Source organism: Collinsella bouchesdurhonensis, assembly GCF_900155365.1.
In the GTDB taxonomy this organism is placed as follows: domain Bacteria; phylum Actinomycetota; class Coriobacteriia; order Coriobacteriales; family Coriobacteriaceae; genus Collinsella; species Collinsella bouchesdurhonensis.
The window spans coordinates 322,420-380,090 of record NZ_LT699743.1 but is presented as its reverse complement, the minus strand read 5'-3'; the positions used below and the strand labels follow the sequence as shown (position 1 = coordinate 380,090).

Here is a 57,671-nt window from a genome sequence, read left to right as displayed (position 1 = left end):
GTCTGCCAGGGCGCGGACCTTCTCGGGCGTGGTCGAGAGCATGGCGTTTCGGCGGGTCTCGCGCCAGTCGACCGGGCGCTTGGCAAAGAACTCGCCGTCTTGGCGGCGCGCCAGGCCATAGGGCTTCGCGGGCGCGTCGTGGCCCGAGACGCATGAGACGATGAAGCCCTCGAACACTTCGGGCGCGGGATCAAACGAGCGCAACCACGCGCCAGCGTGATCGATGCGCTCGAGCGAGGGGTCGATGGCGGGATCGCGATAGGTATAAAACGCCAGCTGGCGGTCGGCGGCACAGCGGAAGCCGCAACCGTAGGCACCGCCCTTCACACGGATCTCGTTCCACAGATAGTCGAACGAGAGGGCGCCAGCGGCGACGCCCCAGGTGCCGTCAACGGCAAGGTCCAAACGACGCGGGTCGGCGGCTTTGCCCGCAAAGCATACGTCGCTTGGAATGATGAAGGCTTCGTTTTTAACGACGGGAGCAGGAATCTGCAGGTTGATGTTGCCGTCGATACGCTCGCCCAGCCCCAGGGTGCCGGCCGCGTCCCAATAGGTTCGATAATCGTTATCGGAGCCCGTAAAGCTCACGATGGCGCCGTCGGCCACAAAGATGCGCTTTTGCAGGTCGCGCAGCTTGTTGCACAGGTCTTCGGCTCGCTCGTCAAAGTGCTCGACAAGCTCGCGCAAGAAGCGGTAGAAGTCCACACCCGAAAGCTGTTCGGAAAGCACGCCGGCAGGCGAGGTGTAGGAGTAAGAGCGTGCGACGGCGGCGCTATGTCCGTTCATCAAGAAGCGCTGCTCCTGGGCGATTCGCATCTGAGTGATTACATCGCGCATGCGGTCGGTGTCCTCAAACAGCGTCTCGCTCCAGACCTCGCGCGGAATCTGGGCGAGTGCCTCGATTTTCTCGGAGAGGGCGCCGGCGGAAATAGTGAGTACAGGGCGCACCTTGTCCCAGGAGCTTTCGCTCACCACCTCGGCGGAAAGGCTCAAAAAGCCCAGGTTGGCGCCAATGTGGCTATCGAGCTCATCGGCCGTATGCTGCGCGGTTGGGAGTCTGCGCATCAGGTTTGCCATAATCGTCACATAGGGCAGCTCGTCAAAGGTCAGATGGCTCAGGTCAAAGTATGCGAGCGCATAGGAGAGGCCGCGTGTGGGAATGGCGTGCTTGAGACATGGGAGCGGCGTGGTTTCGTCGACGGTGAGCGCAGGCTCGGGGCGGGCGGGGCCGATATCCGAGACGTGCAGGCGCGGCAGGGTGGCGCGGGCCTCGGGCGAGTCTTCGGCCTCCTGGGCCGCGCGCAGGGCCTCGACATCGGCGTCGATAGCGGCGAGCTGCTCGTCGCTTGCCTTTTCGAGAGTGGCTGCAAGCTCGGCAGCCTCGGGGTCGTCGCCGTCGGACGTCTCCTGGGGCTTGAGCTCTACGAGTGCGCTGTGGTTCGTGTCAAGAACGAGCTCGCGCAGGAGGTCCTCAAAGTAGTTGCCCGAAAGCTCCTGACGAAGCTCCTCATAGACGGGGCCATACTTGAGTGCAAGGGTTGCGGCGGCGTCGTCGTAGAGCCAGGTGGAAAGGGCGTCGCAGGCAATTACCACGCCATCAGCCGTGCCGTAGTCGCGCTGACGCAGGTCGAACTCGTTGCCGCAGATTACGGCTTCCAGACGGTCGCGGGGGATGCCGGCATCCACCAGCTCGCGGGCGCTTTGCTCAATCACCTCGCGTAGGCGGCGGGCAACTTCGGGCTGGGCATTTTGCAAGATGATGAGCTCATAGGGCTGCAGGCACGCAGCCGAGGTGTAGCTCGTCACATCACCGCCCAGGTTCGCCGCGAGGATAGCTTTTTTCATGGGCGCTTCGTTGGTGCCGAGCAACGCTTCGAACAGGATGTCGGCTGCGATTACGCGTTTGCGGTTGAGGGCGTCGCCTAGCACGTACCCCAATCCCACGAGGGCGTTATCCGGGGTGGTGACCATATCGATGCTCGTGTAGTCGCAGACGATGGGCTCTTGGCGAGCAAGCTCGTTGGGGGCGCCGGGGGTTTCGATGCCCCGCGCGCCACGTGCGGCGGCGTCATGTGCGCGCGCCTCGTCGCAAAGGTAGCGTTCGTTGAGGAAGGCCAGGGCGCGCTCGGGGTCGAGGTCTCCGTAGAGCGTGATGTAGCTGTTTGCCAGGTTGTAGTGGCGCGCGTGGGTATCCAAGAACTGCTCATAGGTGAGCGAAGGGATGGCGCGCGGATTGCCGCCCGACTCGCAAGCGTAAGTGGTGCTGGGGAACAGCGCGCGGTTCACGGCGTTGTCCAGCACGTCCATGGGGTCGGAGAGGGCGCCTTTCATCTCGTTGAACACCACGCCGTTGTAGCGAAGGCGCTGGGGCGTGCCGTCTTCGGCTCGGTCGAGCTCGTAGTGCCAGCCCTCCTGCTCAAAGATGGCCTTTTTGGTATAGATGGCGGGATTTAGCACTGCGTCCATGTAGACGTCCATGAGGTTGTACAGGTCTTGCTCATTGGTGGACGCAACCGGGTAGATGGTCTTGTCGGGGTAGGTCATGGCGTTAAGAAACGTTTGCATGGAGCTCTTGATGAGGTCAACAAACGGTTCTTTGACGGGGAACTTGGCCGATCCGCACAGTACGGAGTGCTCGAGGATGTGGAAGACGCCCGTGTCGTCTGCCGGTGGGGTTTTGAAGCCGATGGCAAACGCCTTGTTCTCATCCTCGCAGGCAAGGAAAAGCAGGCGTGCTCCGGATGCGACGTGATCGATGACGTAGGCCTCGGCATCCAGCTCGTCGATGGTCTCGGCGCTTTTGACGGTAAAGCCGCTCATTGTGGCGCCGGGGACGAGGACCTTGGCAGCGCGCTCGCGAGCGCTCATTGATTCGGTTGAGGGCATGGTGCCTCCATGAGTCGTGGTGAAGATGTGCTGTGCCCTTTTATACCCCCAAGTGGGGACACGCGTCACGGGCATTCCGGCGGCATTTGGGGAGCGCATGCTCCATTTGGGTGCAGTAGCTGCGAAAACGTTGAAATTTGGCGCGTGACGAACGCCCGGTCGCGACGTTTGGTGGGGTAAGGTTATACACGTGCGGCAGGTCGATTGGGCCTCTTGCTGCACGAAGAACAAGCGATGAAGATGCAAAGGGGTATGCACGTGGGCGTGCCGGCAGGGCAAACACAGCAAGAGACGATATCGAATGGAACCGATGCGGCATCGCGTAAACAGCGTCGCGCTTGGCGCGATCGCCTGAATGGCCGCGAGTCGCGCAAGACCCTTGTGGGCGTGCTTGCTACGCTTGCGGGTGCAGGCCTTTGGGGTTTTTCGGGTACCTCGGCAAGCATGCTGTTCGACGTCTATCACGTGGACACGCTCTGGCTGCTCTCTGTTCGTCAGATTTTCGCCGGCTTGCTCTTCATGGTGCTTATCGCCTTTACTGCACGCGACCGTTTCGTGCGCTTGTGGACCAACCCCGCCCATATTCGTACGCAGTTGCTCTTTACGCTGTTCGGCCTTTTTGCCAACCAGCTCTTCTACTTGATTGCCATTCGCCTTACCAATGCCGGTACGGCGACGGTGTTGCAGTGCCTCGAGCTCATCATCATCATGGTGATCACCTGCGTGCGTCAAACGCGCGGTCCGCGTAAGCGCGAGCTTGCAGGCCTGATACTGGCTTTGCTGGGCACCTTCCTCATCGCCACGGGCGGCGATATCTCGGCGCTTGCCATCTCGCCTGCAGGTCTTATCGCCGGTTTGCTGACTGCGGTCTTTGCGGCGGCGACGGTCATGATCCCCGCGAGTCTGTTGCCCGAATATGGCTCCCCGGTGGTTACGGGTTCTGCCATGATGCTTTCGGGTATCATCACCTGCGCCTTCATCCAGCCGTGGAACAATGTGCCCGCGCTTGACATTGCAGGCATTGAGGCCCTGGTGGTCTTTATCGTTGCCGGTTCGTTCCTTTCCTACATGCTTTATATGCAGGGCGTCAAGGATTTGGGCGGCATGCGTGCGAGCATGATCGCCACGGTGGAGCCTGTCTCTGCGGCGGTGACGAGCGCCATTCTTTTGGGCGTGGCTTTCTCCGGTGCTGACATCGCGGGTTTTGCCGCGATCATCATCATGGTGTTCTTGACGGTCTAGGACTCACGGCGCGTTTTTAGCCATCGTTGTGCGGGCGAGAGCTTGCGATGCTTTGCAAGTCCCCACGCTTGTCGGGGGCATCGAGGATCCTGCGCTCGTATGTATAAAAATACCCGCGCAGGACGTGGGTCCATACGCGGGTGCAAAAGGGGTATGTGATGGCGCGATGATAGGCGCTACTGCTGCGGGTCCACCGGCGGAACGCTTCCCTGGCGCGTGGCCTCGCCGGCGCATAGCATTTGCTCGAACATGCTTGATGCCTGCTTGTAGTCGCTCGGCAGCACGACGGTTGCGCTTTTGCCGCTCTTGGCGAACTCATTCATCATCTCGGTCCACTGCGTGAACATGAACAGCTGGTTTGCCTCGTCGTTGCCCACACCCGTTTCCTGGATGGTCTCGAGCGAGTCCTTGATGCCGAGCGCGATGGCCTTGCGCTGGTTGGCGATACCCTCGCCGGCCTTCTCCATGGCCTCGGCTTCTGCCTTGGCTTCGGTCACGCGGCGGATGCGGTCGGCCTCAGCCAGGTCCTGAGCTGCAGCCTTGGTGCGCTGCGCGGCGTTGATCTGGTTCATGGAGTCTTCGACCTCATGCGGAAGGGCGATCTTGGTGATAAGCGTTGAGACAAGGGTGAAGCCGTAGGCGTCCATCTGCTCGGATACGGTGGCGTTGACGTCTTTCGCGATGTCGTCCTTCTTGGCAAAGACCTCGTCGAGAGTGTAGACGGGGATGGAAGAGCGTAGAGCGTCGGTGATGAAGTCGCGCATCTGGGCCACCGGTTGCTGCAGCATGTAGTAGCTCTTATAGACGCCGGACTGCTCAGGCGTGGAGCCGAGCTCGTAACTCACGTGGTACTGAGCGGAGACCTCAAGGCCGATGGTTACGTTGTCCTCGGTCTTTACGTCGATGTCAAAGCCGTTTTTCATGGTGCGCAGGCTTACCGTGGCTGCCTTACGGTCTACGAAGGGAATCTTGGCGTGGAAGCCCGCGCCCACAATCTTGTTGAACTTGCCCAGGCGCTCGATGATCACGGCATGTTGCTGCTTGACCACGAAGAAGACGTTGCCGGTGAGGGCAAAGACAACAAAGAGAAGGATGAGAATCCAAAGGATGCTGCCGATGGCTGCAAAAATCATGTCTGTTCCTTAGAACGGGCCGATATTGTTCTCGATTCTACCCGATATGGCAGGTGACGAGTCCCCGTTTCGGGTTAGCGTTGTGCGAAGGGGCGCCCATCGCGGCGGCTGCCCGATGTCGGGCTTGCCGTGCGATGGGCGCGTATGGACAGGTAGGTAAGGGCGAGGGGCGTCTTTGTCTGAGCAGCCTACAAGTTGTACAGCGAGCGGAACTTCTCGTTCAGATAATCACAGTAGAAGTGGGCATCGAAGGGGGCACCGCATGCGTTTTGGATAAGCTCCGGTGCGTCCTTGGCGCGGCCCCATTGCCAGATCTTGTTGCCCAGCCAGGTGCAGACGGGCGAGAGGTCGCCTGCAGCACAGGCGGCGTCGATGTCCACGCCGTCGGCTTTCATGGCGGGCACGTACTGCGCGTCGTAGGCGCTGCCCAGGGCGTAGGTGGGGAAGTAGCCAAACGAGCCGCCCGACCAGTGGACGTCTTGCAGGCAGCCGTGAGCGTCATCGGGAACATCGACGCCCAGGTACTCGTCCATAAAACGGCTCCACAAGGCGGGGATATCGCGGGCCGTGGCCTCGCCGGCAAAGAGCAGGCGCTCGATCTCATAGCGCACCATGACGTGCAGGGGGTAGGTGAGCTCGTCGGCCTCGGTGCGAATAAGCGAGGGACGCGCGATGTTGACGGCGCGATAGAGCTCGTCTTCGCTTACCTGGCCGTAGACCTCCGGGACGTGCTTGCGTAGGACCTGCAGCAGCGGGCCCATGAAGGCACGGCTGCGCGCCACGGTGTTCTCAAAGAAACGACTCTGGCTCTCGTGGATGCCCATCGAGGTGCCACCCTCGAGGCTCGTGAAGGCGTAGGCAGGGTTGACTCCCAACTCGTAGATGGTGTGCCCGGCCTCATGGACGATGGAGAATACGTTGGAGAGGGCATCGTTCTCATAGAAGTGCGTGGCGATGCGCGCGTCGCCGGTGGCAAAGCCTTCGGAGAAGGGATGCTCGGTCACGGCGAGCGTGGTGTCGGCAAGGTCAAGGCCCACGAGCTTCATCAGGTCGAGGGAGAGGGCCTTTTGTACCTCGACGGGCACGTGCGCATGTGCAAAGGGAGCATCCGGCTGCTGGCCGCGCTCGCCAATCTCGTGCACGAGCGGAACCACGGTATCTTTGACCTGGGCACAGAAAGCGTCGAAGGACGCGGTGGAAAGGCCTCGCTCGTGCTGATCGAGCCAGACGTCATAAGGGTCGGCATTGGGGTTCATGAGCGCCGCCTGGTGCTTGAGGGAATCGACGATATGGTCGATGTAGGGCTCGAAGCTTGCCCAGTCGTTGGCGACCTTTGCTTTGTGCCAGACGGCCTGTGCCTCGCAGGTTAGACGCGTCCAGGCCTCGGCTTCTTTGGCGGGAATGGCCAACGCCTCGCGTTGGTCTCGTGCGAGGACGCGTGCTTCGGCGCAAAGTTGCTCGTCTTCGACGTTACCGGATTCTATGGTGTCGAGCAGGTCCCTTACCTTTTTGACGGAGGAGTCTTTGGTGAGCAGCTTGTGGTATTCGCTCGCGAGCGTGCCCATCGCCTCGGTGCGCGCGCCGGCGCCGTTTTCGGGCGCGACGGTGGCGCCATCGAACTCGGCGATCTTCATCAAGTAGCTACGGCACCAAAGTTTTCGTTCAAGCTTGCGCACGGAGGCGGCAGCCTTCTTTGCTTGATTTTTCTTTTTTCCCATGATTGCTCCCATCGCGTGGTGTCTAAACACACCAAGTGTACCCATGCGCGGGTGCGGAGGGGGGCTGGGCGACGTTCGATCTTTGAACGGGTGGCGGCACCGCTTGAGGTGGCAAAAAAGTCTGAATTTGCGCGATTGGGGGCCTCAATTTTGGCGTGCATAAAGGAATACGGGACAAAATCGGCGACGGCGGGCACCATGAACGACGTTCATGGTGCCCGCGCGAGCGTTTCGGCTTCTCGAGAAGCCTGCCGCGGAGCCGGCTATCGCGCAAATTCCGACTTTTTTGCCATTTTGGTCGGTCTCCGCCGCAGGAAAAACCGCCGCGCCGCTTGATGACGATTTTTTATGCAAGAGGGAATCGCTTTTATTCATTTGCAGGACCTTTGGGCGCACTGCGCTCAGGCTGCGGACTGCGGCGGGGTAGCTCCGGGCATATTGTGCGGAGGCCGCGAAAAAGGGGTGCGTAGCCTTTGGATACCACGCGTTCGTTGTCTGCCTTGTGCTATCATTCTGGCCAATGCGTTGACGGAGAGGGTTTGGTCCGCTGCGCCGGGTTTAAGAGAGAAGAGGTCATGGGCTGCAAGCCTCTTCACCTTGGCAAGGGCTAGGCGTTCACTCCCGAGCAGCGACTTGAACGGACATTGTCTGAGTAGGGGAGCCGTGAGCCTCGCGACAAGAGGTCAAAAGAGGGCATGCCGGGCCAGACATCCGGCTGCCAAACAAGGTGGTACCGCGGAATTCAGCCGTCCTTGGGTAAGCGAGAAGCGCCCAAGGACGGTTTTTTATTGCCGAGTGCGGGCGGCGGGGCATGACGCCCCGTGCAGACAGGAAGGAAGATAGATGAGTCTGATCGATGATCTGGCCAAGCTCGAAGCGGAGGCAAAGGAGCTTATCGCCAACGCCGACGACGCCGAGAAGCTCGAGGCCGCCCGCGTGGCCCTGCTCGGCCGCAAAGGTCGCGTGACCGGCCTCATGCGCATGATGGGCAAGCTCTCCCCCGAGGAGCGTCCCGTGATGGGCAAGCGCGCCAACGAGATGCGCCAGCTGGTCGAGGGCTTGTTCGAGGAGCGCAAGGCCGAGATGAAAGCTGCCGCCCTCAAGCACGCGCTCGAGCACGACGCCGTGGATATCACCCTGCCGGGCATCCGTCCGCAGATTGGCCACCAGCACCTCATCAAGCAGATTATCGAGGAGGCAGAGGACATCTTCTGCGGCATCGGCTACACCGTTGAGTCCGGCCCGCAGGTCGATACCTCCTACTACAACTTCACCGCGCTCAACGCCCCCATGGACCATCCCAGCCGCTCGGCGCGCGACACCTTCTACGTGGTCGATAACAACCCCGGTAGCGTGGCGCACCCCGAGGCCCACGCCCATGGCGAGTCCGACATCCTGCTGCGTACGCAGACCTCGGGCGTGCAGATCCACACCATGGAGAGCCAGAAGCCGCCTATCTACATGATTTGCCCGGGTACCGTGTACCGCCCCGACACGGCGGACGCCTGCCACCTTCCGCAGTTCAACCAGATCGAGGGCCTTGTGGTGGACGAGGGTATTACCTTCGGCGACCTCAAGGGCACGCTCGATTACTTTGTTAAGTGCATGTTCGGCGAGGATCGCAAGACGCGCTATCGCCCGCACTTCTTCCCCTTCACCGAGCCCTCCTGCGAGGTTGACGTGAGCTGCCACGTGTGCGGCGGCAAGGGCTGCAACTTCTGCAAGCATTCCGGTTGGATTGAGATCTTGGGCTGCGGCATGGTCGACCCCAACGTGCTTATCAACTGCGGCATCGACCCCGAGAAATATACCGGCTTCGCCTTTGGCATTGGCGCCGAGCGCGTGGCGGCACTTCGTTACGACCTGCCCGACCTGCGCACGCTGATGACGGGTGATATGCGCTGCCTCAACCAGTTTTAGGTTGACTCGTCCCGGCGGCTTCCCGAAGCACCGCACCTCGGCGCTCAATCGTCGGTCGCGTACCTAAGTACGCTTCCCTCCTCTTTCAGGGCCGATCTGCCGCACTTGGGAAAGCCGTATACCTGGTTGATTGTTCTAGTTGATTTTGTCTTCGCTGCTGTAATTCACTCCCATGCGTATGGGTTAGATAAAAAGGAGAGCTAAATGCGCGTTTCGTACGACTGGCTCAAGACTATGATCGATGTGCCCGAGAGCCCCAAGGAGCTTTCGGACGAGTATATTCGCACCGGTACCGAGGTCGAGGCTATCGACGTTGTAGGCGAGAGCTTTGACCATGTGGTCACGGCTCAGGTGCTCGAGAAAACGCCACATCCCGATAGCGACCACATGTATGTGTGTAAGGTCTCTGTGGGCGATAAAAACGTCGACGCCGAGGGCAACCCCGAGCCGCTGCAGATTGTTTGCGGCGCCCAGAACTTCGAGGCCGGAGACCATATCGTGACCGCCATGATTGGCGCCGAGCTGCCCGGCGGCATCAAGATCAAGAAATCCAAGCTCCGCGGCGTCGCGAGCTTTGGCATGAACTGCTCGGCGCGCGAGCTGGGCATCGGCGGCGACCACGCAGGCATCATGATCCTGCCCGAGGATGCTCCCGTTGGTATGCCCTTTGGCGAGTACTACGGCTCGTCCGATACCGTGCTTGATTGCGAGATCACGCCCAACCGCCCCGATTGCCTGTCCATGATTGGCATGGCGCGCGAGACGGGTGCCATCTTCGATCGCGATTACCACGTGGAGCTGCCCGCTATTAAATCCGAGACCGGCCGTGCCACGGCAGACGAAATTTCCGTCGAGATTGCCGACGAGGGACTGTGCGATCGCTATGTCGCTCGTATCGTACGAAACGTGAAGGTTGGGCCCTCGCCCGATTGGATGGTCAAGCGCCTGAGTGGCCTGGGCATTCGTCCGCATAACAACATCGTCGACATCACCAACTACGTGATGATGCTCACCGGTCAGCCGCTTCATGCCTTTGACCTCTCTACTTTTGCCGAGCACGATGGCCGTCGCTCCGTGGTGGTGCGCGCTGCCAAACAGGACGAGACGTTCCAGACCCTCGACGGCGAGAAGCGCGTGCTCGACGCCGGTATGGGTCTCATCACCGATGGCGAGCGCCCGGTGGCTCTCGCGGGCGTCATGGGCGGTATGGACTCCGAGATTACCGACGCGTCGGTGGACGTGTTGGTAGAGAGCGCCTGCTTCAACGCCGGCCGCACCAGCCATACAAGCCGCGACCTCTCGCTTATCTCCGATGCCTCTATTCGCTTTGAGCGTCAGGTGGACGAGACGGGCTGCGTCGACGTTGCCAACGTGGCGTGCGCCCTCATTGAGGAGCTCGCCGGCGGCGAGGTTGCCCCCGGCTATGTGGACGTGTATCCCGCGCCCAAGACTATCGATTCCATCACTTTGCGCTATCAGCGTGTTCTCGATATCTGCGGCGCTCCTATCGAGCGTGACTTCGTGGTGCGTTCGTTGACGCGTTTGGGCTGCACGGTCGAGGAGGCGGGCGAGGATTACCTGGTCACGCCTCCGAGCTTCCGACCCGATCTTCCGCGCGAGATTGACCTTATCGAAGAGGTTTTGCGCCTGTGGGGCATGGGTCGCGTGGAGGCCACGATCCCCGCTGCCAAGAATCACATTGGCGGCCTGACGCACGAGCAGCAGCTTACGCGCAAGGTTGGCCAGATTCTGCGTGCCTGCGGTCTTAACGAGACCACGACCTTTGGCTTTGCTGCCCCGGGTGACCTCGAGAAGATCCATATGTCCGCCGATGGTCGCGGTGTGCCTGTCGTGCTCATGAATCCGCTGGTTGCCGAGCAGACCGAAATGCGCCGTTCGCTTCTTCCCGGCCTGTTGCAGTCTGTTGCCTACAACGAGGCCCATGGCACGACCAACGTGCACCTGTATGAGATCGGCACTCTTTTCCATGGCCGCGAGAACGCGAGCCTGCCGCGCGAGACGCAGTCCGTGGCAGGTGTGCTTACGGGTTTCTGGACCGATCAGACCTGGAATAACACTGTTGATAAGCTGCGCTTCTTTGCCGGTAAGGGCATTGTCGAAGAACTTCTTGAGCAGCTGCGCGTCCCTAAGGTGCGCTTCCGCGTGGCCGAGGGCGAGGGCTATGACTTCTTGCAGCCGGGCCGTGCCGCCGAGGTCCTTTCTGGCGGTACCGTGCTGGGTTGGGTGGGCGAGATTCACCCCGAGGCGCGCGAGGCCATGGATATCGATCAGATTGTGGTTGCCTTCGAGCTTGATCTTGACAAGCTTATCAAGGGAGCGCATAACCAGGAGAACTATCATGAGTTCTCGCCATTCCCGGCCGTTCAACACGACCTCGCTATCGTTGTTCCCGACGAGGTGACCTGCGAAGACCTGCTGCAGCGCATCACGAGTGCCGGCGGCAAGCTGCTCGAGAGCGTGCGTCTGTTCGACGTTTACCGCGATCCCATTCGCGTGGGCGTGGGCAAGAAGTCCATGGCGTTCTCGCTGACGTATCGCTCCGACGACCATACGCTCACGAGCGACGAGGTCGAGCGCGCGCACGGCAAGATCGTCACCAAACTGTGCAAGGCAACGGGCGGCGAGGTTCGCAGCTAGTCCGGCATATGTTGCGATAGATGTATTTGGAGCACCCTGAATTTAGGGTGCTCCCTTGTTTTCCTGCGGACATGCTGATTGAGAGGTAGCTTTCTTGCCAAGTTGGAACATACATATCGCCGAGGCCGAAAAGCTCCTTGCACGCGACGGCTCCGTGGCGGCACTCGTGCGCGATCGCAATGCCTTCTTGTTTGGCAGCGTGGTTCCCGATGTCCCCGTGGGCTATATGGTGCCGGATATTGCCGACCCCATCCCGTATCGCATCACGCATTTTGCCGAATCTGAGCCTATCCCTAAGCCGCGTGCGCATGAGTTTTGGGATGGCTACGTGGTGCCGCTGCTGCATCGCGCTGGCTGCGGCTCATGTGTGGAGACGACCACCATCGCTCAGGAGCGCGAACGCGTGAATCGCGTGCACTATCCGCATCGCTATGATGGCGTGCCGGACCTGCCCGCTGTTTCACCTGCAGAATTCTCGACACAACCCGACGACGTAGAGCAGTCCCTGTTTGACCTTACGCTTGGCACGTGGGTGCACTTGCTTGCTGATAACATCTGGAACACCCGCGTAAACGAATACCTTGCGGCGCGAGGCGGCAAACCCAGTGAGGAATTTCGCATTAAGAAACAGGGCGATTTCGATTGGTTTGGCAAAACGCTACATCTCGAAAGTATCGTGCGCGCTACGCCGCGCCTTACGGCTGCGGCGACTGCCTTTGCACAATATTCCATTTCGAGCGACGATGTGCTCAAGACCGTCGGCGTTATTCACGAGGTAGTGCGCGAGAATTCCGGCCGAGCGGAGCATCCGCCGTATCGTCTGCTTACCGAGGCGTTTTTTAGCGAGACGTTTTCCGAGGTATTGGATACAACGGAGCGGCTTGTTTCCGAGGCACGGCAGAAGATGAGCTGCTAGCTAGAATAGCGGGCGCGGTAAGGCAAAGATCTAAATGAAAAGGGGTCCGGAAGGAATTTCCTTCCGGACCCCTTGCTGCGGGTGCAAGGTATTGCAGGCTCGATTATCGAACCTGGGCCACGTAGGCGACGTTCGTGGAAGAAAACTTGCCCTCCGCCTGGACGCACATGCGCGGATCGCCGGCGGTTGCCACGGTGAGCTCGCCCGGATTGACGTAACCGAGCTCCTTGGCGGTCTCGATTGCCTTCATGATGGTGCCGTTAACGGTACCCTGCGTGATAGCGGCAAGGTGCGGCTGCACACCCCAGTACATGATCATCTGCTGGACGGCCCACTCATGGCGGGAGAATGCGCAGATGGGCATGTTGGGACGGAAGTGCGAAATCAGGCGTGCCGTACGGCCGGTGGTGGTAGGAACGGTGATGCACTTGGCGCCAATGGTGGTAGCCATGTTGACGGCAGAAAGACCCACGACGTTGTTGACGGCGCGCGTGGTCGAAGCGCCCTCGGGCACGACGAGCGGAGCGTGATCAGCCAGGTACTTCTCGGTCTCGAGCGCAATGCTGGCCTGCATCTTCACCGCCTCGACCGGGTACATGCCGGCAGCGGACTCGCCGGAGAGCATGACGGCGTCGGTGCCATCGTAGATGGCGTTTGCGACGTCGGCAACCTCGGCACGGGTCGGACGCGGGTTATGCTGCATGGAATCGAGCATCTGCGTAGCGGTGATGACGGGCTTGTAAGCGTCGTTGCACTTGCGGATGATCTCTTTTTGGATATGCGGCACCAACTGCGGGGCGATCTCGATGCCCAGGTCGCCGCGGGCAACCATGATGCCGTCGGAAGCCTCGAGGATCTCGTCGAAGTTCTCGACGCCCAAAGCACACTCGATCTTGGGGAAGATCGTCACGTGCTCGCCGCCGTTCAGGACACAGAGCTCGCGAATTTCCTCGACTGCCTTACCGTCGCGGATAAAGGAGGCGGCGATGTAGTCGATGCCCTCCTTGAGACCAAAAAGGATGTCTGCGCGGTCGCGCTCGGTGATGGCGGGCAGGCTGATGTTCACGTTGGGCATGTTGACGCCCTTGCGCTCACCGATCTCGCCGCTGTTCTTGACGACGCAGTGGATGTCGTTGCCCTCGACGAACTCGACTTCAAGGCCGACCAGGCCGTCGTCGATCAAAATCGTGGATCCCTTGGTGACTTCTTTGGGGAGGTTGAGGTAATCGAGCGAGATGTGCTCGGCGGTGCCGAGGTTGTCCTCGGTGGTCGGGGCGGCGGTTACGATGATGGGGTCGCCCTCAGTGACAGTGACCTTCTTGTGGTCTTTGAGCAGACCGGTGCGAACCTCGGGGCCCTTGGTGTCGAGCAGGATGCCGACGGGCTGGCCGAGCTCTGCGGCAAGACGGCGCACGCGCTCGATGCGCTCGTGATGCTCCTCGTAGGAACCGTGAGAGAAGTTAAAGCGGGCGACGTTCATGCCGGCCTTGATCATTTCGCGCAACGTATCCTCGTTGTCGCAAGCCGGGCCCATGGTGCAGACGATTTTTGTACGTTTGAACATGCATACCTCCATAGAAGTCTGTGCCGATGCTTCCACTTTAAAAACAGTATACGACAGGATGTTGCTTTCGATTACGAAAGAATCCGAAACTTACAAACTCTCCTACCTGCAGAAATAATAAATGAAACGAAAGAAATTAGCTTCGTTATGACGAACGTTCGCTGAGAAGAAAGGAGCGCGTACGCAGGGGAAACGGGTCTGGGGGTATCGAGGCGACCTGGATGCGCTCGAGCCGCCAAGGAATGCAGGCTTTCGGAATAATACGGTACAAATAGCGCAACAAAACGATGTTTGCCCTGCGTTAGGCTTCGATAAAGAAATGTCGATGAAATTGCGGAGCCTGGACGATGTCTGCCGCTCGGCACAGCGCGTCTTCGACCTTTTGGGTACTATAAGGGGACTGCAAATCGCTGCTAAGCATGGCAGCCTTGATGAGCCCTTGCCCTTCTCCTGGGAATTATGATCGGGCATCAATCTGCTTGGCAGCTCAATCATCCCAGGAGGGGAATCTATGCAACGTGAATACTTGGCCGACGCCAAGGACGTGCTCGATGCGCAGGCAACGAGTGCTGAGGACGGCCTGACCTCTGCTGTCGCTGCCGACAGGCTGCGCCAGACAGGCCCCAACAAACTTGACGAAGCGGCTCCTGTTCCGCTGTGGAAGCGCTTCTTTGAGCAGATGGCAGACCCTATGGTCATCATGCTTATCGTGGCGGCTGTCATCTCGGCCCTTACCGGCATGGTGAAGGGCGAGGCCGATTTTGCCGACGTGATTATCATCATGTTCGTCGTCGTAGTGAACTCCGTGCTCGGCGTTGTGCAGGAGGCGAAGAGCGAAGAGGCTTTGGCTGCCCTTCAGGAGATGAGTGCGGCCCAGTCCAAGGTCATGCGTGACGGCAAGTTGTGCCATCTGCCGAGCGCCGAGCTCGTTCCTGGCGATATCGTGCTGCTCGAGGCCGGCGACTCGGTGCCTGCCGACTGCCGTGTGCTCGAGAGTGTCACGATGAAGATCGAGGAGGCGGCGCTTACCGGAGAGTCCGTGCCTGTCGAGAAGCACGCTCGCACGATTGAGCTTGCCGCTGGTGCCGACGATGTGCCGCTCGGCGACCGCAAGAACATGTGCTATATGGGTTCTACGGTGGTCTATGGCCGCGGTCGCGCCGTTGTGGTGGGAACCGGCATGGATACCGAGATGGGCAAGATCGCCGGCGCCCTCGCCGATGCCAAGGAGGAGCTGACGCCCCTTCAGGTCAAACTGGCCGAGCTTAGCCGTATCCTTACCGTTATGGTTATCGTTATCTGCGTCGTTATCTTTGGCGTGGACATCCTCCGCCATGGCGTGGGCAACGTCATGGCCGATCCCTCGGCGCTGCTCGACACCTTTATGGTTGCCGTCTCGTTGGCCGTTGCCGCAATCCCCGAGGGCCTTGTTGCCGTTGTGACCATCGTGCTTTCGCTCGGCGTGACCAAGATGGCCAAGCGCCAGGCGATTATCCGCAAGCTCTCTGCCGTCGAGACCCTCGGTTGCACGCAAACTATTTGCTCCGATAAGACGGGTACCCTTACCCAAAACAAGATGACCGTGGTCAAGCACGAGCTCGCTGCTCCCGAGGAGAAGTTCCTCGCCGGCATGGCCCTGTGCTCCGATGCTACGTGGGACGAGGAGCTGGGCGAGGCCGTGGGCGAGCCCACCGAGTGCGCGCTGGTAAACGACGCCGGCAAGGCGGGCCTTACGGGCCTTACCACCGAGCATCCGCGTGTGGGCGAGGCGCCGTTCGACTCGGGCCGGAAGATGATGTCCGTTGTGGTGGAGACCCTCGATGGTGCTTACGAGCAGTATACCAAGGGCGCGCCCGACGTTGTTTTGGGCCTGTGCACTCATATATATGAGGGCGATGCCATCGTCGCGCTGACCGACGAGCGCCGCGCGCAGATCGCCGCTGCCAACAAGTCCATGGCCGATGAGGCCTTGCGCGTTCTTGCCCTGGCAAGCCGTTCGTACGACGAGATTCCCGCCGATTGCTCCGCCTCGGCCCTTGAGCACGATATGGTGTTTTGTGGCCTTTCGGGCATGATCGACCCGGTCCGTCCGGAGGCCGCCGCTGCCATCAAGGAGGCTCATGCCGCGGGTATCCGCACCGTTATGATTACGGGTGACCATATCGATACCGCTGTGGCTATCGCCAAGCAGCTGGGTATCGTTACGGATCGCAGCCAGGCCATCACCGGCGCCGAGCTCGATCGCATGAGCGAAGAGGAACTCGACGCCCACATCGAGGACTTTGGCGTATACGCACGCGTTCAGCCCGAGCACAAGACGCGCATCGTCGAGGCGTGGAAGAGCCGCGACCAGATCGTGGCCATGACCGGCGACGGCGTGAACGACGCGCCCTCCATCAAGCGCGCCGATATTGGCATTGGCATGGGTATCACCGGCACCGACGTGACCAAGAACGTTGCCGACATGGTGCTTGCCGACGACAACTTCGCCACCATCATCGGTGCCTGCGAAGAGGGCCGTCGCATCTATGACAACATCCGCAAGGTTATCCAGTTCCTGCTCTCGGCAAACCTCGCCGAGGTCTTTAGCGTCTTTATCGCCACGCTCATTGGCTTTACCATCTTCCAGCCGGTACAGTTGCTGTGGGTGAACCTTGTGACCGACTGCTTCCCGGCGCTGGCGCTTGGCATGGAAGAGGCCGAGGGCGACGTTATGAAGCGCAAACCCCGTAATGCCAAGGACGGTGTCTTTGCCGGTCACATGGGCGTGGACTGCGTTGTTCAGGGCCTGATCATCACCGTACTGGTGCTCGCGAGCTTCTTTGTGGGTGTCTACTTTGATATGGGCTACATTCACATCTCCGATATGATTGCGGGCAATGCGGACGAAGAGGGCGTCATGATGGCGTTCATCACGCTCAACATGGTCGAGATCTTCCATTGCTTCAACATGCGCAGCCGTCGCGCTTCCCTGTTTACTATGAAGAAGCAGAACAAGTGGCTGTGGGCTTCTGCCGCGTTGGCGCTGGTGTTGACGGTAATCGTGACCGTGCAGCCGACGCTCGCCAATATGTTCTTTGGCCCTGTGACGCTTGAGCTTAAGGGCGTTATCGCCGCGCTGGCCCTGGCGTTCCTGATCATCCCCATCGTGGAGATCCAAAAGGCCATCATGCGCGCCATCGAGAAGGAGTAGGAGACACACATGGGCAAGGCAAAGAAGCGCACAGGGTTGTCTCGTCGCTCGCGCGGGATGTCGCGGGAGCAGGCCTGCACTGTCGCCGATTTGCCTGCCCTCGAGTCTTTGCATGACGTTCCCGCGTTTGAGGATATGGGGGCGGATGCTGTTCAGGCTGCCGCGTTCGAAGCGTGGGTTGCCGATGCTGCCCGTCGTGACGAACAGGCTGCCTCCGAGATGCACCTGGGCGTTGTCGTGCGCCTGGATCGCGGGTTTCCGCTGGTAGCCTGCGCAGACCAGACTTTGCGTGCCGAGCATGCCGTGGGTTTTGCCAAGACACGCAGCGACGAGCAGGTGCTTTTGCCCACCGTGGGCGATCGTGTTGTCGTTCGCATTTCTGCCGGCCACGATATGGGCGTTATCGAGCACGTGCTGCCGCGTCACAGCTCCTTTGAACGCTGGCGCGGCAAGAAGCGCGGCGAGCGCCAGGTGCTTGCGGCAAACATCGACGCTATCTTGGTCGTGCAGGCGTTGGGCTCTGTGCGCGATACGCTTGAGCTGGTATGCGACCGCATTGCACGCTCCATGGTGTTGGCGCTCGATTGTGGCGTTGAGCCTGTAATCGTGCTTACCAAGGCTGACCGCTGTGACGATGTCGAGCTCGAGCGCGTGGTGCGGACGGTTCGACAGCTGGTGGGGCCGCAGGTGCGCGTGCTTGTTACGTCTTCGGTAGCAGGACAGGGCGTCGATGAGGTGCGCGCCTGCGTTCCGGCGGGTTCTTGCGCCATGATTTTGGGCGAATCGGGGGCTGGCAAATCGACGCTTCTTAACGCCCTGCTTGGCCATGAGGCGTTGGAGACCGGAGACGTGCGTGAGCGTGATGACGCGGGTCGTCACACCACAGTCGCCCGCGTTATGGTCTCGCTGGGTCACGATGCGGGTGTCATCGCCGATGCTCCGGGCTTGCGCAGTTTGCCGCTTGTCGGTCATGAGCGGGGGCTGGCAAAGATGTTTCCCGAGATTGTCGAGGCAGCTCGTGCCTGTCGCTTTAACGATTGCACGCATACCCATGAGCCGGGATGCGCGGTGTGCGAAGGCGTCGAAGAGGGCGCTATCGAGCGTATTCGTCTCGATGAGTTCCTTTCGCTTGCGCGCGAGATGCGCGTGAGCGCTCAGTCGCTCGATCCAGATATTCATTTGGGGTAGAGCGCGGCTTCGGTTGGCGCACGTGTACATAGCTGAGAAATTGCAAGGCCGCCGTCTTGGCGGCTTTTTTCTTTGCGCGATTGTTTGAAGGGCATCGATGCTGGTCGATGCCCTTTTTTATGTTTGTGGGGCATGTTTGGTGCCCTGGCGCCGCGAAGGTATCGCACAAGTGTCGCGGCATTCTCCCCTCAAATCTAACAAGGCGTGTGAGAAATGGGGGAGAGATTTGTAAGGCCGTGATTTGACTTCTCATATTGATTACGGCGCATGCCAGGTTCCTGAGCACAATCGAGATAGCAAAGACACGGGTCTTTGCTGCAAGCATTGGGGGGTGGCGATGAGAAAGAAGGCGCGTGTTGTCGTAAGCGTTGCTATGGGCTTGCTTGCTGCTGTATTGACCTGCTGGTATGTGACTTCGGTGCGTGAAGAAGCCCAGGTGAGGCAGCGCGAGACGATCGAATCGTACGGGGGAGACGTGACTCGGGTTTGTGTTGCCACCCGTGATATCGAGCCGGGCGAGCGAATCGATGACGGGAGCGTTGCCGTTGAGGATTGGGTTTCGAGTCTGCTGCCCTCGGATGCGTTTACGTCGATGGAGGAAGTCGCCGGAAAGACGGCGACCTCGCGCATACCCAAGCGTGCTGTGGTAAGTGCTGCGTACTTTATCGAGAAACCGGTGGGCTCATTGGAGGTTCCAGACGGAATGGTTGCGGTGTCGGTTGCAAGCGATGAGGAGCATGCCCTGGGCGGGGCGATCAAGGCAGGGGATCGCGTGGATGTCTATGCCTCGCGCGACTCCGTGGCAGACCTGTTGCTTTCGGCGCAGGTGCTCGATACGAGTTCGGAGCGTGTTGGAGGCGCTGCATTGAGCTGGGTAACGCTTGGGGTGGAACCCGAGCGGGTGCCGGAGCTTTTGGCGGTGACCTCTCAGGGGATGGTGACGATTGCAACAGGCGGCGCTTTCTCTTCGGGGGCCGCTTCAGAAAAAGGAGGCACGTCATGAGTTCGGTGTGGCTGCTGTGCGCCGCGAGATCCAATGTGCGCGAACTGACGGAGGAGGTCGAGCGCCGGTGTCCTCGCGCGCAGTTGATGCGCATGGGGTGCGAACAGGGCATATCCGACGTTGCTCGGGTGCTATTGCAGGTGGCGGTGGGGGCGGCTGTCTCGTTTGACGAGCCGGCGACGGCGCAACGCGTTGTGCGCGAGCTTGTTGGCGCGGGCTGGAGCGCTCCGATTGTGGTTCTTGTTGCGCGCAAGGATGCGGAAGCGGCGGCGAACCTGTTTGCCGCGGGCGCTACGGAGGTGATTGCAGCAGAGGGCGCGGCATGTGATTCACCTATATCAAGGGCAGAGACGAAGGATTGTCCCAAAGACGCAGGGGTGGCCGCGTCCCCTGCTGGAACTCATGAAGAAGTAGAAGTGCACCCGGCGGAGGCAGATGAGCTTGGGGATGTGCCCGAATGGCAGATCGACCGTTTTGCGGCTGACCTGGAGGAACCGCCATGGGTCGAGCCGCATGGGGTGACGGGACCGTTTCCCGAAAGCGGGGACAGGGTGTCCCGTGCGCGCGAGGTCGACGAGGCTTCGCACAGCGTGGCGGCGCCGATGGCGGTGCCGGCCTTTGCAAAGATGGCTGTAGGAGATGAACTGCCTGAAGAGGAGGCAATGGGGCCTGATTCGTTGGATGGCAAGCAAGCTCGCGAGCGGGAAGTGGTGTCTTCCGCGCATACGGGCACGGTTCTCGAGGAGAAGATCGCAGCCCCCGTCTCCACCTCTTCTGGCGGGGCGCCGCTTGTCGCGGTCATATCCGGAAGGGGCGGGGTGGGCAAGACCACGTTGACGGCTGCAATGGCGTTTGCTGCGGCGTCGATGGGATTGCGCGCCGCGGTGCTCGATTTGGACCTGATGTTTGGAAATATGTACGACATGGTGGGGATCGATGAGCCAAATGACCTGGCATCTCTTGCTGTGGAAGACCCTGATTTTAAGGGGATTGAGGCTGGCGCTGAGGCAACAGCCATGCGCGTGGCTCCAGGGGTGACCTTGTGGGGGCCGGCGCTTTTGCCCGAGCGCGCCGAATTGCTTTCGGGTCCTGTGGAGCGGCTGATTGGGCTTTTGCGACAAGAAGCGGACATTATCTTTGCCGATACTTCGACGTTTTGGGGTGATAGCGTTGCCTGTGCTGTCGCGCAATGCGATCGCTGCATTGTCGTTGGACAGGCAGGGTGCGCGTCTTCGGCGCTTCGTGCGATTGAGCTGGCAAGCCGAATCGGCGTGGCAAAAACAAAGATGACGTCGGTGTTCAATCGGTTTGGACGCGCAGGCAATCAGGAGGAGCAAGCGCTTCGCTTTGAAATGGCGATCTCGTTGCGTTCTCGCATGCGTGTATCCGAAGGCGGCGATGCCCTGGAGCAAATGCAGGCGTTTGGTCGCTTGGGGGAATTTGTAGCACAGGAGTCTGCGTTTTCCCGTGATGTGACAGAGCTTGTACGTTGTGTGGCAAAGGAGCTCGGTTGCGACATTGGAGCATGGGAGCAGGCTTACCAGGCGCGAACCCAGCAGGCAAACGGGCGCGGGCGCCGACGCTTTTTGCGCAAAAAGCAGCGGGGTGAAAAGTCATGAGCGTGTTGGAGCGCGTTCGACGTGCCGGGTCGATTCCGAGCGCATCTTCGTCCATGCCCTTGCGTTATGCGGAGCTAAAACGAAGCGTAAAGCAAGAGATGCTGGAGCGCGTGGGTTATGACGAGGTGTCGCGAATTGCTGCGGCTGTTTCGTCGGAACGCTCGCGCGAGGAGTTACGCCCGGCAATCGAAGCCGTGCTCAACGCGCGGGAGACGGTCTCGTTGACGGCACAGGAGCAAACGCGGATTGTCCGTGAGATTCTCGATGACGTGGTGGGACTCGGCCCTTTGCAAGAGCTACTAGACGACGACAGCGTGAGCGAGATCATGGTCAACGGGTGCGATGCAATCTTTTTCGAACGCGCGGGAAAGCTCTATCCGATGCGCGACGTATTTGCAGACGATGAACAAATTCGCGTGATCATCGACCGGATTATCTCGCCATTGGGCCGCCGTATCGATGAGCGGAGTCCTATCGTGAACGCTCGCCTCCCAAGCGGGTATCGCGTGAATGCAGTGATTCCGCCCATTGCAATTGACGGGCCAGTGCTCACGATTAGGAAATTTTCTGACCGGATTACCTCTTTGGGCGAGCTGGTGGAATTGGGCTCTTTGCCCTCGTGGTATGCGCAGCTGCTTTCTTGCGCGGTTTCGTTGCGGCAAGATTTGGCGGTTGCCGGCGGCACGGGATCGGGTAAGACCACGCTGCTCAATGCCCTTTCCTGCGAGATTGATTTGGCTGAGCGCATCGTGACCATCGAGGATTCTGCGGAGCTTAAATTTGCGCGTCATCCCCATGTAGTGCGCCTGGAGGCTCGCACGGAGTCGATAGAAGGCAAAGGAGAGGTGAGCATCAGGCAGCTGGTGGCAAATGCGCTGCGTATGCGCCCCGATCGTATCGTGGTGGGTGAGGTGCGCGGCGAAGAGTGCATTGACATGCTGCAGGCCATGAATACGGGCCACGATGGCTCGCTCACCACATTGCATGCGGGTACGGCGCGCGAGGTGATTGTGCGCCTAACGCTGCTTTCTCGTTACGGCATCGATCTTCCGGGTGATCTGATTGAGGAGCAGATCGCCATGGCGCTTGATGGGATCGTTATGTCGCAGCGCATGCCGGATGGACGGCGCTTCGTGTCGTCGTTTACGGGCGTGACACGCGCCCCGGAAGGCGGCGTGCAGCTAGAGGAGTATGTCTCGTTTGATCCGGCGACAACAACCTGGTTGCTCTTGCGAGAGCCGCCGTTTATTGCAGAGGGAGTGCGCTCTGGCGCGATTGCTCGGGAGGAGGTCGAGCGATGGAGATCCTTGTGTCCGCGGGGAGCGGAGCCCTCGTATGCCTAAGCGTTTGGATAGCGCTTGGGACAACTGCCGGTGAGCCTGCTCTTGCACGGGGATCGAAGCCGTCTTTGTTGCGTGCGTGGTGCCGGTCCTTGGGGTCGTTTGGTCTTGCGCGACGGCTGAGATTGCTCCCGGGGGTGGAAGGGGCGGTGAGTGAGATTGGGGAGCTCTCATGCCGCGGCAAGCGTCCCTTTGCACTGTATTCGTTTACCGAGCGCCTGGGCGCTTTTGTGCTGGTTATCTTTGCAGCTGGGGTGCTCGGTCTTCTCTTGGCGTGGTCGCCATGGGGCGTGCTGTTTGCGATTGTACCCCCGGTTGTTTTGTGCTTGGTGCGCTCTCGTCGTTTGCGCGATCGCGCAAGAAGACTTGAAGTTGCCATGCCAGAGGCTTTTGGCTCCCTTGCTATCTCGCTTGCTTCGGGCTATTCGCTTCCACAGGCGATGCGATTTGTCGGGGCACGTTCGGCGGAACCTATTCGGACGGAGTTCATGCGCGTCTCGTTTGCAGTGAACTGCGGTGTGCCTGCAACAGAGGCGCTCGATGCCATGCTCGAACGTCTCGATGCCCCTGGCCTTGAGCTTGTTGTTTTGGCTCTCAAGGTATCCAAGCGCACGGGAGCCCCTTTGGGGGAGTTGCTGCGCGAAGCGGCCCAGCTGTGTCATGAGCGACTGGAGCTCAAACGCATGCTGGATGTAAAGACGTCGCAGGCGCGCATGTCTGCCCGGCTTGTTGCGGGGATGCCGGCGGCGATGGTCGCGTTTTTGACACTGCTGTCGACGGATTTTAGGGCAGGTCTTGCAACGACCGTGGGGGCAATGTCGATCGCTGTGGCGTTGACGCTCAACGCCGGCGCTTGGGTGGCTATTCGAAAGATCATGCATGTGGAGGTGTAGGCAACGTGTCGGTGGATGCTGCGATGTTGCTGCTTGTGGGTAGCGCATGGGGCGCATGCGTTTGGACGGTAGGTGGTCTTATGCCGTCTGATGTTCGGCGGTGGTTGCTGGCCTTGCGTTCGAGGGCCATTGCGTGCGGGAAGCGCGCGGCGTCTATGAAAAGTGGTGCGAAGAGCGAAAAAACCTCGCTCTCGGATGTGTCCGAGATGACAGATATCGTGCGTCTGGGTTTGCTGGCAGGGCTTTCTTTTGATGCTGCGCTCGAGATGTACTGCGCGAACAAGACGGGCCTGCTTTCGCGCTCGCTGGCTCGCGCCCGCATGTGCTGGCAGACGGGTATGGCTTCGCGCGAGGATGCCCTTGCCGAGGTCGCCCGGGTGACGCATGTGCGTCAACTCGAATCGTTTGCTGCGGCGGTTGGACAGGCGCATGTGCTTGGTGCCCCTCTTGCCGATACGCTCGCTCGCCAGGGAATCGAGATGCGAAGCGCCCATAGGGCAGATGTCGAACGCCAGATCGAGCGCGCTCCCGTCAAGCTGCTTGTGCCCACGGGGACGCTGATATTGCCTGCTTTGTTGCTGTCCATATTGGGTCCGCTGCTTGCCGCGAGCGGAATGATCTAAGGAGGAAAGAGATGGGGCATTGGTTTGAGAACACGAAGCAAAGACTGTATTTCTTGGTACAGAAGGCCGCGAGCACGGTTCGCATCGTTGCAAACGAGCGCAGCGCGCAGGGGACGACGGAGTACGCCATTCTTGTTGGCGTATTGGTGGTGATTGCCATTTTGGCCATCGTTACGTTTCGCGGCAAGGTGACCGAACTATGGGATGCAATCGCATCGGGAATTAACAGTCTGTAGATCATGAGGTCATCTTCCCGTCGCATTTTGTGGATCGCGCTTGCGTTAACGCTGGTTTCGGTGTCACTTCTTTTGATTGTGCAAAGACAAGATAAGAAGCCATCGTCTGCTGGTGTCGAGCTTTCCGAAGAAGAGCAGCAGGCGGTGCGAGAAATTCAAAACGTCCAGACAAAAGAAAGCTCACGCGCGACGTTTCTCGATGATTTGCAGGCACAGGAATCGGTTGGGGCAGAAGGGCAATCGCGTGCGGTGATCTGGCGGGAAGAGTCTGACGTGCCGCAAAGTGCGGCAGCTGCGCTCGAAGCGTATCGGGCACAGGGCGCAGGCAAGCTTATGTGCGGTGGCTACATGGACATCAAGGGAAATGTATGGGGCGGCATCGTTATGTCTCGTACATGGGTCGACATCATCTATGTCACAAGCACCGAGGACGGTGCCGCCAGTACGCTGCGTATCGTGCGCCTGTCTGCCGAGAACGTGGGGTGAGGTGCATATGGATGAAATGGCGCGGTCATCATGCGAAACGAAGCGCTGTAAGAAGGTGCTTTGCGAGACATCGGCGCAAGCGGCGCTGGAATATGCGCTTACGGTGTTCGCACTTTTGGCGATCGTCTTGGCACTGGGGCTACTGTGGCGTGCGGGGCAGGATGGAACCTTGGCAACGTTGGTGGAGGCGGCGGCATCGCACGGCTTTGACGCGGGAGGGCTTATCGACATCTCCTTGTATTGAGTCGGTACGCGAGTGCTCCGCTCAGGCGACGGTGGAGGCCGCATTGCTGCTGCCCTCGTTTCTCATTCTTTTGCTGCTGATGATCCAACCGGTATGCCTGCTATATACGCGAGCGGTTATGGAATCGGCAGCTTCGAGTGCAGCACGAATCATAACTACGTCGGGGGAAGACGCCGACGAGGCGTGCCGCGCGTTTGTGCTCCGCAGGCTTCAGGCCGTGCCCAATGTGTCCATCTTTCACGAGGGAGGGCCCCTTTCGTGGGATATCGAGTTTGGGCATGCGAATGGCGAAGGGGTCTCGCGCGTGAAGATTCGCGGCGTTGCCAAACCCCTGCCGATTCTTGGTGCATTTGTAAGTGCGTTTGCAGCCGGTGAGCCCCAAGGAAACGTGGCGATTGAAGTGGAGGTGCTATATGCATCGCGCCCAGAATGGCTGGAGGGTGATTACGAAACGTGGATTTCCTCATGGGGAGCGTGAGGAGCGGGCAGATGCCGATTCGCAAAGCGGTTTGTGCGCAATCGACCTGTTCGTCACGGAGGAGGGCGCCTATACGACAGTGGCATCTGCGGTGGCGATGCTCGTCGTGCTCGCTCTGCTTTTCTCGGCCGTCTCGGCGGTATGGAGTCTATCACGCAGCGCGGATGTGCAAGCAGTTGCCGATAGTGCGGCGCTTGCGGGGTCAAACGTCGTGTCGTCCTATCACACGGCGGCAACGGTTGTCGATGCGAGTATTGCAAGTTTGGGTTTTGCGGGCCTTGCGATAACGGGAACAGGACTTGTCGCGCTGCTCATACCGGGTGCTCGCTCTCAGGGAGTGAAGGCGATTGATGCCGGGCTGCGCATTTTGGACATGAGAAACGACTTCGCGCGTTCTGCTTCGAAAGGGTTAAAGACGCTCGAGGCATCGCTGCCGTATCTTGTTGCGGCAAATGCAACGCGCCTGTGCGCGGAGAGCAAAACGGATGCAATGGTGTATACCGGTACAGCGCTTGCGGTGCCCTTTGCCTCGGCATCCGAGTTTCCCGCGCTTGAAGGTGAGGGTGTCAATCTTGAGGCGTTGAGCGAGGCGGCGTCGGATCTGGATAAAACCGCGAGCGAGCTCGAGGATGCATCGCGCGAGACGGCGCAGGCAAGGAAACGAGCCTGGATTGCCGACTGCGGCCGCGAGGGCCATAACATGCAGGAGCGCGCGTCAAGCTTGACGGGTCTTTCGCCCCAGCAGAACCCAGATTATGCTTCGAGTGTGGCCTGGAGCCCAGAGGTTGGCATCGCGCGCACGAAGGCTTATTACCAGTGGCGCTTGGATCACGAGAAGCCCGACGGCACGAGCGTCGAGGCGGCGGTCGATTCCGCAGCGAGAAGTGCGTTTTACCGATATGCGCTCGATGCGTTTGAGCCTGCTCAGGTTGTTGAGTATGACGGGAGTGTGGTCTCCACGGTTCCATTGCTGCCCCGCAACAAGCAGGAGATTAAGCAGACGGCCCTTTATACCCAGGCTTTGTGGCTCACAACGTATGAGCCCGAGGGGCAAACAATCCATTATGGTGTCGACTGCCCTGGTGCGACAGGGGCAGCGGGCCCCGTTATTTCGCTATCGGCGGCGGATGGTGGCCAGGCGCGCACGTGCGCAGTATGCCATTTTGGCACGAGCGATATGGGGAAGACCCCTGCGGCTTCGACCTCTATCGACAACGGATATGAATACCATTTGCGTGAGTACACCCTTGCGCTTAACGAATATGTTGACTGCCGAAGTCGAGAGCTCGAATTGGAACAAAAGGTGCAAGCCCAGGCAGGGGAGGCGGGAGATTCGTTTGAGGAGGCGCTTTCGGCGCTTTCCTCTAAGCGTCCGCGCATTGCGCCGCCCGGTCGATTTGGCTGTGTGGCGGCGGTCATCTGTGGTGAGATTGAGGCACCCGATGCGCTTGATACATCGTTTGCGGCGAGCCCCTCGCTGGGATCGCGCGCAGCCGTCTCCGCTTCTGCGTTGGCAAAGGACCCGGCAACACGGGAGAACAACGTGCTCTCTCAGTTCTTCTCTACGGTGGAGGAGCGAAGCTCTGATCAGGGGCCGGTGGGCCTCGTGGGGAGCGTCATGGACTTGTGGGGAAGCCTGCTTGTTTCATATGGCGATATGGCTTCTGGGCTGAATTCGGCGTTTGATGGACTGACCTCGAAGCTCGATGGGATGGGCCTTGGCCCGGTTGGCTCTTGGCTCAAAGGCCGCCTGACCGATGCCGTTCGCGCATTGGGTTTAGAACCGGTGGACTTGAGCCTTCGAAAGCCGGTGCTTGTCGATTCTGCCAAAGTGATTGAAAAGGCCGATATTCCTGCCGTGGCACAGGTTCAAAAGGCGGTACGTTCGATTCCCTTGAGCTCGACGGATCCGCGAGCGCTCATGCAGGCCTTGGGCTATCAGGTGGGGGAGTACATCGCGCAGCAGGAGTTTACGATCGCGGAGATTCCCCTTCCCGGTGGCGGGTCGATTCCGCTCACCATACGTTTGCGTGACATCGCGGGCGCTGCAGGAGGCGACAGATGATGCCTTGCATATTGAGGGAGAAGCGCGCGCAGGCGACGGTCGAGATGGCGGTTGTGGCGCCGGTGATGATTATCTTGGCGCTTATCGTCTACAACCTCATGCAGTTTGCCTGTGCGGTAGCTCGCTTTGATCGCGTGGCACCAGATGTCGTGCTGGCGCAAGGGGTGTCTCCCCAAGGCGATGCCACCTTGGGTAAAACCGCGACGGTGGAAACTGCATTGCAAGAGGCGATGGGCCCTTATACGGTGCGGGTGGCGGTGACAAGCGAGGCGGATGAGGCGTCGGGCACGGAGCTGCTTTCGCTTGTTGCTGCGCCACGGCGGTATCACTGCGAGATGACCTTCGAGCCCTGGCCGCAGAACATCGCGATTGCGGGCGTTGCGTTGGGGTCGCCTCTTCAGCTTAAGCATGAACGAACAGTGGTGATCGACCCATGGAGGCCGGGGGTGGTCTTGTGAGGTTGCTCCGAACGCGAGGGGAGACCGATTGGCTTTTGCAGGAAGTGGACCCGGTGTTGCGCATCCTTGGTTGGGAAAACGTGCGCGTGGTCATGGCGCAGACCTTTTTCGAGCGTCTCTTGGGGCTGCTCGCTCCTGTCTATCGGGCGGGCATGCGCGCCGACGGGGTTGCCATTGTCTTCCCATGTTGTTCTTCGGTACACACATGGTTCATGAAGCGGGACCTCGATATCGTCTTTCTGGATCGCAAGGGTGCCATGCTGCGTGTCTACTGGGGCGTGAAGCCGGGGCGTCTGATTTTTTGTTCTGGTGCGAGTTTGGCGATCGAGCGCGTATCGACTAAAGAGTTCCCAGGTCAAGAGTAGAAGACTTGCGCCTGTCTTGCGATTGCGGAATCCCAAGACAGGCATTTTTCAAAAAAGTTGGGTTTTGCCGCTTGACCCCTATCTTCGATTTGGTATAGTAATCGAGCTGTCGTTCGCGACAGACATAGTGGCCAGATAGCTCAGTTGGTAGAGCAGCGGACTGAAAATCCGCGTGTCGAGGGTTCGACTCCCCCTCTGGCCACCCTTCGAATTGTGAAAAGCGTTCGGCATCGAGCCGGGCGCTTTTTTTTATCGCTCCGTTCGATAGGGGGTCGGTATGGCAGAGAGAATTCACGGCGTCAACCTTTCCGGCTGGTTTATCCCCGAGACGTGGGTCTCGCCTTCGCTCTTTGCGGCGACGGGCGCCGCCAACGCGCTTGAGCTGCAACGCGCGTTGGGCCCGGCGGTGTATAGCGAGCGCCTGCGCCATCATTTCGAGACCTTTATCACCGAAGATGATTTTCGCCGCATCGCCGCAATCGGTTTCAATTCGGTGCGCATTCCCGTACCCTGGCATGTCTTTGGCGCTCGGGAGGATGCGTTCACGAATATCCCCGCAATCGACTATGTGGACCGCGCGATTGAGTGGGCCGAGAAATATGAGCTAAGCGTTTTGCTTTCCCTGGCAACGGTGCCCGGCGGCCAAGGGGATTCCAACGAGAGTCCTACGACCCCCGAGAGCACGGCGGACTGGCATTCCTCTAAAAACGGGCGTCACGTTGCACTTACTACGCTCGAGAAGCTGGCCGCTCGCTATGGGTCTGCCGCGTCCTTGCTGGGAATCGAGTTGCTGGACTCGCCTGTGGTGAGCGTTCGCAAGAACATCTTTACCATGACGGATGGCATTCCCGCTCACTACCTGCGCAATTTCTATCGTGATGCCTACGCGCTCATGCGCGTGCATATGCCCGAGGAGAAGGCCATCGTGTTTTCTGCTTCGGGGCATCCGGACCTATGGAAGGGTTTTATGCGCGGCGGCAAGTACAAAAACGTCGTGATGGACCTCCACTTGTATCACTATCGCGATGAATCGGCTTGCGACATCACGTCCCCCAAGGGCATATCGCAGGCGATTGCGCGTAACAGGAAGCTATTGCGCGAAGCCGCTTCTACCGGTTTCCCCATTCTGGTGGGTGAGTGGTCGGCTGCCGCCGTACTTTCGAGCGCGAGCATGACCCCCGAAGGCCGCGCTGCCTATGAGCGCGTGTTCGTATCGAGCCAGCTGGCGAGCTTCGACGCTGCATGGGGCTGGTACTTCCAGGCATGGAAGACCGAGAAGCGCATTCCCGCGTGGGATGCTCGTGTGGCGCTTGCGCCGCTTGAGCGTGCGATGATCGACTGACGGTAAAGAGAAGAGGTAGCGCATCTTATGAGCGGATGCCTGTATATGGTGGGCACGCCCATCGGCAACCTGAGCGATATGAGCCCGCGCGTGGCAGAGGCCTTTCGTGCCGCGGACGCCATCTGTTGCGAAGATACTCGCGTGACGTCCAAGCTTTTGGCGCATCTTGGTATATCCAAGACGCTTATTCGCTGCGACGAGAACGTTATCGTCCAGCGCGCTCCCGAACTCGTTGATCGCTTGCTGGCAGGCGAGACTTTGGCGTTTGCCTCCGACGCAGGCATGCCGAGCGTTTCCGATCCGGGCCAGGTCCTCGTTGACGCTGCTCGCGATGCGGGCGTCGAGGTGCAGGTGATTCCCGGCCCCTCTGCCTGCGTGACCGCCTTGGTGGCGAGCGGTATCTCCTGCGAGCATTTTTTCTTTGAGGGGTTCTTGCCGCGTAAACACGGAGAACGTGTGCGTCGTCTAAGCGAGCTCGCGTGTGTTCCCGGTGCCTTGCTTTTTTACGAGTCGCCCCATCGTGCAGCCGCCTCGCTCCAGGCGATAGCCCAGGTGTTCCCCAAGCGCCGAGTGGCGCTTTGCCGCGAGCTTACCAAACTGTACGAAGAGGTCTTGCGCGACAAAGCCCCGGCGTTGTTGGAAACGGTTCTTGCGCGCGGCGAGATGCGCGGCGAGATGGTCATTGTCGTGGCACCTCCCGATTCCGACGAGATGACGGGCATTGCGGTGCAGGTGGATGCTCCCGACCAGCAGGAACTTTTGGCAGAAGACATCGCTTGCGCCCTTGAGGCTGAGGAACCCGCCTCTGCTATAGCCAAGCGTCTGTCGCAAAAGTACTCCCTGCGCAAGCGCGAAGTGTATGCGCGCGTTCTTGCCATGCAAGAAGAGCAGAATGCTGTCGCACGCTAAAGCTTTTGTTCAACACCATCTGCACCTGCGCATATGTCGCAGTTTGCGCTACAATGACCTGCGGCTCATTCGCCTGCGGGGCACCATACGCCGCCGCACGTTCGTAAAAGAGGTTCATCTATGGCAGACAAGCCCTCCTTCTTCATCACCACGCCCATCTACTACGTGAACGCCGATCCACACCTGGGAACGGCCTACTCCACGATCCTTGCCGACGTGCAGGCGCGCTATCGCCGCGCTGCCGGCTATAACGTCAAGTTCCTTACCGGCATGGACGAGCATGGCGAGAAGGTGGCCGAGGCTGCCGAGAAGCACGGCATGACTCCTCAGGAGTGGACCGACAGCCAGGCTCCGCACTTTAAGGATCTGTGGAATGAGCTCGAGATTTCAAACGACGACTTTATCCGTACCACCGAGAAGCGTCAGCATGACGCCGTTCAGTACCTGTGGGAGCGCATGAAAGAGTCGGGCTACCTGTATAAGGGCAGCTACGACGGCTGGTACTGCGTGCCCGATGAGACCTACTTCACCGAGACGCAGGTCGAGAAGGGCGACGAGGAGTATGGCAGCCAGGGTCAGCATCTGTGCCCCGATTGCCATCGTCCGCTCGAGCGCGTGCAGGAGGAGTCCTACTTCTTCAAGCTTTCCGCGTTCCAGGACAAGCTGCTCAAGCTCTACGATGAGCATCCCGATTTTGTTCAGCCCGATTTCCGCATGAACGAGGTGCGCTCGTTTGTCGAGGGCGGCCTGAATGATCTTTCCGTCTCGCGCACGAGTTTTGACTGGGGCATTCCCGTCCCCTTTGACGAGGGCCATGTCACCTATGTGTGGTTCGACGCCCTGCTCAACTATATGACCTCGGTGGGTTACGGCGTCGATACGCCGGAGGCCAAGGCCGAGTTTGCCTATCGTTGGCCCGCGCAGTTCCATATCGTGGGCAAAGACATCATCCGCTTCCACTGCGTGATTTGGCCTGCCATGCTCATGGCTATCGGCGAGTCCCTGCCCGAGCACGTTTTTGCTCACGGCTTCCTCATGGTGCGCAACGAGGAGACCGGCAAGGGCGAGAAGATGTCCAAGAGCCGCGGCAACGCTATCGCTCCGCGCGAGGTCATCGACATGCTCGGCGTCGAGGGTTACCGCTACTATTTCATGACCGACGTTGTTCCGGGTACGGATGGCGCCATCAGCTTTGATCGTATGCAGCAGGTCTACAATGCCGACCTTGCTAACAGCTGGGGCAACCTCATTTCCCGTTCGCTCAACATGAGCGCCAAGTACTTCGATGGCTGCGCCCCCGCGCGTCCTGCCGATGCCGCCGCGTTCGCAAACCCGCTGGCGCAAATCGCCGAGGGCCTCTACGATCGCTACGCTGCCTGCATGGACAAGGTCGATTACGTGGGCGCTAAGGATGCTGTCATGGAGCTTATCCATGCTGCTAACCACTACATCGAGGATTGTGAGCCCTGGGGCTTGGCAAAGGACGAGGCCAAGCATGACGAGCTTGCGTTTGTGATCTACAACCTCCTCGAGGCGATTCGTATCGCAGCCCACCTGCTGGCTCCGTTTATGCCGCAGACGAGCGCGGAGGCTCTGCGTCGTATCGCTTGCGCCGATGAGGCCCAGTGCGACGACCTGCGTGCTGCGTGCGCGTGGGGCGGTCTTGCCGGCGGTGCCCCCGTGGAGAAGGGCGACCCGCTGTTCCCGCGTCTTCAGGCCGACAAGTAAACGCCCACGGCCGTTTGCCATCACGCGATGTCGCGCCCCCGAGTGATCGGGGGCGCTTTTTATGCGTACTTGCATGAAGAGAAGTAAAATCATGCGAGATACGTGCCGAAAGTAGGAGATGTATATGATTCCTTCGCCGCAAGAAGCCTACGAGCTGCTCAAGCAGTACAACTCCGACCCGTTCCACCTGGCGCATGGGCGTATTGTGGGCGAGGTCTTGCGCTGGTACGCCGCAGATATGGGCCACGCGGAGGAGGCTGACCTGTGGCAGACCGTGGGTACGCTTCATGACTTGGACTTTGAGATGTGGCCCGACGAGCACTGCGTGCGCACAGAGCAGCTCATGCGCGAGGCAGGCATCGACGAGGCTGTGGTGCGTGCTTGCTGCAGCCATGGATGGGGCCTCACGGGCACGCCTTATGAGCCTGAATCCGATCTTGAAAAGGTCTTGTTTGCGGCCGACGAGCTCACCGGCTTGATTGGCGCTGCGGTGCTGATGCGTCCCTCCAAGAGCGTTGATGATCTGACGGTCAAATCGCTCAAGAAAAAGTTCAAGGATAAGAAGTTTGCCGCCGGCTGCTCGCGTGAGGTTATTGCTCAAGGTGCCGAGCGCCTGGGCTGGGATCTTTCCGAATTGATGGAAAAGACTATCGAGGCCATGAAGGCGAGTCCCTCTGCCCCTCATGGTGAGGAAGCTGCGGACTCCGAATAACACGCGCGCCATACCTGCGCTCCGACGAGAATGAGGATACTTTCATGACGCAATCGCCGCTTGCAAGCGCTTCTGCCACGCGCCAGCTCCTTGAAGAGTTTGGCCTTGCAACAAAGCATCGCCTGGGTCAGAACTTTTTGATCGACAATCATGTAATCGAGCGCATTTGCAACCTTGCAGAGCTCGATGGAAGCGAGTGCGTGCTCGAGGTGGGGCCGGGCATTGGCACCCTCACTTTGGCGCTTACTCAGGAGGCATCGCGCGTGGTCTCTATTGAGGCCGACTCCGAGCTGGAACCGGTGTTGGCATCGCACGAGTACGATACCGATAATTTCCGCTTTATTATGGGCGACGCCCTTAAAGTGACGCCGGAGCAGATTGCGCAGGTAGCAGAAGGCGAGCCTACGGTCTTTGTGGCAAACCTGCCCTATAACGTTGCCGCGACGATTATCTTGCAGTTCTTCCAAACCATGCCTGCGCTCAAGCGCGCGGTGGTGATGGTTCAAAAAGAGGTTGCCGATCGCATCGCCGCAGCTCCTGGCAACAGAACATACGGCGGCTATACGGCAAAGCTCGGACTCTATGGCACAGTGACGGGGCGCTTTGAGGTGCCGCCGCGCTGCTTTATGCCTGCCCCGCATGTCGATTCTGCTGTGGTGCGTATCGACCGCGTGGACATGGCACTGCCCGACGGTCTGGGCGAAGAACAGGTGGCGCGCGTGATCGATGCCGCCTTTGCCCAACGCCGTAAGACCATTCGCAATTCCATGAGCGCAAACGGGTTTGAGAAAGACGTGCTCGATGCCGCCTTCGCCGCCGCCGGCATCGCGCCCACGACGCGTGCGGAGACGCTTGCAACCACCGATTTCATCGCGCTCGCCCAGGAGCTTGAACGTGTTCGATAGCATTAACCCGCCGACATTCATCAAAAAGAAAAAGACCGTCGAGGCGCCTGAGCCGTGGGCCCCTTTGTACGACACCCATGCGCATCTGCTCTCGTTTTGGGACAAAGACCCGCTTGAGTGTTTGAGGCGTGCCCGCCGTGCCGGCGTGGACGCCCTGGTGACGCTCATCGATCCCGTGGGCGACAAGATGGACCCCGCTGCTTTTTCGCAGTGGCTGCGCACATCGATTGTCGAGGCCGTACCGGCAGGGGAGATTCCTACTCTCAAATATCTGGCGGGTGTGCACCCGTATGGTGCGCTCGATTATACGGACGATATCCATGCGCGCATCGAAGCGGCACTCGCCGATCCTCTCTGTGCGGGCATCGGCGAGATTGGTCTTGATTATCACTTCGATGCCGAAGACGATGTGTCGCCGTGCGACCACGACGTGCAGATGGCGTGCATGGCTCGTCAGCTTGAACTTGCCCGTGCGCATAACGTGCCGGTCGAGCTGCATCTGCGCCACGAAGCTTCCGACGAACAGCGTACATCTCATGTGGATGCCGAACGCGTCTTGCGCGAAGTGGGCATACCGCAGGCGGGATGCGTGCTCCATTGCTTTGGCGAGGACCGTGCCACGATGGAGCGCTTTTGCGATCTGGGATGCTATATCGCCTATGGCGGAGCGGCTACGTTCAAGCGCAATACCGAGGTTCGCGAGGCCTTTGCGGCAACGCCTCTCGATCGTCTGCTTTTTGAGACCGACTGCCCCTATATGGCACCCGAGCCCATTCGCGGCCTTGAATGCGAGCCCGCGATGATCGGCCTTACGGCCCGGGCTCTCATCAACAATCGCGTTGACCGTACGGGAGAATCTGCCCAGGTTATTGCGCAAGCAGCGTGGGATAACGCCCAGCGTCTTTTTGCCGATCGCCCGGCCGTCTAGTCTCGATTCTTAGCACGTTATCCCGTTTGCTGGCATAAGGTTGCCGATACGTTTACAAACCGTTGCTTCTATGAAGCGTGGGGGATGGAACGTACGCATGCCAAGCTCACACGGGGGCTGTAGGCTCGGCATCTTTTTATAATGCGCGGGCAATCGAATTGTCTACCCGCGCGGCAACGGTGTAGGATTGCCTCAACCATCACGAGAGGGAGGGTTCTATGTCTAAGAAAAAGCCTTGTGAGCTTAAAGGAACCGCAGGCGCGATTGCGGCTATTCCGTATCGTGAGCCGCAGCAGGCAGATAATCATTGCCTTGAGGGCTCATGGGACCTGCATACCCATTCGACGTTCTCGGACGGCGAATATACGGTGGAGGAGCTTATCGAGCAGGCACGTGCGTGCGGATTGGCACGTATTGCCATCACCGATCACGATAGCGTGTCTCAGCTATCCTTCATTCGCGATCGAGCGCGCGCCCTCAACTTCCCGGTGCTTGCGGGGTGCGAGGTCTCGGCTGTCAATCCCAAGACCGGCAAGAAGGTCCACATTCTGGCGTATGGTCTTGAGGTTACGCCCGACGGCTCGGGTCCGCTTGAGCGCATCGTTGCCCAAACGCAGTACTTGCGCACGGCGAACAGCCTGTGGCAGGCTTGGCGCCTCAAGCAGGCAAACGTTGAGTTTTCGGGCAAACAGCTCTCCATCGATGAGGTCTGTGAGGTTGCCGCCCAAAGTACGAGCGTCTACAAGACGCATATCATGCAGGCGCTGACGGGCCGCCCTAAAAACGACCCGGATTATCAGTTCTGCTGGGATGTGTTCTTCAAAAAGGACGGTATCGCCGCGCGTTCCATCGAGTATCCCAAGGTAAAAAAGGTTGTGCGTGCCATTCGTGAGCAGGGCGGCGTGCCGGTGCTTGCCCACCCGGGTCAAAAAGATTCGTGGTCTGCCATCCCTGATTTGATTGCCTGCGGTCTTATGGGCATCGAGGCATATCATCCTTCGCATACTCCTGAAGATGTTGATCGCGCCTTTGAGGCGGCAGAGCGTTTTGGCCTATTCGTTACCGGCGGCAGCGATTTCCATGGCCGCTACAGCTCGGCTCCTTGCTTGGGTACTGCGTACCTGGCGCCGCAAGAGGCCACCGAGCGCCTGAATGCCCTTTTCGAGATTGAGCAAACGTTGCAATAGGATTGGGCTTTCGGCGCCATCGACCATTCAAAGCGTGATGTAAAACGAGCCTGTGCAAGACCGCGGGTCTGCACGGGCTCGTTTTTGCGTATCGATATGCCGGGACGTATTACTTCGTGCCGTCGATCTCTAGGGGCGAGGGCGCTGTGGCGACGAGGCTGGATTCTGCTTGTTGCGGCTGACCCGTCACCAGGCGAAAGAGGCGGTCAAGCTGGACCAGACACCACTCTAAAGGATTTGGTGCCGCCTGATCTTGGGCGCAGACGAGCTTGACGGTGGCGACGGTATGGCCGTCCTGCACAAGGGTGAGGGTGCCTGCATCGTCACCACGCTTGATATCGCCCGAGAGCGTCTTGAGGTCGAGTTTTTGCTTGACCTCTCCGGCGAGGCTGAATATCTGTGCCGTTTGCGTGGGGTCCTCGGCGGTGACGTCGACGGTTTTATCGGTCCAGTCGGAGTCGGTGGCGCGCGCTACGAGCAGCTGGCCATCCGCTGCAGTCATGTTCGAGGTGACGGCGGGGTAGTCGACGATGTGGTCGTAGTACCAGTTTGCTAGGGTGAGGGTGTCGGCAAAGCGTACTTCGTCGCCATCGCATCCAAGCACAACGGTGTAGATTTCGCCGCCATTTTCGCGCGAGAACGCGCCCACAAAGCACTGCAGGGCCTCGTAGGTGCCGCCCGTTTTTCCGCCGATATTGCCGTTCGTGCCCAAAATCTTGTTGCGCTCGACCATCGTGATCTCGCGCTTGGTGCCATCGGAGCCGGTAACGTGCGCGACATTATCGGTGGAAGAGGTAAGTGCACGGAAGTCGTCATTGCGCATGGCGTAGGAGAACATGGTTGCGACATCGCGCGCAGAGGAGTGCATGTCGCCCTCCCAGCCGTCGAAATCAAGGCCATGGGGGTTGGTGAACTTGCTGTCCATGCCCAGTTCCTGGGCCTTTTTGTTCATGGCATCGATAAAGACACCATAGGGGTCGTCGGAAGAAGGGTCGATAATCGCGCCGACAGAGCGCGCAATCGCCATGCCGGCGTCATTGCCCGAGGGGATGAGAAGTGCCCTCAGTGCCGTCTCGAGTGTCATGGTGTCGCCCTCTTTGAGGTCCGCTGAAGACTGGCCTACGGTTGCCGCGGCGTGGTCGACGGTGATGGTGGTGTCGAGCGGGGCGTTGTCGAGCGCCACGATGGCGGTCATGACCTTGGTGATCGAGGCGATCTTTACCTGCTCGTCGGCCGCACGCTCGTAATAGACGGTGCCGTCTTTGCCCACCACGATGGCGTGAAGTGCCGAGATGTCGGGACGGTCTGCTGCGGCGTCCTGGCGTTCGGATTCGGCAGTGCCACAGACGATATCGGTGTCGGGTTGGTCGGCCAGTGCAACGGCGGGCATGGCCGTGATGAACAGGGCACAAAGGAGTGCTGCCATAAAGGCGGAAAGACGAAGGTTCAGGGCGTTATGGCGGGTGCTCACAATCGCTCGCTTTCATTCAGTGTCGGAGGGTGAGGCCAGCGCAGTCGCGCAACGGCTCCCAGTAGAGCTGCAATTGACGTGGGCGGGGCGGGCCTATATATCATCCTGTGCTCAAACATACTCGAGAGGGTTCACCCGTTCGAGGCGAACGGGTGAACCCTCTCTGCGTAACTGCGCCAGGACGATATATAGGCCCGCCCCGCCCGGCCCAAACCTGCTTCGAGGCAAAACCTCTCGCAATCTGCGTCTTTACGATTTCCTGACATATCGCTTATTCCGTCATGAAAGCGTATGCGTACTATCGGCAAGGTAGCGTTGAAATGATTGAGGAGGTATCGCGCGTGAGTGAACCTGCTGTTGATATAGCGCCTGTTGAGGTTGGTCTCGATCCTGCAGATGCCATGGCCCTGGCGGCCAAGGAGGCGCATGAGCGCGAAATGATGGGGGAGATGCCGCAGGCTGCAGTGCAGCTGTCTCATCATGAGGTGCGCATATCGGTGTCGCATCTTGACCTTTTCTATGGCGATCACCAGGCCCTCAAAAACGTGAATATCGACATTCGCGAACGCGAGATCACCTCGTTTATCGGTCCTTCTGGCTGCGGAAAGTCGACGCTGCTCCGTTGTCTCAATCGCATGAATGACTACGTAAAGGATTGTCGCGTAGAAGGCAAGATTACCCTCGATGGCCGCGATATCTATCGCGATTACAACGTCACGCGCCTGCGCCAGCGGGTGGGCATGGTGTTTCAGCGTCCCAATCCTTTTCCAATGAGCATTTACGACAACGTGGCATACGGTCCGCGCGGACTTGGTATCAAGAGCCACTCTGAGCTCGATGACATTGTCGAGGAGTCGCTGCGTTCCGCCGCGCTCTGGGATGAGGTCAAGGACAAGCTCAAGGCATCGGGGCTGGGCCTGTCCGGTGGCCAGCAGCAGCGTTTGTGCATCGCGCGCGCCCTTGCGGTCAAGCCCGAGGTCCTGCTTATGGACGAGCCCACGAGCGCCCTTGACCCCGTCTCGACGGTACAGATCGAGCAACTCGCATGTGAGCTGCGCGAACAGTACTCGCTCGTGGTGGTCACACATAACATGCAGCAGGCTTCGCGCATTTCGGACTCGGTGGCGTTTTTTCTGCTGGGCGAGCTGGTCGAACATGCGCCTACGGCGGAGCTATTCCGTGCACCCAAGGACTCGCGTACGGCAGATTACCTGACGGGTCGCTTTGGCTGATATGGCCCGGTGGCGTATGTTGCCGGTGTATGATGGCACGCAGATGCAAACAGGAGGAGTACCTCATGATTTACTACGTGGAAGACGATGACAACATTCGAGGGCTTACCCTGTATGCACTCAAACAGCAAGGCATCGAGGCGGAGGGGTTCTCGTGCGACAGCGAGTTCAAAGCGGCGGTCGCGCGTCACGTACCCGACGCCGTGCTCTTGGACATCATGCTTCCCGACACCGATGGCCTCGAGATCATGCGTCGCCTCCGCGCCGATTCCGAAACCGCAACGGTGCCCATCATGATGCTTACAGCAAAAGATACCGAGCTTGATAAGGTTGTTGCCCTTGACGGCGGCGCCGACGATTACCTCACCAAGCCCTTCTCGCTCATGGAACTCACCAGTCGCTGTCGCGCGCTCCTTCGCCGCGGAGGTATGACCAAAAAAGTGAGCGACACGTTGTCCTCCCAAGGCATCACGCTGTCTCCCAGTCGCCGCGAGGTTGCGGTTGACGGCAACGAGATCAAACTCACGCTGCGTGAGTTCGACCTTCTTGAGTACCTTATGCGCAAGCCCGGCATCGTCTTTTCACGCGAGGCCCTGCTGCAAAGCGTTTGGGGCTGGGACTTTGACGGCGGCTCACGCACAGTTGACGTACACGTGCAGACGCTCCGTCAAAAGCTGGGCGATCACGCCTCTTGCATCGAAACGGTGCGCGGTGTGGGTTATCGCTTTGCTGGACACGAGGCGTAGTCGAATATGGCGGCGGCAATAGTTGCGGCGGCGCATCGGTCGCTTTCGAAGCGTGTGTTTGGAACTATCTTCACCATCGCCATGGTGATCATCGTGGCGCTTACAGGCGTAGGTACGGCCCTCATTCAAAACCGGCTGGCGACGCTTACACATGAGGAGATTTCCAACCAGCTCGATGTCGTGGCAGCGGCGCTCGATGGGTCGGAAGACGAGATTGCGATGCTGTCCCATCTTGAGTTTGACAACGCGCGCGTCACATTGGTGGGTCTCGATGGATCTGTGCTCTACGACAGCCAAGAATCCCCCGCAATGATGCCCAATCATAAAGATCGGCCCGAGATTTCCCAGGCCTTTAAAGAAGGCAGGGGCTCTTCCGAGCGTTCGAGTTCAACACTTGGTGAGGTCATGCTCTATGAGGCGAAACGATTGGATGACGGGCGCGTGGTTCGCCTCTCGCAGGCCCAGTCGGGCTTTTTGACCGTGTTGCTTTCGGTAATCGGTCCCATTCTCGCTATGGCTCTTGTCTGCATTGTCGGCTTGCTTTTTGTGGCCCGCCGCGAGGCCCGCGCGATCATCGCGCCTCTGCGCGATGTGGATCTTGACCACCCACGTCGGAATGCCGACGCCGCGTATGCCGAGATGGCCCCCATGCTTGAGCGTATCGAGTCGCAGCGCCAGGAGCTTAAACGACAGATGCGCGTTTTGGCCGATAACGACCGTATGCGCCGCGAGTTTACGGCAAATGTAACCCACGAGCTCAAAACGCCGCTTACAACCATTTCGGGCTACGCCGAATTGATTGAGAACGGTTTGGTGGCGAGCGAGGACGACCAGCGTGATTTTGGCCGTCGTATCCATAACGAGGCCATGCGTCTTGCGGCGCTCGTCAATGATATCTTGACCCTTTCGAGTCTCGATGAGGCCGAGTATGGCGACGCGGAGGTTTCGAAGAGCGTTTTGGGCGCCTCCGAGCCGGTTGACCTATCACGTGTCGTGGATGCGGTCTGTCAGCGCTTGGACCCGGTTGCAGATGCGAGCGGCATTGCCTTGGTGCAAGATACGGGCCCGGTAATCGTTTTTGGCTTGCCGCGTCTGCTTGACGAGATGATTTACAACCTGACGAATAACGCCATTCGCTACAACCGCGAGAACGGTTCGGTCAACCTGTACTGTGGCGCCGATGATGAGGGGCGTCCGTATGTGCGCGTGCGGGACTCCGGCATCGGTATTGCTCCCGAGGAGTGCGGCAAGATTTTCGAGCGTTTTTATCGCGTGGACAAAAGCCGCTCTAAGGCACGTGGCGGCACAGGTTTAGGACTCGCCATCGTCAAACATGCTGCGGTTTTTCACCATGCGCAGATCGACGTGCAAAGCGAACTTGGGCAGGGCACAACCATCACGGTGCTCTTCCCCGTACAGGACCCTTCGCTTTGGAGCTAAGGCTTCGCTTTGTCCAGTGCGCACTTCATGTAGGGACGGCCGCTATCGAGCTCTTGTGCCGAGCGTGTTCCAATCGATAAAGAGCTTGTGACGCAGGGCTTTTTCTGCTGTCTGCTCCTTTGGCGTCTTTGGCTTGACGGGTACGCCAAGCTTGAGTGCGATAAGCTCCTTTACCGCTTGATAGCTGCGCTCGTTTGAGAACTGCTTATAAGATAGTTGGATGACCTGGATCCCCATGCGTTCTAACGCTGCCGCCCTATCGGCATCGGAGATTCCAGCGGCTTCGCTATCGTGGATACTGCGGCCCTGGCACTCGATATCAAGGGCGGGATGCGATCCGCTTGCCTCTATATAGATGTCGGCAAAGCAATGGCCGTGTCCGTAGAGCGTTCGGGCTTGCTTGTTAAGGCGGATGCGGTGATTGTTCTGGATGGGAAGACCTTCGCCCCCAAGCCTTCGCGAGAGGCCCAGCAAAATGGATGCCTGTACCTCAAAGGGGGAAGCGCAGGTCCCTGTTACGCGATCGATGGCCCAGGCGAGATTTTTGGACCCGCGCAGACCCTTTGTCTGGTCGAGGAATGAACGAAGCGATTCGGGACCGGTCATCGGGTCTCGTTTCCAGAGCGATGTCTGGGCATCCTTCGTATCGACGACCCGTTTCCATCCGGCGTTTTCGGGGATAAAGCCCTGATCGACAGCCTCCTTGAGCAAGCTTTCGGCTTGTACTGTCGGTTGAAAAACGGAGAACGAGCCGCAAAGTTCATAGGTTGCCATCAAAAGCTCAATGCGGTCGATGCTGGGTGCCATAGTAAGAAGCGTAAGCTCGGGCCCGGCGAGCAAAAAGCCGTGATCGGTTTCTTGGATGCAGCCAAACGGAAGTTCGCTGCCAACGAGATGCGATTGATAGGTGGTGCCGGAATTAACAGCGGACCTTGCGCGAACAAGACGATGAATGGGGGTACCGAGCAGATCAGAAGCCGTGCTGCACGATGCGAGCTTGCGATGATTCGAGTCTTGATATGTGCCCGGTAACGGGGGGTAGAGCGCTCGGAGTTGTGGGGGAACCCGGTGAAAGCGAAAAGCGCTCTGTGCGCAGACGGTTTGAGGCATTAAAACCGCTCCATTCAAGCCGCGTCGAGAGAAACTTCCTGATTTCAGTAGCAGTATGGGTATTCGCTGAGTAGAGGTGTCTTTTTCAAAGAAAAAGACCAGATAATGAAACGCTATTTATAGAGTCTACTAGGCAAAATCAAATACTGGTACTGAAATCAGGAAGTTTCTCCGGCGACCGGTTGTTTTGAAGAAGCTTATCGCCTCTCCATCCTTGCTTTATGCAAAAAATAGACTGGCAACGTATATATGCGCGATGTTGGGATATAAAATCTAAGTCTCAACGTATGAGGTCTGATGCGGCCCGCCTGTCGGGCTGTTTTTCGGGCGCCGTCAAAGCGAAAGGATGCGTATATGCGCAAGTTCAAGACAGAGAGCAAAAAGCTGCTCGATCTGATGATCAACTCCATCTATACCAATAAAGAGATCTTCCTGCGCGAGCTTATCTCCAATGCTTCCGACGCTGTGGACAAGCTCAACTTCAAGAGCCTTACGGATAATGACGTGGATATCGACAGTGCCGATCTTGCCATCCGCGTCTCCTTTGATAAGGACAATCGTACGCTCACCATTTCGGATAACGGCATTGGCATGACTGCCGAGGAGCTGGAGAAGAACCTGGGTACCATCGCCCATTCCGGCAGCCAGGAGTTCAAGACCGAGAATGCCGAGAGCCAGGGCAACGATGTGGACATCATCGGCCAGTTTGGCGTGGGCTTTTACTCTGCCTTCATGGTAGCGAGCCGTGTGCGCGTTGTGAGCCGCGCTTTTGGTTCCGACGAAGCCAACGTGTGGGAGAGTGACGGCCTTGAGGGCTACACCATCGAGCCCGCCGAGCGCGCCACCCACGGTACCGATGTTATTCTGACGATCCGCGAGGACGAGGGCGGCGAAGACGGCGAGGGCTTTGACACCTACCTGTCCGAGTGGGGCCTCAAGAACTTGATCAAGCAGTACAGCAACTATGTGCGCTACCCCATCCAGATGATGGTTACCAAGCATCGCGAGAAGCCCAAGCCCGAGGACGCTGGCGACGACTATACGCCCGAGTGGGAGGATTATGAGGAGCTCGAGACCGTCAACTCCATGACTCCCATCTGGAAGAAGCACGCCTCCGACGTGGAGCAAAAGGATTACAACGAGTTCTACAAGAGCACGTTCCATGATTTCGAGGACCCGGCGCGCACCATTTCTTTCCATGCGGAAGGTACGCTCGAGTACGATGCTCTGCTGTTTATCCCTGGTCGTGCACCGTTTGACCTGTATAGCAAGGATTACGAGAAAGGCCTCTCTCTTTATAGCTCCAACGTGCTGATCATGGAGAAGTGCGCCGATCTGCTGCCCGACTACTTCAACTTCGTGCGTGGCGTGGTCGACTCTGCCGACGTTTCGCTCAACATCAGCCGCGAGACTCTGCAGCAAAATCGCCAGCTGCGAGCCATTGCCAAGCGCGTGGAGAAGAAGATCTCTTCCGATCTGGAGGATATGCGCGATAACGATCGCGAGGCGTACGAGAAGTTCTTTGAGAACTTTGGTCGTGGCCTTAAGTACGGTATCTATTCGAGCTATGGCATGAAGGCAGACGAGCTCGCCGACCTGCTTTTGTTCTACAGCGCCAAAGAGCAGAAGATGGTCACGCTGGCTGAGTATGCCAAGGCGATGCCTGCCGATCAAAAGGCTATCTACTATGCTGCTGGCGATTCGCGCGAGCGTCTGTCTAAGATGCCTGTTGTGACGGGCGTGCTTGCCCGCGGGTACGACGTCTTGCTGCTCACGGCCGATGTCGACGAGTTTACCTTCCAGGCCATGCGTTCTTACCATGCCCATGATCTGCCCAAGGTCTACGAGGACGATGCCGCCCGTGAGGCTGCTGAGAAAGCGGTGGCCGACGGCGCCGAGCCCGAGACCGAGGACCGTACTTTCGAACTCAAAAACGTTGCAACGGGCGATCTTGACCTTGCGACCGAGGACGAGAAGAAGGATGCCGAGGAGGCTACCAAGGAGAACGAGTCGCTTTTCACGGCGATGAAGGAGGCCTTGGGCGATAAGGTCGAGAAGGTGGCTGTTTCTGCGCGCCTGACCGATGCTCCCGCTTGCATTACTACCGAGGGTCCGCTTTCGCTGGAGATGGAGCGCGTGCTGCGCCGCGATCCGTCCGCGGAGGCCGAAGGCATGCCCAAGAGCCAGCGAGTGCTTGAGCTCAATGCAAAGCATCCCGTCTTTAAGAAGCTCGTTTCTGCAAACGAGGCAGGCGATGCCGAGAAGATCAAGCTGTACGCCGGCCTTCTGTATGACCAGGCGTTGCTGGTCGAGGGCATTCTTCCCGAGGACCCCGTGGCGTTTGCCGCAAGCGTCTGCGAGCTCATGTAGATTAGCGTAGATTAACGCCTGCGAATCCCTTCGGGCCGGTCCCCTTCAGTCAGTCGAACGTGGTTGCACGAACGTTCGCCCGACTGAAGGGGACCGGCCCTTCTCTTATGGCGTTGGGAATCTACTGCGGGAATATCTGCTTGTGGGAAGGGACGGAGGGCCCGCTTCCCAAATATCGAAACGATTTGGAGAGATTTTCTACAAGTGTACATTTATATACACTTGTAGTATATTTCGTTGCGTTAAAATTAAGGCCTGGACTGCGCAGATGTACAGATGTACGCGTAGAATAGACCTAAATGTAGCTCACTCGAACTCGTGATTGGACGGCTCTGCGTGAAAAAAGCCCTCGCAATCTTCAAGCGCGACATCAAACGACTGCTCTGCAATCCCGTTGCGCTTGTCATCACCATCGGCGTATGCATCATTCCGTCGCTTTATGCGTGGTACAACATCGTTGCCAATTGGGATCCGTACGGAAACACCCAGAACATCAAAATCGCTGTCGCCAATAACGATAAAGGCACTACCAACGATTTGGTGGGCGAGCTTAATGCTGGTGACGAGGTTATCGACAAACTCAAGGACAACGACCAGCTGGGCTGGACCATTGTGGACTCCGAAAAGGAGGCCAAAGAAGGCGTCGAGGCAGGGAAGTACTACGCCGCGCTCGTCATCCCGCCCGACTTTAGCGAGGGCATGCTGAGCATGCTCTCGGGCGACTTCCACCAGCCCAAACTGACCTACTACGTCAACGAGAAGAAGAGCGCCGTTGCCGTCAAGGTGACCGATACGGGTGCTAATACGGTGGAAGAGCAAGTTAACGAGACCTTTGTCTCCACCGTGAGCCAGACGGTGGTGGAGATTGCGCAGAAGGCGGGTGTCGACTTGGAGGCGGGCGCGCAGACCGCCCAGGACAACCTTGTCCTGACCATTCAAAACGCAAGCGGCTCGGTGCAGAAGGTGCGTGATGCGCTCGATGGCATGGCCGGCACGATTGATACCACCAAAGATGCCATCGCTTCGGCGGATGCCGCGCTCGGCGGCTTGAGTGGGCAGATGCCTTCCCTCAACGATGCCCTCGACCAGGGAAATCAACTTCTTACGTCGACTCGCACTTCTGCTGCCAAGCTTCACACCTCGCTTTCAAGCGCTCTTGCGCAGGGCGGCACGGGCTTGGCGCAGGCTTCGTCAAAGGCAAATGCCGCCGTGGGCAAGCTCTCCGGTACGGTGATTGCGGCCCAGACCAAGGTCGACCTTGCCCTCTCGGATGTTCAGGGTCTCGTGGATAAGAACAATGCCGCCATCGAGGCACTGCGCAGTACGCTGCCCGACGATGCCGAGTTCAATAGCTCTATCGCGCGGATTATCTCTTCGCTGCAGCAGCAAAACGACAACCTGGCCGGCGTTGTGAGCGGCCTTCAGGCGCAAAGCGACGCCATCAAGACGGATGCTGGCAATCTTGCCAACGCCTCTGATTCCATCAATACGAGTGTGCAAGATGGCGTGACGGCGCTGGGAAAGATGCAAGAAGACCTCAATACCAGCGTGATTCCGCAGCTCAATTCGGGCCTCGATTCATTCTCTGATTGCTCGGGAGACCTTAAGGGCGTCCTAGCTTCGCTTACTCCCACCATTTCTCAGGCGCGCTCGTCGCTCACCCAGCTTTCTTCCCTGCTCGACCAGGCGAAGGCTACGCTCGCCGACACGAGCGATCAGCTGGCGACGATTCAGCAAAAGCTCGATGTGGCTGCAAACGACGTCGCGGCACTTCACAGTTCCGAGGTAGCGGGCCAGCTTGCCGACCTGCTTGACGTCAATGTCGACGACATCGCCGACTTCATGACCTCGCCGGTGAAGATCAAGAGCAAGGTGGTGTACCCCGTGGCGAGCTTTGGCTCGGGCATCGCGCCGTTCTACACCAATCTCGCCCTGTGGGTGGGCGGCTACGTGCTTATCGCCATCTTCAAACTCGAGGTCGACCGCGAGGGCATTGGCGCCTACACGGCAAAAGAGGGCTATTTTGGCCGCTGGCTGCTGATGATGCTCTTGGGAATCATGCAGGCGATTATCGTCTGCGTGGGCGACCTGATCATTGGTGTTCAGTGCCTGCATCCGGTGCTGTTTGTCTTTGCGGGCATGTGCATCTCGTTTGTCTACGTGAATATCATTTACGCGCTGAGCGTGGCCTTCAAGCACATCGGCAAGGCTATCGGCGTCATATTGGTTATCGTGCAGATTCCGGGATCTTCGGGCATGTATCCCATCGAAATGATGCCGCCCTTCTTTAACTGGCTGCACCCGCTGCTGCCTTTCACCTACGGTATTAACGCCATGCGCGAGTGCGTGGGCGGCATGTATGGCATGAACTACATCATCAACCTGGGCGTGTTGCTTATCTTTGTGGCAATCGCTTTGGGGATCGGCGTGTGGCTGCGCCCCTTGCTGCTCAATCTCAACCTGCTGTTCGATCGCCAGCTCGCCGCAACCGGTGTGATGATTTGCGAGAAGGATGACTTGCCGCGCCAGCGCTACTCGCTGCGCACGGCCATGCGTGCCATTCTCGATACCGCTGGGTTCCGCCAGGCGCTGATCGAGCGCGCAACGCGCTTTGCCCGTACGTACGGTAGTCGTGTGAAGGCGGGCTTCTTCGCCATCTTTGGCGTACAGCTTCTGCTCTTTATTCTGACGTCCACGCTCGATTTGGATAACAACGGGCGCATCTGGATGCTCGTGTTGTGGATCGTCAGCGTTATTGTCATCGCCGCCTATCTCATTAATCTCGAGTACGTGCGCGAGAGCCTTAATACGCAGATGCGCGTCTCCGCTCTGTCTGACGAGAGTCTGCGCAACGAGATTCGCGAGCACACCTCGGCCATGCCTGGAGTGGCAAAGATGTTTGGCGTAGCACCGCAGCCCACGGCAAAGTCTGCCAAAAAACCTGCTGGCGTCGTTGACGATGCCGATGAGGACACCGTTGCTAACTCCGCACCTCTCGGCGCCCATGCGGAGCTGGGCGCGGTGCAAGATCTGGATGTAACCGCTCCCTTGCCGGGGGCGCACCTCAAGCAAGACGATTCAAACACGAAGGGCGGTGATGCCGAATGAAAAATATCCTGAAGCTTTTCCGTCGTGACTGCGAAAATGTGCTCCATAGCGTTATCGGCATGGTCGTGGTCGTGGGTCTTGTTGTGGTTCCTGCTCTCTATGCTTGGTTCAACATTGCGGGCAGCTGGGATCCGTATGGCAATACCGGCAATCTCAAGGTAGCTGTTGCCAATGCCGACAAGGGCTACAAGAGCGATTTGATCCCCGTCGAGGTGAACATTGGCGACTCGGTGGTCAACTCTCTGCGCGCCAACGATAGCTTTGACTGGACCTTTGTGGATAAGGACGAAGCGGTCGATGGCGTCAAGTCGGGTAAGTACTATGCCGCCGTGGTGATTCCATCCGACTTCAGCGCCAACATGATGACGCTGTTCTCTACCGAGGTGAAGCATTCGGATATCGAGTATTACGAGAACCAAAAGGTCAACGCGATCGCGCAGATCGTGACCGAAAAGGGCTCCAGCGCTGTCCAAAGCCAGATCAACAAGACGTTTACCGAAACGGTTGGCAATATCGGTTTGGCAACCGCCTCGAGCTTACTTGAGTTTATGGATAGCGACCAGGTGGCGAACTTCGTGGCGCATCTGTCCTCCTCGCTGGGCGATGGGGCCAATGAACTAACGCGTGCCGGCCAATCGGTATCCTCCCTTTCGGACGTCCTTGCGTCTTCCTCGGGTCTGCTTGCCAATGCCGGCTCTTCGTTATCGCAAAATTCGAGCACGTCTGACGCGGCAAGCCAGCTTCTCACGGATGCTCAAAACGGACTTGATGATATCAAGTCCGCGCTTTCGGGGGCCACATCTTCCATCAATCAGGCGCTGCGGAATAGTGCCGGCAGTTTTGATGCGGTATCGAGCGCGGTGGATCAGGCGTTTACTGATGCAGGCAACCATGTGGACCTTACCGTGGGCCAGCTCAACGATATCGCCGATAACTTGAGCTCACATGCCGAGGAGATTCGCGGTATCCAGCAGGAGATCTTGGATTTAAAGACCAAGTTCCCGCAGGTTTCCGCCCAACTTGACCAGGTTGCTGCGAGCGTGGGCAAGCTTGCCGATTCGTACGATACGCTGTCGAGCGGCATTTCGGATGCGGCTTCTAAACTGTCTTCCGGTGCGGCAGACGTCGCTGCGACCAAAAAAGAGGTGACCGATCTGATCGCGCAGGTCAAGTCGGGTATCGGCGGCGTGAAAGACGACTATGAGGGCAACCTGAAAGATCAGGCTTCTCAGCTCCAGTCCACCATCTCGGGCATTGCGACCTCAAGCGCCGATATCTCGAAGAATTTGGATGACACGGTGGCGTCGCTTTCTGCTGCTGCCACTTCGCTGAGCGGCAACCTCAACGACCTCAATGGTGTGTTGAGCGACACCGCAACAGCACTCACCAATGCGGGCAAGGACCTTTCCACCATCAAGGAAAAGCTCGATACCGCGGTTGCCAATAACGACCTTGAGTCCATTCGCTCGATTATCGGCGAAGATCCCGAGGGACTCGCCGATTCCCTTGCAGCGCCGGTGGGAATCGACCGCAAGGCCATCTATCCCATCAAGAACTATGGCAGCTCCATGGCACCGTTCTACACGATTCTCTCTCTGTGGGTGGGAAGCATCGTTCTTGCCGCCATGATGAAGGTCTCGGTGGACGATAAACTGCTCAACGAGCTAAAGCCGTTCCGCCTGCACGAGATTTATCTGGGCCGCTACATGCTCTTTGGCATGCTCGCACTGTGTCAGGCAACGCTCGTGTGCCTGGGCGACATTTTGTTCTTCCGCATTCAGTGCATCCATCCGTTCCAGTTCATCTTGGCAGCATGGATCGCGAGCTTGGTGTTTTCCAATATCATCTACACCTTTACCGTTTCGTTTGGTGATATCGGCAAAGCGCTCGCGGTGGTATTGCTGGTCATGCAGGTGGGCGGTTCGGGCGGCACGTTCCCCATCGAGATGACGGCGCCGTTCTTCCAGGCGGTCTATCCGTTCTTGCCCTTCACGCATGGTATTGCGGCCATGCACGCGGCCATCGCGGGTTCATATGGGGCTGAAGTCTGGATCGAGATGGGTATCCTTGCCCTGTACCTGCTGCCGTCCTTGGCGCTTGGTCTGCTGTTCCGACGTCCGGTGATCCGTGCGAACAACTGGATTATCGAGAAGCTCGAAGAGACGAAGCTAATGTAGCGCTTGCGCTGCCTGTGCTTAGGTCCGGCGTTTCTGTAGATGTGCGAGGCAAAGCTCATGCGGCGCGGTATACAATAGCGGCAACTCGATGGTGGCTATGCCTTTGGCCCATATAAGATTGGCAGGTGTCATAATGACCGAAGAAGAGCTGAACGTACAGGTACAGGCTGCGCAAGATGAGATTGCGCGTTTGCGCGAAACGTTTGGTCCCGCCTATGCCAAGCTGGGCGAGGCACTGTACCCGGCCGCGCGTGAAACCGAGCTCGCTACCCGTTTTGCCAATGAGTTTGCCGAGGTAGACGCCATTAACGCGGCGATTGATGAACAGAACGCGGCAATTGAGACCGCCCGTGCCGAGTATGAGACCGAGCAGGCTCGTATTGCCGAGGAAGAGGCTGCCCGAGCCGCCGAAGAGGCCGCGCGCGCCGAGGCCGAGGCCGCTGCTGCTGCGAAAGCCGCTGCTGTGGAAGAGCCGTTGGAGTCTGCCGACGAACCCGAACCCGAGCCCGAGCCTGCTCCCGCAAAGGTTCGCACCTGCCCCAAGTGCGGTACGACTCTTCAGCCCACTGACAAGTTCTGCGCTGGTTGCGGAAGCAAGGTGGCAGATCTCTTTGCCTCTGCAGCCCCGCATTGTCCTAACTGCGGCAAGGAAGTCGACGAATCTATGAACTTCTGCATCTACTGCGGAACGTCGCTCAAGTAGTTCCTTGCAGCGGGTTTCCCTGCTGTAAACAAGGTTGGAGACGTTGGTTTTGCGTGCCCGTCATTCCGTTTGGGATGGCGGGCTTTTTTCTTGCGTGGGACTGAGCGGTAAACGCCGCTGGTGGATTGATGGGCCTTATGGAGCTGCTGCACGGCTGATTCCCGTATACTTAAACGTTAAGCAACACATGTATCCAAATGATGCAGGGGAGTTACCATGGCAGCGAAGCAGCAGCGCGTGTTTGCATTCATTAATGCGACGATTCTCGATGGCACGTGCGACATGGAGCCGCAGCGTGGTATGTCCGTGCTTGTCGACAAGGGTCGCATCGTACGCATTGAGCCTGCGGCGACAGCCCAGCTGCCTGCCGAGGCCAAGGTGATCGACTTGCATGATTCTTATCTGTTGCCAGGCCTTATCAATATGCATGTGCATTTTTGCGGCTCGGGCAAGCCCGTGTCGGCGGGAAACGCCGGCGACCTCATGCGCCGCCTGGATAATGCCCCTGGCCGCATGATTGTGCGCCATATTCTTAAAGGCTCGGCCCAGCAGCAGCTTGCAAGCGGTGTGACGTGTGTGCGCGGTGCGGGCGACCCTCTGTATGCCGATATCGCTGTGCGTGATGCTATCAACGCCGGACGTTATCTTGGCCCGCGCATCGTGGCACCGGGTACGGGAATCACTGTGCCCAATGGTCATGGTGCAGGCCTTTTTGCCCAGGTGGCCACAACGCCGCAAGAGGCGAGCGACTACGTATGCGATTTGTCCGCGCGCGGTGCCGACACTATCAAGCTCTTCGTGACAGGAGGCGTCTTTGACGCCGAGGTTCCGGGAGAGCCGGGCGTTTTGCGCATGTCGCTCGAGGTGGCGCGAGCTGCGTGCAAAACGGCCCATGACCTTGGGCTCCCCGTTATGGCGCATGTCGAGAGCACTGAGGGCGTAAAGGTTGCCTTGCAAGCGGGTGTGGATACTATCGAGCACGGCGCACCCATGACCGACGAAGTGCGCGAACTTTTCCACGGTGCGGCGGGAACGCAGCTTCTCGGACGTCCCGCGTCGCTCACTTGTACCATCTCTCCGGCCCTGCCGTTTGCGCTGCTCGATCCTGAGAAAACGGCATCGACAGAGGTTCAGAAGCTCAACGGCGATATTGTGTGCGAGGGAATCATCAAATGCGCACGCGAGGCACTTGATGCGGGTATTCCCGTGGGCCTGGGGACCGATTCGAGCTGCCCGTATGTCACCCAGTACGACATGTGGCGCGAGGTTGCCTATTTTGCCAAGTACGTGGGTGTATCCACGACGTTTGCCTTGCATACCGCCACGCAGGTCAATGCTGAGCTTTTGGGCCTGGGTGCAGAGACCGGAACTATCGAGGTGGGTAAGGCGGCCGATATCATCGTTTGCCGCAACAACCCGCTGGAAGATCTTTCGCGCTTAAGCCACCTTGAACATGTGATGTGCCGTGGCGTGCTGGCAGACGGCCTCAAGGTTAAGCACATGCCCAAACTCGACGAAGATCTGGATTGGATCATGGCCCAGCCGGTCACAGTTCGCTAGTGCGGGAGCTTGCCTTTAGCTACCGTGCCGAGCGAACGGTGTCGATAACGCGTTCCATTGTCTGGTCGATGCGATCGCGCTTGAGTTCGCATTCCCAGATAACGATGCTCGTCCAGCCGGCTTTAGCGAGTTCTGCTTGTGCCTTGGCATCGCGTGCGACGTTGCGTGCGAACTTCGCTTCCCAAAACTCGACGTTTCGCTTAGGTACGCTGGGGCTGCAGTGTGGGCAGCGGTGCCAAAAACAGCCGTTGACAAAGATGGCGACCTTGCGGCCGGGAAAGGCGATGTCCGGCCTGCCGGGGGCTTTTTTCCACTGCAGGCGATAGCCCGTGAGGCCCGCTTGGCGCAGACGCTGGCGCACGAGCATCTCGGGTTTGGTATTGGCGCGCTTGTTGCCCTGCATGGACTTTTTGATGGCGGCGCGTCGACGCACGAGTTCGGTCTCGCTTGCAGAAAGTCCTTGTGTATCTAAGGTGTCTACCAGGCTTTTCTTCGTGCGCTTTTTGGCGGATGATGGCCGCTTGGGGGCAGGGGACTCCAGGTCCGCATCGGGAATTTTGCGGGCGATATCGGTTGCCTTTGCGGCGGCGATGAGTGCGCGAACGAGTTCGACATCGGCGGGCATCCACGTGAGGTCTGCGAGCGAGCGCTGCGGCACCCAGCGGATAGCCTTTTGCTGATCGGCGGCAGAAACCTTTCCGCGCGCGATATCGCAAAAGAAGCACTCCATGGATAGATGAAACGCCTCATAATCGTATTCAACCGTGTAGAAGGCGCGTAGGTTGTGCACCTCGACGCAGAGCTCTTCTTGTAGCTCGCGGATACAGGCGTCGTAGGCGGTTTCTCCACGCTGCACCTTACCGCCGGGAAACTCCCAAAGCCCTTGCATGTCTCCGTAACCGCGCTGGACGGCAAGTACCGAGTTGTCCTGGGGATTGCGAATGATGCCGGCGGCTACATGCACGGTTTTCACAGGTGGCGGTCTCCTTTGCGGTATGTTGATCGAGTTTGATGCGGTTATTTTCTACCCGAAGGGGCGTGCATGCAAGTGGGCGCGCCGTGCTGTCTTACAAAAGTGCAAGGGCCTTGTAAGCCAAATCGATGGCGCCCCGCTCCTTAAGAAACGACTATAGATAGCGAGCATATGCCCTGTTTCTTGGCGTACGATGAAAGCTGATTCTAAGGAGTGGATACGATGTCCCCAGTGTTTTCGGCACAGGCGAACAGCGTGCGCGTTGGCGCACCGCCCGTTTTGGAAGTAAACCATATCGAGAAGGTATACGGTTCTCGTGGCGCTGTGACACGGGCACTCAACGATGTTTCGTTTATCGTGGAAACCGGCGAGTTCGTGGGCATCATGGGTGCCTCGGGATCCGGCAAGTCGACACTGCTCAACTGCGTTTCTACCATCGATGCCGTGACGAGCGGCGGTATCTTCGTGGACGGCCAAGACGTTACGAAAATTAAGAACGCAAAGCTTGCAAAGTTCCGCCGCGAACAGCTGGGCTTTATTTTCCAGGATTCAAATCTGCTCGATACCCTTACAGCGCGCGAGAACATTGCGCTGCCGCTAACCATCGGGCGTCTTTCTGCTGACGAGACGCTCATGCGCGTGCAGGAGATGGCTGCACGCCTCAATATCTCCGATGTACTGGATAAATACCCCTTCCAGCTTTCCGGTGGCCAACAGCAGCGTGTGGCTGCTGCGCGCGCTTTGGTGACAAACCCCAAGCTGGTTATGGCCGATGAACCCACGGGCGCCCTCGATTCCAAGAACGCTCGCATGCTGTTGGAGAACTTCGAGAACCTCAATCGTACCTATAATGCAACGGTGCTCATGGTGACGCACGACGGCTATGCAGCGAGCTATACCAATCGCGTGCTGTTCATTCGCGATGGTCGCATCTTTACCGAGTTGCGTCGTGGCGATGATTCGCGTCAGGCGTTTTTCAACCGCATCATGGATGTAGTTGCCATTATGGGCGGCGAGGTGTCCGATGCTTTGTAAACTCGCCTGGGGAAACGTTCGACGCGCCAGTCGCGACTACCTCATTTATCTGCTTACGCTCGCTTTGGGCGTGACGGTCTTTTATGCCTTCAATACGATTTCACTGCAGGTTGATATTGCGGGCATCAAGACTGCCGGCATGCGCGAGATCATGTCCGAGCTGCTCTCCAGGCTCACCATCTTCCTTGCGGCCGTTATGGGCTTTTTGATGGTCTATGCCAATAACTTCATCATGAAGCGCCGTAAGCGCGAGTTTGGTTTGTACCAGGTATTGGGAATGACGCGCGGACAGGTGGCGCGCATAATGGCCTATGAGACGCTTATCGTTTCGGGGGCGGCACTTGTACTTGGCATCATCTGCGGCATCGCCCTTTCGCAGCTCATGGTGTTTTTTACCGCATCGCTCTTTAAAACCCAGATTTCGAATTTCCATTTCTTTATCTCGCCGAGCGCTCTGTTTATAACGATAGGCTGCCTTGTCGCGATCTTTGTGGTGACGCTGCTGCTCAACCTGCGTGTTGTGGTACGCGTCAAGCTTGTGGACCTCATGGGCGCCGAGCGCAGACACGAGAGCATCAAAACCAGAAACCCCCTGTTGTCGGGCATCATTTGCTTGGTTGGCCTTGCGCTGATCATTTGGGCATATTGCCGCCTTTTGCACGACGGCCTGCCGCTTACTGCTCCGGTAGGCCAGCTTGATTTTGCCATGAGGCGTTTTGGAATCACTACGCTCATGGTGACCGTGGGCACGGTTGCCTTTTTCTTTGGACTTTCGGGACTGCTTCTCAAGCTTTTGCAGACCATGCGCAAAGTGTACTGGCGCGGCCTCAATATGTTTACCGTGCGTCAGCTGGCAGCAAAGATCAATACCATCTCGATGTCCATGGCAATCATCGCGATGATCCTATTTTTTGCAATTACGTCGGTTACCTGCGGCATGTCTATTGCAAGCGCTATGAACGCGAGCCTTCTTCGCTGCACGCCGGCCGATTTTTCCTGCAACGTCATGTACAACAACTCCGAGTTCGTCGAATCGAGCGAAGATGGCGAGATAACGAAGGGCGTTATGCCGAGTGAGCCATACGATATGCAGGCGGCGCTGGAGGAGCGGGGCGTCGATTTCGCAAAGATTGCCAAGGGCGTCCAACAGGTCGATATCTATTCTTCGGTTCCTGCGGGTGAAGAAGACCCTTCGATCCTACTCGACGATTTAATTCGTCGTTCAAAAACAACGTTGCCGGCGGGCATGGACGAAGCTACCGTCATGTATCAGGGTATTCCCGTCGTTAAGCTTAGCGACTACAACAAGTATTTGGCGTTTCGTGGTTTTGACCAACTTCATCTGGCGGACAATCAGTATCTCATCACCTGCGATATGGGCGATACGCTTGATGACATGTTCAATAGCATTCTTTCTGCTGGCACGACGATCACGCTGGGCGGCAAGACACTTGTTCCAGGGGCGGACAAAATCGATCCGCAGGCGGGGGCTTTTTGCAATTCGGCATTGGGTCTAAATTCCGGCACCGTGGTTTTGCCCGATGCGGTTGTGGATCAGATGGGATTTGCCCTGCAGTACAGCTCGCTGTTGGTCAATTACAAGGATGGGGCCGATGCCCAGAAGATCGATGCCGAGTTTGCAGATTTGTCCTCCTTGAATGATGCTGGAATCGGTATCGGTACGAATGTTTACCAGAACGATGGCTCCAATATTGGCTTTTGGGGCAACTCGCTCAATCGCAACGAGATGATCGAGCAAACCGATGGCATGAACGGCATGATTAGCTATCTTTGCATATACATCGGTTTTGTGCTGGTAATTGCTTGTGCGGCTATCATTTCCATCCAGCAGCTCTCAAGCGTGGCCGATTCTTCCAAGAGCGTCCGCGTGCTTTCTGAGGTGGGATGCGATAGGCTGGCTATCGACCATTCGATTCTTTTGCAGCAGGCGGTGCTCTTTTTCTTCCCGCTGGGTGTCGGTCTGGCACATTCGCTGGTCGCGCTGCGGGTGATCATTAGCGTGGTATTGCTTTTTGGCGGGTTTGATATCGGTGGTACCGTGGGTCTTATCTGTACGGTCTTTCTTTTTGCCTATGGTGGCTACTTTGCGCTTACCTATGGCATAAGCAAGTGTATCGTGCGGGGGGCCGTGCGCGTGCGTCACACCGAATAGGGCATTGCCGCTGCCGTTTGGTAGCAAAAACATGCAGGTCGGATAAAGGATGCTCGCTGTCATGTGCCCGGCGAGCATCTTCTCTAATTATTCCAGAAGGCCTTAGTGAGGCTCGCGCGGTCAGCGCAACCGGTTTTGACCATGATGTTGTGCACGTGGGTCTTAACCGTTCCCAGGGCGAGGAAGAGTTCCTCTGCGATTTCCTGGTTGTTCTTGCCCAGTACAACGAGCTTGAGGACTTCCGATTCGCGTTTGGAAAGTTTGTACTTGGAGGTAAAGAACTCCATCTGCTCATCGACATGGCGCTCGAGGTCGGTCACATCGTTTTTGTCGGGTGCCTCGCGCAGGCGAATTGAGAGCACGCTAAAGGCATAACGGATGATGAGCACGGCGAGGTAACAGGCAAGGATGTTCTCGGAGATATTGCGCTCTGAGAGATAGAGCATGATGTCTTGGTAGTTGGTTCCCATGGGTGCCCACAGGATGTTATAGGCGTCTTCCAGAAGTACGCAGACAAGCAAGATGGCAACGATGACAAGATGCTTCTTGTAGCGGCCAAGGCGCATGCGTTGATTTTCATCTTTGGTGGTCGCGTAGTGATACACGATGTAGACCAGGACAAAGAACAGGAACACCTGGCGCGTGGTGTAGTACGCAAACTGCATAAAACGCCCTGCCGGCATGAGGGTAAGGATGAGGGCCTCGGCAGCAAGGAAGACGGTCGGAGGGATAACAAGGAGCTTTTGAGAATGCTTGTCGAGGGCGCGCAAAACTGTGGCCCAGATAAACGCTTGGGAGAGTGTGGCGATGAGCGTGCGCAGGATAGGCATGCTCACGGCGTAGTACTCATAGACGGTAAAGGTGAGGTTTTGCGAGATATGCTCGTTGAAGAAAATCTCGATGATTTCCACCGTGTAGCAAATGAAGGCGGCCGAAGCGTAGATAAAGAGCTTGCGTCCAGAAGATGCCCAGGCAGCAATTGACAGGACAGCCGTGACAATAAAAACGATCAGTATACCCAGGGTATAGAAGAAGAAAATTGAGCTTGCCATGAGCGCTCCTTCCTAATCCCTCGGCCCGTGGGGAGCATCAACAAAAGGTCCCTGCATTACTTGGCGAACGGTGTATCAAAAATATCCTAAACCATGCACTGGTAATTTGAGCTGCTTATTTAAACCAGTTTATTCAGGTTATAACTCTTCAAACGGACTTTAATCCGGAATAAACTAACGCCTCGCGGCTTTTGGGACGATGATATAAGCGCGAGGACTTTGCTTGGTCTTGAGCCTCGCGGCCGCTGCCTGCCCGTCGGCAAGCGGTCCCGCTCTCCTCATGAAGGGACCAGGCGTATGCTTGGAAAGAAGTTTTCTCTTATAGACGTGGTGCTGTCCGTTATCTGCGTGGTATTTACCATCGAGGCCGCAGCTCCTGCTTCCGCCATGGGTAACGTCCAGTTCTTCTGGTGGGGGTTTTTGATCATTACGTTCCTGCTGCCTTATGGCTTAGTGGTGGCAGAATTGGGCACCGCGTATGACTCATGCGGCGGCCTGTACGATTGGGTCCGCGAAGGTTTGGGCGACAAATGGGGTGCTCGCTGCTCCTGGTGCTATTGGGTTAATTTCCCCTTGTGGATC

General features: G+C 58.4%; 44 protein-coding genes and 1 tRNA gene (2 of these 45 only partly in view). 37 read left to right on the top strand and 8 right to left on the bottom strand.

Annotation, left to right across the window (positions count from 1 at the left end; translation table 11 throughout):
• A protein-coding gene (locus BQ9843_RS07965; protein WP_083648021.1) for an insulinase family protein crosses the window boundary here: on the bottom strand, positions 1 to 2,886 show its 5' portion. Its footprint begins 105 nt before the window's first position; the window shows 2,886 of its 2,991 coding nt (coding positions 1-2,886); the start codon lies at positions 2,884 to 2,886; the stop codon falls past the left edge of the window.
• Positions 2,887 to 3,120: 234 nt separating this feature from the next.
• Here BQ9843_RS07965 and BQ9843_RS07960 point away from each other — a divergent pair, with 234 nt between their 5' ends.
• Positions 3,121 to 4,128 (top strand): DMT family transporter, encoded by a 1,008-nt coding sequence (locus BQ9843_RS07960; protein ID WP_230205642.1) that lies wholly within the window; start codon positions 3,121 to 3,123, stop codon positions 4,126 to 4,128.
• 176 nt (positions 4,129 to 4,304) lie between these two features.
• Here the strand turns inward: BQ9843_RS07960 and BQ9843_RS07955 are convergent, their stop codons facing one another.
• The gene (locus BQ9843_RS07955) at positions 4,305 to 5,261 is read right to left on the bottom strand and encodes an SPFH domain-containing protein (protein ID WP_075844594.1); all 957 of its coding nucleotides are present in this window, start codon (positions 5,259 to 5,261) and stop codon (positions 4,305 to 4,307) included.
• A gap of 188 nt (positions 5,262 to 5,449) precedes the next feature.
• Positions 5,450 to 6,979 (bottom strand): carboxypeptidase M32, encoded by a 1,530-nt coding sequence (locus tag BQ9843_RS07950; RefSeq protein WP_075844593.1) that lies wholly within the window; start codon positions 6,977 to 6,979, stop codon positions 5,450 to 5,452.
• 843 nt (positions 6,980 to 7,822) lie between these two features.
• On the opposite strand from BQ9843_RS07950, the gene pheS reads away from it, so the two are divergent.
• From pheS to BQ9843_RS07935, 3 genes are all read left to right on the top strand, one after another.
• On the top strand, positions 7,823 to 8,899 hold the full coding sequence (pheS, locus tag BQ9843_RS07945; protein WP_075844592.1) for a phenylalanine--tRNA ligase subunit alpha: 1,077 nt from the start codon (positions 7,823 to 7,825) through the stop codon (positions 8,897 to 8,899).
• A 204-nt stretch (positions 8,900 to 9,103) separates the two neighbouring features.
• The gene (gene pheT, locus BQ9843_RS07940) at positions 9,104 to 11,557 is read left to right on the top strand and encodes a phenylalanine--tRNA ligase subunit beta (protein WP_075844591.1); all 2,454 of its coding nucleotides are present in this window, start codon (positions 9,104 to 9,106) and stop codon (positions 11,555 to 11,557) included.
• A gap of 94 nt (positions 11,558 to 11,651) precedes the next feature.
• Positions 11,652 to 12,473 (top strand): hypothetical protein, encoded by an 822-nt coding sequence (locus BQ9843_RS07935; protein ID WP_075844590.1) that lies wholly within the window; start codon positions 11,652 to 11,654, stop codon positions 12,471 to 12,473.
• A gap of 103 nt (positions 12,474 to 12,576) precedes the next feature.
• Here BQ9843_RS07935 and pyk read toward each other — a convergent pair whose 3' ends face one another.
• Positions 12,577 to 14,037, bottom strand: a complete 1,461-nt coding sequence (pyk, locus tag BQ9843_RS07930) for a pyruvate kinase (RefSeq protein WP_022386863.1) — start codon at positions 14,035 to 14,037, stop codon at positions 12,577 to 12,579.
• Positions 14,038 to 14,548: 511 nt separating this feature from the next.
• Here pyk and BQ9843_RS07925 point away from each other — a divergent pair.
• The 22 genes from BQ9843_RS07925 (at position 14,549) to BQ9843_RS07820 (ending at position 35,939) form a co-directional block, all read left to right on the top strand.
• Entirely contained in the window at positions 14,549 to 17,230 is a 2,682-nt protein-coding gene (locus BQ9843_RS07925) for a cation-translocating P-type ATPase (protein ID WP_075844589.1), read from the top strand.
• Between the two features lie 9 nt (positions 17,231 to 17,239).
• A complete protein-coding gene (gene rsgA, locus BQ9843_RS07920) occupies positions 17,240 to 18,418 on the top strand; it encodes a ribosome small subunit-dependent GTPase A (protein ID WP_230205641.1) in 1,179 nt (392 codons plus the stop codon).
• Between the two features lie 337 nt (positions 18,419 to 18,755).
• Positions 18,756 to 19,421, top strand: coding sequence for a Flp pilus assembly protein CpaB (gene cpaB, locus BQ9843_RS07915; RefSeq protein WP_075844588.1), 666 nt, complete (start codon positions 18,756 to 18,758; stop codon positions 19,419 to 19,421).
• Positions 19,418 to 21,040: a CpaE/TadZ family protein gene (locus BQ9843_RS07910; RefSeq protein WP_075844587.1), complete on the top strand. Its 1,623-nt coding sequence runs from the start codon at positions 19,418 to 19,420 to the stop codon at positions 21,038 to 21,040. Before cpaB ends, BQ9843_RS07910 begins: the two co-directional genes overlap by 4 nt.
• Positions 21,037 to 22,383, top strand: a complete 1,347-nt coding sequence (locus BQ9843_RS07905) for a TadA family conjugal transfer-associated ATPase (protein WP_075844586.1) — start codon at positions 21,037 to 21,039, stop codon at positions 22,381 to 22,383. The genes BQ9843_RS07910 and BQ9843_RS07905 overlap by 4 nt, the downstream gene beginning before the upstream one ends.
• Positions 22,384 to 22,529: 146 nt before the next feature.
• Entirely contained in the window at positions 22,530 to 23,273 is a 744-nt protein-coding gene (locus BQ9843_RS07900; protein WP_075844585.1) for a type II secretion system F family protein, read from the top strand.
• A 206-nt stretch (positions 23,274 to 23,479) separates the two neighbouring features.
• Complete coding sequence (locus BQ9843_RS07895) at positions 23,480 to 23,896, top strand: type II secretion system F family protein (protein ID WP_230205652.1); 417 nt, start codon at positions 23,480 to 23,482, stop codon at positions 23,894 to 23,896.
• A gap of 11 nt (positions 23,897 to 23,907) precedes the next feature.
• Positions 23,908 to 24,132: a class III signal peptide-containing protein gene (locus tag BQ9843_RS07890; RefSeq protein WP_143327649.1), complete on the top strand. Its 225-nt coding sequence runs from the start codon at positions 23,908 to 23,910 to the stop codon at positions 24,130 to 24,132.
• 3 nt (positions 24,133 to 24,135) lie between these two features.
• Complete coding sequence (locus tag BQ9843_RS07885; protein ID WP_075844584.1) at positions 24,136 to 24,618, top strand: hypothetical protein; 483 nt, start codon at positions 24,136 to 24,138, stop codon at positions 24,616 to 24,618.
• A 7-nt stretch (positions 24,619 to 24,625) separates the two neighbouring features.
• Positions 24,626 to 24,862, top strand: a complete 237-nt coding sequence (locus BQ9843_RS08800) for a hypothetical protein (RefSeq protein ID WP_075844583.1) — start codon at positions 24,626 to 24,628, stop codon at positions 24,860 to 24,862.
• Entirely contained in the window at positions 24,780 to 25,340 is a 561-nt protein-coding gene (locus BQ9843_RS07875) for a TadE/TadG family type IV pilus assembly protein (RefSeq protein ID WP_083648015.1), read from the top strand. Before BQ9843_RS08800 ends, BQ9843_RS07875 begins: the two co-directional genes overlap by 83 nt.
• Positions 25,303 to 27,405, top strand: a complete 2,103-nt coding sequence (locus BQ9843_RS07870; protein ID WP_230205640.1) for a hypothetical protein — start codon at positions 25,303 to 25,305, stop codon at positions 27,403 to 27,405. Before BQ9843_RS07875 ends, BQ9843_RS07870 begins: the two co-directional genes overlap by 38 nt.
• Positions 27,402 to 27,863, top strand: a complete 462-nt coding sequence (locus tag BQ9843_RS07865; protein WP_075844581.1) for a hypothetical protein — start codon at positions 27,402 to 27,404, stop codon at positions 27,861 to 27,863. The genes BQ9843_RS07870 and BQ9843_RS07865 overlap by 4 nt, the downstream gene beginning before the upstream one ends.
• The gene (locus BQ9843_RS07860) at positions 27,860 to 28,228 is read left to right on the top strand and encodes a DUF192 domain-containing protein (protein WP_195906641.1); all 369 of its coding nucleotides are present in this window, start codon (positions 27,860 to 27,862) and stop codon (positions 28,226 to 28,228) included. Before BQ9843_RS07865 ends, BQ9843_RS07860 begins: the two co-directional genes overlap by 4 nt.
• Before the next feature lie 129 nt (positions 28,229 to 28,357).
• A tRNA-Phe gene (locus tag BQ9843_RS07855) sits at positions 28,358 to 28,430 on the top strand.
• A gap of 75 nt (positions 28,431 to 28,505) precedes the next feature.
• A complete protein-coding gene (locus BQ9843_RS07850) occupies positions 28,506 to 29,570 on the top strand; it encodes a glycoside hydrolase family 5 protein (protein WP_075844580.1) in 1,065 nt (354 codons plus the stop codon).
• 27 nt (positions 29,571 to 29,597) lie between these two features.
• Complete coding sequence (gene rsmI / locus BQ9843_RS07845; RefSeq protein ID WP_075844579.1) at positions 29,598 to 30,479, top strand: 16S rRNA (cytidine(1402)-2'-O)-methyltransferase; 882 nt, start codon at positions 29,598 to 29,600, stop codon at positions 30,477 to 30,479.
• Between the two features lie 120 nt (positions 30,480 to 30,599).
• Positions 30,600 to 32,207 carry a methionine--tRNA ligase gene (metG, locus tag BQ9843_RS07840; protein ID WP_075844578.1) on the top strand — a complete coding sequence of 536 codons (1,608 nt, stop codon included), beginning with the start codon at positions 30,600 to 30,602 and terminating at the stop codon, positions 32,205 to 32,207.
• Positions 32,208 to 32,331: 124 nt separating this feature from the next.
• Positions 32,332 to 32,919, top strand: a complete 588-nt coding sequence (locus BQ9843_RS07835) for a metal-dependent phosphohydrolase (protein WP_022386880.1) — start codon at positions 32,332 to 32,334, stop codon at positions 32,917 to 32,919.
• A gap of 44 nt (positions 32,920 to 32,963) precedes the next feature.
• Entirely contained in the window at positions 32,964 to 33,824 is an 861-nt protein-coding gene (gene rsmA, locus BQ9843_RS07830) for a 16S rRNA (adenine(1518)-N(6)/adenine(1519)-N(6))-dimethyltransferase RsmA (RefSeq protein ID WP_075844577.1), read from the top strand.
• The gene (locus tag BQ9843_RS07825) at positions 33,814 to 34,752 is read left to right on the top strand and encodes a TatD family hydrolase (protein ID WP_075844576.1); all 939 of its coding nucleotides are present in this window, start codon (positions 33,814 to 33,816) and stop codon (positions 34,750 to 34,752) included. The genes rsmA and BQ9843_RS07825 overlap by 11 nt, the downstream gene beginning before the upstream one ends.
• A 218-nt stretch (positions 34,753 to 34,970) precedes the next feature.
• Positions 34,971 to 35,939, top strand: coding sequence for a PHP domain-containing protein (locus tag BQ9843_RS07820; protein WP_083648010.1), 969 nt, complete (start codon positions 34,971 to 34,973; stop codon positions 35,937 to 35,939).
• Positions 35,940 to 36,048: 109 nt separating this feature from the next.
• Here the strand turns inward: BQ9843_RS07820 and BQ9843_RS07815 are convergent, their stop codons facing one another.
• On the bottom strand, positions 36,049 to 37,410 hold the full coding sequence (locus BQ9843_RS07815; RefSeq protein WP_230205639.1) for a D-alanyl-D-alanine carboxypeptidase family protein: 1,362 nt from the start codon (positions 37,408 to 37,410) through the stop codon (positions 36,049 to 36,051).
• Positions 37,411 to 37,847: 437 nt separating this feature from the next.
• On the opposite strand from BQ9843_RS07815, the gene pstB reads away from it, so the two are divergent.
• The 3 genes from pstB (at position 37,848) to BQ9843_RS07800 (ending at position 40,828) form a co-directional block, all read left to right on the top strand.
• Entirely contained in the window at positions 37,848 to 38,642 is a 795-nt protein-coding gene (gene pstB / locus BQ9843_RS07810; RefSeq protein WP_441061775.1) for a phosphate ABC transporter ATP-binding protein PstB, read from the top strand.
• 65 nt (positions 38,643 to 38,707) lie between these two features.
• Positions 38,708 to 39,388, top strand: a complete 681-nt coding sequence (locus BQ9843_RS07805) for a response regulator transcription factor (protein WP_075844575.1) — start codon at positions 38,708 to 38,710, stop codon at positions 39,386 to 39,388.
• A 6-nt stretch (positions 39,389 to 39,394) separates the two neighbouring features.
• Positions 39,395 to 40,828 carry a sensor histidine kinase gene (locus BQ9843_RS07800; RefSeq protein WP_075844574.1) on the top strand — a complete coding sequence of 478 codons (1,434 nt, stop codon included), beginning with the start codon at positions 39,395 to 39,397 and terminating at the stop codon, positions 40,826 to 40,828.
• 42 nt (positions 40,829 to 40,870) lie between these two features.
• Here the strand turns inward: BQ9843_RS07800 and BQ9843_RS07795 are convergent, their stop codons facing one another.
• Complete coding sequence (locus BQ9843_RS07795; RefSeq protein ID WP_075844573.1) at positions 40,871 to 41,938, bottom strand: hypothetical protein; 1,068 nt, start codon at positions 41,936 to 41,938, stop codon at positions 40,871 to 40,873.
• Positions 41,939 to 42,292: 354 nt separating this feature from the next.
• On the opposite strand from BQ9843_RS07795, the gene htpG reads away from it, so the two are divergent.
• The 5 genes from htpG (at position 42,293) to BQ9843_RS07770 (ending at position 51,856) form a co-directional block, all read left to right on the top strand.
• Complete coding sequence (htpG, locus tag BQ9843_RS07790) at positions 42,293 to 44,308, top strand: molecular chaperone HtpG (RefSeq protein WP_075844571.1); 2,016 nt, start codon at positions 42,293 to 42,295, stop codon at positions 44,306 to 44,308.
• Between the two features lie 336 nt (positions 44,309 to 44,644).
• Positions 44,645 to 47,416 carry a YhgE/Pip domain-containing protein gene (locus BQ9843_RS07785; protein WP_075844569.1) on the top strand — a complete coding sequence of 924 codons (2,772 nt, stop codon included), beginning with the start codon at positions 44,645 to 44,647 and terminating at the stop codon, positions 47,414 to 47,416.
• Positions 47,413 to 49,593 (top strand): YhgE/Pip domain-containing protein, encoded by a 2,181-nt coding sequence (locus BQ9843_RS07780; RefSeq protein ID WP_075844568.1) that lies wholly within the window; start codon positions 47,413 to 47,415, stop codon positions 49,591 to 49,593. Before BQ9843_RS07785 ends, BQ9843_RS07780 begins: the two co-directional genes overlap by 4 nt.
• Before the next feature lie 133 nt (positions 49,594 to 49,726).
• Positions 49,727 to 50,296: a zinc ribbon domain-containing protein gene (locus BQ9843_RS07775; RefSeq protein WP_075844566.1), complete on the top strand. Its 570-nt coding sequence runs from the start codon at positions 49,727 to 49,729 to the stop codon at positions 50,294 to 50,296.
• Positions 50,297 to 50,512: 216 nt separating this feature from the next.
• The gene (locus tag BQ9843_RS07770) at positions 50,513 to 51,856 is read left to right on the top strand and encodes an amidohydrolase family protein (RefSeq protein ID WP_075844565.1); all 1,344 of its coding nucleotides are present in this window, start codon (positions 50,513 to 50,515) and stop codon (positions 51,854 to 51,856) included.
• 19 nt (positions 51,857 to 51,875) lie between these two features.
• On the opposite strand, the gene vsr is transcribed toward BQ9843_RS07770, so the two are convergent.
• Positions 51,876 to 52,829: a DNA mismatch endonuclease Vsr gene (vsr, locus tag BQ9843_RS07765; RefSeq protein WP_075844564.1), complete on the bottom strand. Its 954-nt coding sequence runs from the start codon at positions 52,827 to 52,829 to the stop codon at positions 51,876 to 51,878.
• A gap of 222 nt (positions 52,830 to 53,051) precedes the next feature.
• Between vsr and BQ9843_RS07760 the strand changes: the two genes are divergently transcribed.
• Both BQ9843_RS07760 and BQ9843_RS07755 read left to right on the top strand, forming a co-directional pair.
• Positions 53,052 to 53,864: an ABC transporter ATP-binding protein gene (locus tag BQ9843_RS07760; RefSeq protein ID WP_075844563.1), complete on the top strand. Its 813-nt coding sequence runs from the start codon at positions 53,052 to 53,054 to the stop codon at positions 53,862 to 53,864.
• Entirely contained in the window at positions 53,854 to 56,037 is a 2,184-nt protein-coding gene (locus BQ9843_RS07755; protein ID WP_075844561.1) for an FtsX-like permease family protein, read from the top strand. The genes BQ9843_RS07760 and BQ9843_RS07755 overlap by 11 nt, the downstream gene beginning before the upstream one ends.
• Before the next feature lie 83 nt (positions 56,038 to 56,120).
• On the opposite strand, the gene BQ9843_RS08935 is transcribed toward BQ9843_RS07755, so the two are convergent.
• Entirely contained in the window at positions 56,121 to 57,089 is a 969-nt protein-coding gene (locus BQ9843_RS08935) for a helix-turn-helix transcriptional regulator (RefSeq protein WP_075844559.1), read from the bottom strand.
• A 297-nt stretch (positions 57,090 to 57,386) separates the two neighbouring features.
• On the opposite strand from BQ9843_RS08935, the gene BQ9843_RS07745 reads away from it, so the two are divergent.
• A protein-coding gene (locus BQ9843_RS07745; RefSeq protein WP_075844557.1) for an APC family permease crosses the window boundary here: on the top strand, positions 57,387 to 57,671 show its 5' end (the start). 1,101 nt of this gene lie beyond the right edge of the window; the window shows 285 of its 1,386 coding nt (coding positions 1-285); it begins with the start codon at positions 57,387 to 57,389; the stop codon falls past the right edge of the window.

Excerpts from the sequence above, each read along its gene's own strand:
- BQ9843_RS07960 (WP_230205642.1), top strand. The coding sequence starts at position 3,121 with ATGAAGATGCAAAGGGGTATGCACGTGGGCGTGCCGGCAGGGCAAACA.
- BQ9843_RS07955 (WP_075844594.1), bottom strand. The coding sequence starts at position 5,261 with ATGATTTTTGCAGCCATCGGCAGCATCCTTTGGATTCTCATCCTTCTC.
- BQ9843_RS07950 (WP_075844593.1), bottom strand. The coding sequence starts at position 6,979 with ATGGGAAAAAAGAAAAATCAAGCAAAGAAGGCTGCCGCCTCCGTGCGC.
- pheS (WP_075844592.1), top strand. The coding sequence starts at position 7,823 with ATGAGTCTGATCGATGATCTGGCCAAGCTCGAAGCGGAGGCAAAGGAG.
- pheT (WP_075844591.1), top strand. The coding sequence starts at position 9,104 with ATGCGCGTTTCGTACGACTGGCTCAAGACTATGATCGATGTGCCCGAG.
- pyk (WP_022386863.1), bottom strand. The coding sequence starts at position 14,037 with ATGTTCAAACGTACAAAAATCGTCTGCACCATGGGCCCGGCTTGCGAC.
- BQ9843_RS07925 (WP_075844589.1), top strand. The coding sequence starts at position 14,549 with ATGCAACGTGAATACTTGGCCGACGCCAAGGACGTGCTCGATGCGCAG.
- rsgA (WP_230205641.1), top strand. The coding sequence starts at position 17,240 with ATGGGCAAGGCAAAGAAGCGCACAGGGTTGTCTCGTCGCTCGCGCGGG.
- cpaB (WP_075844588.1), top strand. The coding sequence starts at position 18,756 with ATGAGAAAGAAGGCGCGTGTTGTCGTAAGCGTTGCTATGGGCTTGCTT.
- BQ9843_RS07910 (WP_075844587.1), top strand. The coding sequence starts at position 19,418 with ATGAGTTCGGTGTGGCTGCTGTGCGCCGCGAGATCCAATGTGCGCGAA.
- BQ9843_RS07905 (WP_075844586.1), top strand. The coding sequence starts at position 21,037 with ATGAGCGTGTTGGAGCGCGTTCGACGTGCCGGGTCGATTCCGAGCGCA.
- BQ9843_RS07895 (WP_230205652.1), top strand. The coding sequence starts at position 23,480 with ATGACAGATATCGTGCGTCTGGGTTTGCTGGCAGGGCTTTCTTTTGAT.
- BQ9843_RS07890 (WP_143327649.1), top strand. The coding sequence starts at position 23,908 with ATGGGGCATTGGTTTGAGAACACGAAGCAAAGACTGTATTTCTTGGTA.
- BQ9843_RS07885 (WP_075844584.1), top strand. The coding sequence starts at position 24,136 with ATGAGGTCATCTTCCCGTCGCATTTTGTGGATCGCGCTTGCGTTAACG.
- BQ9843_RS08800 (WP_075844583.1), top strand. The coding sequence starts at position 24,626 with ATGGATGAAATGGCGCGGTCATCATGCGAAACGAAGCGCTGTAAGAAG.
- BQ9843_RS07875 (WP_083648015.1), top strand. The coding sequence starts at position 24,780 with ATGGAACCTTGGCAACGTTGGTGGAGGCGGCGGCATCGCACGGCTTTG.
- BQ9843_RS07865 (WP_075844581.1), top strand. The coding sequence starts at position 27,402 with ATGATGCCTTGCATATTGAGGGAGAAGCGCGCGCAGGCGACGGTCGAG.
- BQ9843_RS07850 (WP_075844580.1), top strand. The coding sequence starts at position 28,506 with ATGGCAGAGAGAATTCACGGCGTCAACCTTTCCGGCTGGTTTATCCCC.
- rsmI (WP_075844579.1), top strand. The coding sequence starts at position 29,598 with ATGAGCGGATGCCTGTATATGGTGGGCACGCCCATCGGCAACCTGAGC.
- metG (WP_075844578.1), top strand. The coding sequence starts at position 30,600 with ATGGCAGACAAGCCCTCCTTCTTCATCACCACGCCCATCTACTACGTG.
- BQ9843_RS07835 (WP_022386880.1), top strand. The coding sequence starts at position 32,332 with ATGATTCCTTCGCCGCAAGAAGCCTACGAGCTGCTCAAGCAGTACAAC.
- rsmA (WP_075844577.1), top strand. The coding sequence starts at position 32,964 with ATGACGCAATCGCCGCTTGCAAGCGCTTCTGCCACGCGCCAGCTCCTT.
- BQ9843_RS07820 (WP_083648010.1), top strand. The coding sequence starts at position 34,971 with ATGTCTAAGAAAAAGCCTTGTGAGCTTAAAGGAACCGCAGGCGCGATT.
- pstB (WP_441061775.1), top strand. The coding sequence starts at position 37,848 with ATGATGGGGGAGATGCCGCAGGCTGCAGTGCAGCTGTCTCATCATGAG.
- BQ9843_RS07805 (WP_075844575.1), top strand. The coding sequence starts at position 38,708 with ATGATTTACTACGTGGAAGACGATGACAACATTCGAGGGCTTACCCTG.
- BQ9843_RS07800 (WP_075844574.1), top strand. The coding sequence starts at position 39,395 with ATGGCGGCGGCAATAGTTGCGGCGGCGCATCGGTCGCTTTCGAAGCGT.
- BQ9843_RS07795 (WP_075844573.1), bottom strand. The coding sequence starts at position 41,938 with ATGCCTCAAACCGTCTGCGCACAGAGCGCTTTTCGCTTTCACCGGGTT.
- htpG (WP_075844571.1), top strand. The coding sequence starts at position 42,293 with ATGCGCAAGTTCAAGACAGAGAGCAAAAAGCTGCTCGATCTGATGATC.
- BQ9843_RS07780 (WP_075844568.1), top strand. The coding sequence starts at position 47,413 with ATGAAAAATATCCTGAAGCTTTTCCGTCGTGACTGCGAAAATGTGCTC.
- BQ9843_RS07775 (WP_075844566.1), top strand. The coding sequence starts at position 49,727 with ATGACCGAAGAAGAGCTGAACGTACAGGTACAGGCTGCGCAAGATGAG.
- BQ9843_RS07770 (WP_075844565.1), top strand. The coding sequence starts at position 50,513 with ATGGCAGCGAAGCAGCAGCGCGTGTTTGCATTCATTAATGCGACGATT.
- BQ9843_RS07760 (WP_075844563.1), top strand. The coding sequence starts at position 53,052 with ATGTCCCCAGTGTTTTCGGCACAGGCGAACAGCGTGCGCGTTGGCGCA.
- BQ9843_RS07755 (WP_075844561.1), top strand. The coding sequence starts at position 53,854 with ATGCTTTGTAAACTCGCCTGGGGAAACGTTCGACGCGCCAGTCGCGAC.
- BQ9843_RS08935 (WP_075844559.1), bottom strand. The coding sequence starts at position 57,089 with ATGGCAAGCTCAATTTTCTTCTTCTATACCCTGGGTATACTGATCGTT.